We start from the raw sequence: 57,671 nt of genomic DNA, 5'->3' as shown, positions 1-57,671 counted from the left end.
GACAGAAACCACTATTTTGGATGAGAATAACGAAAACATCACATTTACGGGAACGATGAGAAACGACCAGGGCGTTTTAGGGTTGATGTTTGTAAAGAATAATCTTCGGGATGCAAAGGAACTCCATTTTGAAATAGATAATCTAGAAAGTAAAATCGGTATGGACGTCTCAAAAGAAGTCATGGTGAAAAAACCTTAGGAAATCAAATTGTTTGAAGACCATGCACGATTCGGGAATAATAAATGGTAGACATCAAATTTTGGAGGTTCTTCCATATGGATTTTCTACAAGCCGAAACGATGAATGAACGACTGAAAATGATGGAAAAGTTAAAAGATGGATTTTTCGAAAGGGCAGCCGAAATCGATGAAAACAACGGATTCCCGTTCGAAAATATAAAGGAATTAAAGGAATCGGGTTATACTGCCTTGACAGTGCCGAAACAATTCGGGGGGAAGGACATTTCCCTATACGAGATGATCAGGCTGCAAGAACGGATAGCCGAAGGGGATGGTTCTACAGCGCTGGCCATCGGCTGGCATATGGGGATCATCAAAAATTTAGGGGAAAAGGGAAAATGGGAAGATGATATGCTTGAATTCATTTTTTCCGAAGCTCTAAATGGGAAGTTGATCAACGCCGCAGCGACAGAGCCGAAAACAGGCAGTCCCACAAGGGGGGGAAAGCCTGAAACTACGGCAGTGAAAACCGATGATGGCTGGTTGGTGAACGGGCATAAAACATTTACAAGTCTGGCACCGGCATTGGATTATATCCTGGTTAGTGCAACGATAGAAGAAACTGGGGAAGTAGGTAATTTCCTCGTTCCAGCTGCATCGTCAGGCGTAAGGATAGAAGAGACTTGGGACAGCATCGCATTGAAGGGTACGGGTAGCCATGATTTGTTTGTGGAAAATGTCCACGTCCCACATCAACATTTTGTAGATGTCCGTTCGAAAGGCAAGAAGGGGGCAGAAGGCTGGCTGCTGCATATTCCGGCATGCTATCTGGGCATAGCACAAGCGGCCCAAACCTATGCGATACAATTTTCAAAGGAATATTCTCCGAACAGCATCAAAGGGACCATCAGCGAGCTTCCGAATGTCCAAGAGAAAATCGGGGAGATGGAACTGGAGATGATGAGAGCCAGGAGTTTTCTATATTCTGTTGCCAAACAGTGGGATGAAGCCAGTAAAGCTGACCAGGCAGATATGCTTCCTGAATTAGGGGCAGTCAAGCTGGCTGTAACAAATGCTGCAATTGTAGTCGTAGATCTGGCAATGCGCGTAGTCGGAGCGAAAAGTTTATCATTAAAAAATCCGCTTCAGCGTTTTTACAGGGATGTCCGGGCAGGGATCCACAACCCACCGATGGATGACATGACCATCATGCTGTTGGCCAAAAGCGCACTTGAACGGGGTAATTAATTGAATTGTTTTTTAGCTTTTGATCTGAAAAAAGGCATCGAGTTGCCCACTTCTCGATGCTTTTTATTTAGGCTTTTTTTCCGCCACATCTGAAAGCGGGTATCCTCCGATGAATTTCAACATTCTTTAACTTTTTATAATTGTCATGTTCAGTTTTAAAAACAATCTAAAGGAAATAGTAAAATATGGGCGGAAAAAGTGTAATAAAAATTCAATCTTTTACGTCTAATAATTGAAAAAGTTTTAAAAGGGGATGAATTTTCATGAAAGCCATAAAAAAAGGGTGGTTGTTCCTATTCCTTTCAATAATATTAATTTTCGCAGCCGGATGCAGCCACCACGCTGGTAAACCCGTTTCGTCAGGCGATGATTCAGAACAAGGAACCGTAGCAAATCAGGATAGCAGCGGGACTAATAAGGACGATGGAAAAACAAGCGTGACTGATTCGGATTCAAAGAATGACACTGATCAATCGACTGGTACATCCAATTCAAGTGATAAAGGCTCGGATGATCAATCATCTGGTACAGCTGATTCTTCCAGAGGCGCCTCTGATGACCAATCGTCAAGCGGTTCATCAGACGCTCCGGATAAAAACGTATCGATGGAGAAGATCACTTCCGTTCGGATGATTGATGCAGATTCTGGCTGGATCGGGGGAGATGGATGGATAGCGAGGTCTGATAACAACGGAAAGAATTGGAGCATCCAATATGAAGGTGAACAAACAGCACAACAAATTTTTGCTCTCAATGGAAAACAGGCTTGGGTAGTCTTTGCCGATGAACAGGACAGTCCAACTCAAAAACGGATTTTGAAAACCGACGACGGAGGAAAACATTGGATGACCGTTGGAAGAATGCCTCAAGATGGCTTTTTGCATTTCAGATCAACGAATGATGCTTTCGTTGGCAATGCTCATTCCGAAGATGGCGGAAAGACTTGGGTCAAACTTAATGTCCCTTCAAACATAATAGGAGAGCCCTATTTCCATGACGCAAAGAATGGATGGGCTGTAACGCTTAAAGATAAACAAATTCAGGTCATGAATACAACGGACGGCGGAAACTCTTGGAATCCAGTGTTTTCAAAAAAATTCATGTATGGCCTCAACGGAGCCATCATCCGCTCAGCTGGTGCTCAAGATGCATGGGTTGAACTGATTGGCGGAACAGGGATGACTCAAACCTCCTATAGTTTTTTCCATACGAAGAATGGAGGTGCAACTTGGCTCCCGGTTGTGGCAAAATCGACGGCCGGAGGTGGTCCGGCACCTGGAGTTCCAGAGAAGCACCCGAATATTCCGGACAACAAGGGATCAAAACCCGGTCCACTCTATGTGGTAAATACCGAAACAGCATTTCTTGGCGGAACATGCCCTGCATGCGATCAACCGAATACAATGGGTTGGACCAATGATGGAGGAAAGAGCTGGCATACGAGTGACGCCGCATTTTCTGGCTTCAATGAACCATTGTTGGCAATGGCTGACGATCATCATGGTTGGTGGATAACGAATGACAATGAAAACTCTTCTGTTTTGTATACCACCAAAAATGGGGGGACTGATTGGGAGGAAGTTCATACATTCGAAAAAACAAGTGATAATTGACAATATGGAAATCCGGCTGATTATAGCCGGATTTTTTATATGGCGGAAAATTATAGAAAAAACTGAAAAATAATGTTTTGGAACTATACACTGCGGGTATTTTTTACTAAGACCATAAAGTGAAACTAAAATAGGAGGGTTATAGATATGAAATATATGACTAAAGGAAAAGAAGTGATCCTTTTTGACCGCCAAGGAAACAGAGAAGATGCCCATATCGTCAAGTGCCTTGAATGCGGAACGGAATTTCGGACCAAATTCACCTCAGATGAAATCCACTGTTCATCCTGTGAAAAAACAGAAGGGTATTCTGAGATAAATAATGGCTTTGAAGTTATCGGGCAAATCGAGGATTCCTATAGGACGGTTACTGTAGACGGGCTTCATACAGCATAATAATTAGCCAAACAATCCAATTATTTATGTCCACATAATGAAATTATTTTATAATATACTTGGAATGGGAATCTTCAAACAAAGAAGATTCCTATTTTAATTGCGATCATCTTTTCGGAAGAGGCAATCAAAAGCGATGGATGAGACACAGATTCGTGAAAAAAGAGCCGAAGCGTGTCCCAAAGAAAGAAGTTGCCCAGTAGATTCGCTAAACGACCTTAATTATATTATTTTGACAGACCAATTATACAGGAGGCCCATCCATTGCCGAACATTAAATTTACTATTTTTATACAAGCAGATATTGAAAAGTGCTTCGATTTAGCAAGGGATATCGATATACATACAAAAACCGTTGATAAAAGAAACAAAGAAAGAGCAGTAGGCGGCCGGACTTCCGGCTTGATTGAAGCTGGGGAGCATGTAACGTGGGAAGCGATCCATTTTGGAGTTAAACAAAATTTGACTGCCAAAATCATCGAAATGAATCGTCCCTATCGTTTTGTAGATGTCATGGTAAAAGGCGCATTCCAATCCTTTGTCCATACACATGAATTTAGAAAAGACGAAAATGGAACTTGGATGACAGACACATTCATGTATAAATCTCCACTTGGATTCATTGGCAGACTGGCAGATGCTCTTTTTTTAGAAAAGTATATGAAAAGTTTCATCATCCAAAGATCAAGAGAACTTAAAAAGTTGGCTGAACAAGAAATGAAAGGGTAAATTCAAGGGATTGTCCTAATTAAAGGCTTTTTCTTAATCAGCGAAAAGCATTGTAATTATTGATGTCGCAGCAGTACATGGGTCGTGAATTAATGATATTCTGCGGAAATTTCAACTTATCATTAATGGACGACCCATCGTAAAAAAACTCTCAAACCATTACCGTAACACTGAAACCATATACCTATTTTTTCTTCAATTCTTGGGGCATATATACAAACTTGTACTATCCTTGCACCATACAATATCACAATGATATGAAAGGTGGTGCTATATATTGGCATTTCCAAGCAATACACAGTATTTGCCGATTTTGGTGAATGGATCTCCATTGTTTGACCATACGGATGATGAGTCGCCGAGATCGACGGATATTGTCGGGGACTCAACATATCCAGCTGCATTCTTTGCTTATGATGGAACAAATGTTTATTTCCGGCTGCGGTTAAACGAAGATCCCAGGAATAATAAATTGACGGGGTTTCAAAACTTTTCCTGGGGTGTGCTGATTAATACAACAGGGGTAGCGGGGACGTATAATTGGCTTTTTAATGTCAACGGATTGAATAGTACTGTAAACTTAATTAAAAATACAACGATCCAGGTCAACTCCTGGAACGATCCGGCAGAAGGACTTGGAGGCGGGGAGCCGAATTTTTCCCAAGCCATTTCTAACTATAACTTTGCAAGAGTCGTACAGGCAGATTCCAGCTTCGGTGGCAATCCTGACTATTTTCTCGATTGGTTCTTGCCTGCAGCGACATTCTTTTCCACGCTAGGCATCAATTCTTCCAGCCTAATCAAAGCAATCTTTTTTTCTTCTACAAATGCCAACAACTATAATAAAGACTCTTTGCGGACCGATGAAGGTTTCAGTTTCTCCAATGCACTTTCCGATTCAACCTCTGCCGATTTAGCGGATGTAAGGGCGAAGCTGACGGCAAGTAAAATGATCAATTCTGGTCCTGCCAGCGTTTTAATAGGCGAGCAGGCATCTTGGACCGGAACGCTGACATTGAACAATACCGGGAAATCCAGTGCAACGACCATCATCGTGCAAGATACGATCGGGTTGGACACGGTCGGCAGCTTCAATGTGACCAGTACTTCCAAAGGAACGGCTGTCTATAATCCTGCTTCCAAAATCCTTACTTGGAATGTAGGGAATTTAGACAGAGGGGCGTCTGCTATTTTGACTTTTTCTGCTTCAGGGCTTTTCTCTGCGGCAGGATCCAGGCCGCTTGATACAGCATTTGCAAATGGTGTGGACAGTTTTACAGGAAACTCAATTCAATCAAATAACGCGTCTGCTTCCATACCCGTTGTAGCAGCTGGTAGTGTTACAGGAAAGGTGTTAGATCAGGCAAGCGGACTTCCGTTATCAGGTGCGAATGTAGAACTGCTGCAGGGCGTGACTGTCATTGCAACGACAACATCCGACACATCGGGAATCTATAGTTTTACATCAATTGCTCCTGGCAGCTATAACGTAAGGGCAAGCAATGCCAATTACTCGAATAATACGGTATCGATTACGGTGGTAAGCGGACAGGCGACCAATCAAAATATTTTATTGACACCACTTCCTGGAACGATTCAAGGAACAGTTATGGATAATGGATCTATTCCGATTGCGGGGGCACAGGTCAACTTGCTCAACGCAGCAGGGGTCCTTGTTCTTCAAAGCACAACAGCGGCCAATGGCACATATTCCTTTTCCAATCTCACTCCGCAGAACTATACGGTGACGGTCAGCCAGACTTCTTATCAATCACAACAAAAATCGGTCATCGTTGACCCCAATGAAACGGAAACGGTGGACTTTACCCTTGACCCACTCCCGACGACTATCACCGGTACGATTTTTGCTTCCGGGGGTGGAACGGTAGGAGGGGCGACAGTTGAAATTTTGAACCTTGCTTCTCAAGTGATTGCTACAACCGTTGCAGACGGCAGCGGTTTTTATACAGTAAATGGACTTGCACCTGGATCTTATCGGCTACGTGCTTCCGCCAGCGGGTACATTACAGCTCAAGTGGGCTTTACTGCATCCGGAGGAACAATGAATGTGGATTTGACACTGTTACAAAATCCGGGTTCAATCAGCGGGGGTGTCCAAGACAGCAGCACTGGCAGTGGCATTCAAAACGCAAATATTCGGATAGTCAATAACAGCGGTGTCACAGTAGCGACAACCATGACAGATGCGTCCGGCAATTATTCAATTCCTTCGTTATCGTCAGGGTCATATACCGTTATTTTCACAGCGGATGGGTATGCAAACAAAGCAATAGGAGCTATGGTGGCATCTGGCACCAATACGAATGTAAATGCTCAATTAAGTAAGCTGGCAGGGGCGATAAGCGGGAATATTTCTGCTGGAGGACCAGTTGCGAATGCAATCGTTGGCATTACGTTAAACAATATTGTGGTTGCTACCACAAGTACAGACGCAAATGGAAATTATTTTGTCGGAAACCTTGCTCCGAATGTATATAATGTGATCGTCAATGCTCAAGGGTATGCAAGACAGACATTGGCAGCAATTGTTGTTACTGGTCAAACAGCCATTGCCAATTTCACTTTGACCCCTGATACCGGCATTTTGAACGGAACTGTTGTCGATGCTTTAAGCAATGTCATTTCTGGCGCTGTAATCAGTGTCTACCAGCAAGGCGGGACGGGCAGCGTCATTGCCAGGGTCATTACTCAAACGGATGGGACTTATACAGTTCCCAATCTTGAACCTGGCTCATTTACCGTCATCGCCAGCAAAGATGGTTATCAGTCCATGTCGATGGGGGCAATTATTTCTGCAGGAACTACATCAACCGTCAATTTTCAACTCGCGGAAAACCCTGGTGGAATTACAGGTATCATTACAGACGCATTAACGACCCAGCCGATTTCAGGTGCCGGCATCGAAGTGAGGATCCTGGATTCTTCAGGAACAGTGGTCCAGTCTACGTTCTCAGATCAAGCAGGGCACTATATGATTTCCAACCTTGCACCTGGAACTTATACCGCAGTGGCTTCTGCAAGTGGTTATCAAATTGGGCTTTCTGATGTAGTGATTCAATCCAATACAGCAGAAACCATCAATTTTGCCTTATATCCAGATCCAGGAAGCATCCAGGGAAGAATCTATGACAATAACAATGTCGGTCAAGGAATTGCCGGTGCATCAGTGTCCTTGACAGATTCTTTTGGCTCTTTAATCAATACAGTATTGACCGATTCTAATGGAAACTACTTCTTAGGAGGAGTTACTCCAGGTTTTTATACACTGAATGTATCAGCACAGTTGTTTGAAACTGGTATTGTAGGTGTTCAAGTACAATCAGATGCGACAACCCCTGTCGATATCGGTCTGGAAAGTACACCTGGGACGATTTCAGGCCTGGTTTCCCCAATTGCTGCGAATACAGTGATTCAAGTGTTTAATGTCAATAATGTATTGGTGGGTACAACGGTAGCGGGTCCTGATGGAAGCTTTCAATTTTCAGGGATATCGGCTGGAAACTATATTGTGACAGCTGCAGCTTTAAACTATTCAACAGGGTCAGCAGGCGTCTACCTTCCACCAGGAGGGAGTGAAACAGTTTCCATTGAAATCATGGCGCTTCCAGCATCCGTTTCAGGGAACATTTTCGATGGTAATGGCCATGCAATTCCCAATGCAACGATCATAATCCAGGATGAAAATCAAACGATTGTGGGCAGGGGATTCTCTGATGATAATGGTAATTACTATATTTCCAGTCTTCCGTCTGGTGCATTAACAGTGCAGGCTTCTGCCCCATACTACTCATCAAAAAGCACGGGGGTCTTGACCACACCCGGATCAGACATCAAAGGCATTGATTTTGAATTGACTGCCGATCCAGGCAGCATAGCTGGGGAGATAACTGATATATTGACAGGAAATCCTATTTCTGGTGCGACAGTCATCATCCGGAATGCGTCAACCAATCAATTTGTTTCATCCACTGTATCATCTGTGTTTGGCAACTATGTCGTAAATAATCTTCCACCAGGAAGCTATTATGTCATTGCTTCAGCCAATAATTTCGGAAGCGCTCAAATAGGGGCGATAGTTACAAGCAATCAATCGACAATCGCAAATATTTCCCTTTCTCCAAATCCAGGCAGCATCAGTGGAGCAGTCCAAAATCTTGTCGGTAACCCGATTACAGGAAACAACATCCAAATCACGCTTTTAAGTCTTCAAAACACACCTCTTCTCAATACGGTTGCCAATTCCGACGGGACCTTCACGCTGCCGGATATCGAACCAGGTAATTATTTCATTAAAGCAGCAGTATCAGGCTATAACAGCATGACCACACCAATCAGTGTATCATCAGGTATTGCTACGAATGTCACCTTGAGATTGGAAGCAGTCCCTGTCACCATCAAGGGGACAATAGTCGATGGATTATCAATGCAAGGAATTCCCGGGGCTGCCTTGATTATTTTCAATGACAGCGGTCTAGCTGTAGGAAATTCTGTCACTGGACAGGATGGGACGTTTCAGGTAAATGGACTTCCATACGGAACGTTGACGTTGACAGCATCTGCTCAAAATTATGGATCGAATTCTGTTTCGGTCTTTACTAATCCAGGCGATATAGTATCAACGCAATTAATCTTGACTCCGAATCCTGGCAGCCTTATGGGTTATGTCACGAATATGGTCACTGGAGAAGCTGTCGTTAATGCGGTACTTCAGGTGGTTGATAATACTGATACAATCGTCGCTACAGTTCAATCTGACTCTTTTGGTGAATATATGGTGAGCGGCTTGAACCCCGGAACTTATACCGTTGTTGCAAGCGCAGTAAATTATGGACCACAAACTGCAGGTGCCCAGATTCAATCCAATTCTCAATCGATTCTTGGTTTCGCTCTCGCACCAGATCCTGGATATATCGAAGGAACTGTTCGTGATCAGGTGAATCCAGCTCAAACCATTCCGGGTGCTACTATCGTGGTAAGGGAAATGTCAGCGACAGGACCAATTGTATTTTCAACCATAACCGATCAAGCCGGAATGTATAGGACAATAGGGTTGAATGAAAGTGTATATATAGTGGTTTCAAGTGCTCCCGATTATGGAACAATTGCTCAGGGAGTAAATGTATTGAGCAACCAAACAGTTACAGCTGATTTCGAATTGCCGCCGCAGCCAGGTGAAGTGAGCGGCAACGTCACGGACGCTGTAACATATGATGGGCTTCCGAATTCACTGGTTAAAGTGATTGATGCACAAGGGACTGTCGTTCAAACGGTCCAAACTGCTGCATCTGGATTCTATCATATTGGCAGCTTGGTCCCAGGAAGCTATACAGTGACAGCTGTAAATGCAGATTATCAATCCAATCAGAAGCAAGTAACCATTGTGGCGAATGCAACATCATCTGCTGATATCCCATTACAGCCACAACCTTCAGTGTTGAATGGATTGATTACTGAAGAAGTTACCACAGTACCAATTGTAGGCGCAGCGATAGAACTGTATTTTTCCGGTACGAATATACTTGCTGCAAGTGGACAGACGGATGGAAGCGGATCATATACCATTCAAGGGCTGCAGGCTGGAAGCTATACCATCACAGCATCTTATCCAGGATATGCTTCCAGGACCATCGGCGTTGTGGTCCCTGTCAACAGCACAATCGTACAAAATATGTCACTTCCAGCATCACCTGCTGATATTTCTGGAAATATCCAAGATGCTGTAACCATGAGCGGTATTTTAGGTGCATCCATCAGTGTGGTGGTTCCGGGTAGTGATATCATCATCAGTCAGACTTTAACGGACGTAAACGGTGATTACCTATTGGCAATGATCCCTGCAGGAACCTATAACATCGTCGTTTCAGCCAGTGATTATAATTCCGTCATTTCTTCCATTACTCTGCAGCCAGGAGATTATACAACATACGATGCATCATTGGAGCCATTCCCTGGATCGATTTCTGGCGTCGTATCGGATGATTTAACAACTGCTCAGATTACGAATGCGCTTGTCCAAGTGTTTTTTGATGGCAGTGGACCGCTAATTTCAAGCACCTATACAGATGTTTCCGGCAACTACACCATCGGGGGATTGCCGGAAGGTGATTTCAATGTTGTTTTTTCTGCCGATGGATATGGTTCTCAAAGGATATTATTTAACTTGGTCCCAGGAGAAGCCAAGGTTATCAATGCAGCACTCCTTCCAAATCCGGCTACTCTTACAGGGATTGTTAAAAATGATGTCAATCATACAGGACTTTCTGGGGCATTGGTTCAAGTGTTCGATCAAGGAAGCAATGTTTTGATCTCCAGCACACTGACCGACAGCAATGGAATTTACACCATTGCAGGACTGTCAGAGGGGAATTACCGCATCGTCTATTCTGCGACAGATTTTCAAGCATTTACGACACAGGTGATCGTGGCGCCTGGCGACATGAAATCAATCGATGTGTCATTGACGCCGGATCCGGCTTCAGTAGAGGGGAATATTAAAGATGCCTCCACTAATCTTGCCATCCTAAATGCAAGGGTTGATCTCATCGTACCCAATACTGACATCATCGTCCAAAGCGCATTTACTAATGAAAACGGGGATTATATGCTGCCAAACCTCCCAACCGGCAGCTTTACGGTTGTCATTTCAGCAACTGGTTATGCATCGGCAGCCATTCCTGTCATCCTGGCCCCCAACACTACAACAACCGTTAATGCTTCCCTTCTTGATACACCAGCACAGATTCAAGGGCAAGTGACCGATCAAATGACCATGAATCCCATTCAAAATGCACTTGTCCAAGTATATTCAATATCAGGTGGCGCTTTGGCTGCCAGCCAATATACGGATGACTTTGGCCAATATAATATAACGACCTTGAAGGAAGGTCAATATCAGGTAGTGATCAGCGCAAGTGGATATACAAGTTTTCTTCAAAATGTGTCACTGTCTTCCGGTGGAAGTGAAACCATAGACGCGGCATTACAGCCTGAGGGATCCATTATCACTGGAAAAGTCCTTAGCAGCGGAAACGGGGAGGCTATATTCGGTGCATTAGTTCAGGTGTTTTTGGAAGGGACGACGGTTCCTGTCGATAGTGATATTTCCGATAACGATGGAACCTATACCATCATTGGACTGCCGCCAGGAACATATACGATTGTTTCATCTGCGCCAGGTTTTGGGCAGCAAACCTTCAACTTGAGCATCACGGATGGTGAGACAAGGTCGTTGAACATTAGCCTGCAGCCAAGTTTATCAAGTATATCGGGTACTGTGACGGATAGTGTAACAACTTCTGGGATCGAAGGCGCAGCTGTAAGACTTGTAGTTCTTGGAACCGGCATCATAATCTCAACGGTCTACTCAGACCAAATTGGGGCATATTTGATCGATAATATACATCCTGGTTCTTATCAGCTTGTATTTAATGCTCCCGGATATTCTACCGAGGCAGTACCTGTCACACTTAACCAAGGCGACAGTCTGGTTGTCGACGCATCGCTGGATCCAACTGGATCGACTATTTCTGGTACTGTAACGGATAGTGGAAGCAATCCGGTTCAAGGAGCCTTGGTTCAAATATTCGATGCTGCAACACATGAATTGGTGGATTACTCTCTTACAGATCAAAACGGCAATTACAGTCTGAAAACAATTCCAAACGGGCAATTCAATGTGAAGGCATCAGCTTCTGGTTTTATCACACAGACGATCCAAACGACTATCCCTCCTGATCAAACCGTTAATTTTCAGCTGGAAGGAAACCCATCTGCCGTTGAGGGAAGGATTGTCAACAACGTCACGAATAGACCGATTCAAGGAGCCTTGATTCAAGTATTTCTTCAAGGTTCTCAAGAGGCAACGGCCAGCTATTTGACAGATCCCCAGGGACTTTATTTGATTAGCGGGCTGTCAGCAGGAACTTATGTGATCGAGGCTTCTGCGGAAGGATACATTTCAAGAGAATTCACCGTTATCGTCGGAGATGGAGAGACGGTTCTTCTGAATATCCGATTGAATCCAATTGCCATCAATCTTTGTCAATTGGATAACCTGGTTTCATTGGATTGTATATTGACAGATTCGGAGGGGAATGAAATTGAGCCAGAACGACTTTCATATGAAGAATTGGGAAGAGGGGATTTTCCATTCATCCTCCCATCAGGAGAACGGGCAGAACTTCAGCGGGTATTCTTTTCACTCGGTGGATATATCCAATTTGTTTTGGTCACGACCGGAACAAGGTGTGTATCTGTCCCTATCCCATTCAAGATCATGGACGATGTAATCGTATGTGCACCAAAAGGAACATCCACTGAATTGCGAATTGATTCTTTCTCATGCCAAAATGGTCTGGTTTGCAGAGGAAGCGGCAATGCTAGGAACGGAAATGCATCTGTGAGATTAAGAGTTTGTGCAGGGTTCTATTCCACTGCTTCTGCAGTGATAGGCAAGGAAGTAATGACTTGCGCCCCGAGGGATTTATTGAATAATGTATGTGGCAAGATGATAGGCACATCCATCAATGGGCAAATCGAACAGTTTTTCGGATGCTTCCAGGTTGATAAGGTCTATGACTGGATTCAACTTGACTTAACAGAAAACATTTCCCTGGACGCTGGAACCATAGTCTTTCAATGCGGCTTGTAAAAAAGATGACTGTATCCATAGATGATACAGTCTACATAATGTAATTTGAAATAAGGGTGCATCAAATAACAGGGATCGAAACTGCGCCTTGGTTCAAAGAGGTGGTGCAGGCAGGAGTTGACGCTCGAAACTCTTCTAAAAGGTGAAGGAAGGGAATCAAAAGGGTGGTTTGATGCCCGACAATGGCCAAAAAGGTGAAGGAAGGGAATCAAAAAAGTGGTTTGATGCCAGGAGCATCCCGTTCCGGCCGAAGATTGGTAGATATCGAAAGGTGGTTTCACAAAGCAAAGAAAAAAACCGCAATCATTTAGGCGGCTTCTCTAGAAAAGTCACATTCATATGTACTGATTTGTGACTTTAGTTTGAAAAATTGAAATTATTATAAGGAAAGGACATAGTAATCCTCCTTAATATCCTAATGTTATGCAGTTGGATATTTTTTCATTAATTTTTTTATTTGCTGCTTTCTGTCTAACGGTCGATACTTGTTTGGCTCCTCTTTTTTTACAGGATAAATGTTTAGGTTAGATTTTTTTTCGGCTTTCCTCTTGTTCATTTGATTGCAGAAGCACATATTTTTCATCTCCTTTTGCGACTGTTTACTATATTATATGAACATTCCTTTTTTTGGAATCATCGCTTGTCCATCAACGTAAACCTATTTTTTATCGAAAACTTATTTCTTAGGCAAATTGGTCATTAACCTTTTTATTTTTTGGCTCTTTGACATAGGTTTGATGTATTTTTTGTCTTCAGCAGGGATTCTATAAATAGTTAATGGAGCTTTTTTCTGAGGTTAATGTTAATTTAAATCGTTGAAAAACCCCATTGTTGCCACCTTGCGCTTTCGTATTTATTAACCATATTATGCTTCGGGGCTTAAGTTTGTCCTGCCAAACTCCCTTTGTTCAAAGATTTTTTTTGCTCATTCCGTAAACTTTGTTGATCCCTTCGGAGTTCGCCCTATGCGATTCGGCCAACATCAAATGGTGAAATTTTTCTAAGAAGGATAGAATTCCTTTCTTTTTCGATATTCATCTTCGAATCCCAGTTCGATATTCAGCAGCCATTCCATTTTCTCAAGCTGAGTTCGATCGATATAGGGATCTTCTGGAGACCACTGAACGGTATAGACAAAATAATATCCTTTAATTCTTCTGAAAATCACCGGTGAGTGAGGGAAAGTGTCAAAAGACGCTTTGATATGATTCAAGCGGGCGTATGACCATCTGACAAGATTCACCTTTAACTCTCCCTTTCTTTCTGTTTGCTATTCTATTTCCCGATTTTAGCATAAAAAAACTAATGGCGTTATACGTGAAGTTCTTTACATCCAAGTCTGTGCAAAGTTGATGTCCACAGCAGGATGCTAGATTTCCGCAGGGCAAGCGGTGAGCCCTCCGGAGTCGCACACCTGCTTCACCAAATAGCATCTAATATTCTGATATCTTTGAGAAAGCAACCATACAAAAAAGCTTCCTTGATGAAAAAAACAAGGAAGCTTTCATTATTGGCGTTTCGAATGAGCAACGTTTCAATAAGTCAATATTCAAAGAAAATTAGGTTTTGACTATAATCCTCTTAATTATTTTGCTTTTTGTTTAAGGGTTCCACGATAAACGGCATCCCGCAATTCAATTGCATAATAATCCAAGTCGGGCAAATTCATCGTTTGCGCAACATGTAATTCTTTTTCGATATCGTATGGCACCCTGACAATCTCTATTGAAAAAGGACCAGATTCACGAGATAAATAGTCCCCGTGCAAAATCGCATAGGTGGCTTGTGGCAGATCCAATGGATTTCCAACACTTCCTGCATTGAATAAAGTCCTTTGCGGGTCCAGCGGTTCAATCAGTGCTGCATGAATGTCACCGAAACCTACGACATCCGGCGACTTTTCCTCTTCAATTGAATTGATCCAAGGTGACGCGTCAAACATGGCCATTTTTTCCTCAAGTGGATGGACCATCGGAACCACACGATGATGGACACTTTTTGCTGAAGCGTGGAAGAGGCGGACATATTTCCCGCTCATGTAAAAATCAACATGAAAGGGAAGGCTGCCTAAGTAAGCCAATCTTTCTTCCCCAAGCTGGTCCTGCTGCCATCGGACGCTTTCGTGCTCCGAAGGTTTTTGGATGCCTTCGTCCCAATTTCCATATACAACGACATCGCATAGATCGCGAATTCGATCCACCACTTCACTAGAGCGCGGTCCTTTGCCGACTAAGTCGCCAAGACAGATGACGTGTGTGACGCCTCGTTCATTCATGTTGCCGATGACCGCTTCCAAAGCTGTCAAATTCCCGTGAATATCAGATATCACTGCGATACGATCCATGTTGTATTCCCCCTAGTGCATGATTTATATGTTCATATAAAACTTCCCTTTGACAATCGGATTTCCCTTTAAAAAATGAAATTTTTTTTGATTTTATGATAATGGCTATTTTATAAAAAATTGTTGTTTTTAACAATTTTACTTTAAAATAAGTCAAATTTACACAACCTTTAATGAACAGCAACAAACTTTTCGATAAGAGCAAAATTTTATAAAGGAGATTTTCGACTATTGGAAGAAGTCTTATTATATAGGAAATGTGTCCATTAAAATTAGGGGTGAATCGTTTTGTTGATTAGAAGAGCTCAATTAAAGGATGCAAAACAAATTTCGAGGCTGTGCTTTCAACTGGGGTATGAAATTCCTGAAAATCAAGTAGAAGTGCGATTGGAAAAAATCCTTTCCAGTAAATATCATGCAGTGTTTGTGGAGGAAGCTCAAGAGGGACTTATTGCAGGATGGTGTCATGTGTTTGGGAAATTCCTTATTCAGGATACTTATGCTGAAATCGGTGGGATTGTCATCGACGAAGTTTTCAGGGGAAAAGGGATTGGGACACAGCTTATGCAGAAATGTGAGTCATGGTCAAGAGCGAACGGTTTTTCACAAATTAAATTAAGGTCTGGAAATGAAAGATCGACCGCCCACCAATTTTACGAAAGCATCGGATATGAGAGATTAAAAGGCCAGCAAGTTTTTCGGAAAATTTTGTAAAAGAGTTTCTTAACTTTAATGTCTTAAGGGCGCCCCTTTTTAAGAGGGCGCCGGTATCTTCAATCTTTAATGATGAAATTCACTTTATTCCGTATCCCATCCATCAACTCTGTCAGTGTGCGATCCTTTTGAAAAATGTAAATGATATATTCAAATGCGAGAATGCTGTAAATGATTTCGGCCGCTTCATTCGATTGGAAGGTTTCAGGCAGCAGCCGCCTTGCTTTCATTTCATTTATATAAACAATTAATTCATCGACAAACATGAAATCGAGGTCTATCATTTTTTTTAATAGCTCCGGCTTTGATTTGAAGGCTGTAAAGGATGAAGAAAACAGCTGTCTCATGATTTTTTTGCTAATATTACTGTATCGCTTAATGCGGTTATCGATAAAGTCATAAATCAGATCGGCTGCGGCCTTTTGCAAGTCTTGCTGGTCGAGTTGGAACTCATGCTGGTCCATTTCCTCCATAAAGTCATCGGCAAATGCTTCAATCAGGATTTCTGCCTTACTGTCAAAATAGTTGAAGATTGTGCCTGATGCGACTTCTGCCTCTCTAGCAATCTCTTCGGTGGTTGTATAGTCATAGCCATTTTCAAAGAAGAGCTTTTTAGCTGATTTAAGAATTCTATTTTTAGTTTCCTGCTTCTTTTTCTTCCGTATACCAATCAATATTGCTCACCCTTTCAGAAAAATGAGTGTACTCATTTTTTACTTTATCATGAATCCTATACATAGACAATTTATCTTGATAGAGATGATTAATAGTTTAGAAAAAAGATGCTTGCAAAAATAAAAAAAGAAGTTTAATATAATCTAAGGCACAATATTTTGTGTTTTATATTTAAAATATATCTATATATAGTGAAAAACCGATGATTAAGGTGTCTGTTGAAGACTTAATAGGGAATCTGGTGTAAGTCCAGAACTGTTCCCGCAACTGTAAGTGCTGATGAAATAAGGGTGTCCACTGTCTCAAGAAGGGATGGGAAGGCCTTAGAGTAAATGGAAGCACGAGTCAGGAGACCTGCCTTGATCATACGTCTAATCTTCTTCGGGAGCTGGGAGGATGGAACGAGGGTACATAGTAGATGCTGATTCATCTAATTATTTATCAACGTTTTTAAACCTGTTCTCTTGAGAGAATAGGTTTTTTTATGCTTCTGAACACATGGAATGAGAGGGAAGGTTGGGAAAGTCGCAAAAGGTCACGGACGATTCAAACGAAACTGGTTTTACCGCACGATACGAATCATATGGGACGATTTTCGGTGGTAAGATATTATCTTACATCGATGAAATCGCTGCGATCGCTGCCATGAAGCACTCAAAAAAAGTAGTGGTGACTGCCTCGATCGATACAGTCAATTTTATATCATCGGCAAAAACGGGCGATATCCTTCCACTTGAAGCCGTGGTAATAGCGACAGGGAAGACGTCTATTGAAGTTTATGTGAAGGTTGAGAGTGAGGATCTTTTGAAAGAAACAAAAACATTGACCACCACTTCATTTTTGACGATGGTAGCAAAAGATGAGCTTGGCAAACCAATTACTGTTCAAAAGGTTGTCCTTGAAACAGACGAAGACAGGAATCTTTTTGCAGAAGCACGAACTCGTAAACAACACAGACTGAACAAATCTTCAAATCAGCATGGAAGGGATGGAATCATAGATGCCGGCACTAATCGAAACACAAATTAACCAAACTAGGATCAAACAATTTAAGAGTATGTTGAAAGGGATCGGAATGGAGTACCCTGCTTTGGATCTTCAGCAGTATGAAGATAAAATGATTCGCTCACTCCATTTAAATCCTGAGCAAAGTGATGAACAATGGATCAATCTACTTATACTTACAGCTGTCGAGAGAATTTCAGCCATCGAACCGGATTGGACATTTGTGGCAGCCAGGATTTACTTAATGGAGCTATATCAAAAGGCTGTACAACAGAGGAAAATGCCAAAAGGAAGTGACTATGGATCTCTTCCGGGTCTCATAAAGGACTTGTCTGCAAGAGGGATCTATGATAGCGATCTATCTCAATCATACTCACATGAGGAAATGGTCGAGCTTGAAAAGGAAATTCAGCCCGCAAACGATGAATTATTTACATACATTGCGATAGTGACGCTTGCAGATCGGTATTTGGCCAAAACCCACGGTGGACAAGTGATGGAGCTGCCGCAAGAGCGTTATATGATTATCGCCATGACATTGATGAAGAATGAGCCAAAGGATAAAAGGCTTGACCTGGTTAAGGAAGCATATTGGGCCATGTCCAACCTCTACATGACAGTTGCGACACCTACATTTGCAAATGCAGGGAAATCATACGGCCAGCTCTCCAGCTGCTTCATTGATACGGTTGATGATAGCTTGCGTGGAATCTATGACTCGAATACTGATACCTCGACCTTGAGCAAAAATGGAGGGGGAATCGGTGTTTATCTTGGGAAGATACGATCACAGGGAAGTGATATCAAAGGCTTCAAAGGGGTCAGTTCAGGTGTCATTCCTTGGATGAAGCAATTGAACAATACAGCGGTTTCCGTTGATCAGCTCGGCCAGCGTCAAGGGGCTATCGCCGTATATTTGGATGCATGGCATAGAGACATCTTTTCTTTCCTGGATACGAGGCTCAACAATGGGGATGAGCGTAAAAGGACCCATGACTTGTTTACAGGCATATGCATCCCGGATCTGTTCATGGAAATTGTAGAGGAGCGGGGAGACTGGCATTTATTTGATCCACATGAAGTAAGGAAAGTGATGGGATATTCACTTGAGGACTTCTATGATGAAAAGAAAAATGGTGAATTTTCAAAGCGGTATCGGGAATGCGTGTACCATCCGTTCCTATCGAAAAAGACGGTCCCTGCTATCGAAATCATGAAATCCATATTAAAGTCGCAGCTTGAAACGGGTACACCTTACTTATTTTATCGTGATGCGGCAAATCGCGGGAATCCGAACAAGCATAAAGGGATGATCTACTGCAGTAATCTCTGTACAGAAATCATGCAGAATATGAGTCCGACCTATGTAGTGGAAGAATACATGGCTGATGATCAAATATTGATACGAAAGCATCCTGGTGATTTTGTCGTCTGCAATCTTTCTTCGATTTCGTTGGCTAAAGCAGTTCAGGAGGATGTACTTGAGCGATTGATCACCATCCAGGTGAGGATGCTGGATAACGTCATTGATATCAATCAAATCCCTGTCCTTCAGGCTGAGTTGACAAATAAACGCTATCGCGGAATCGGCTTGGGAACGTTTGGATGGCATCACCTGCTAGCGTTGAAAGGGATAAGATGGGAAAGTGAAGAGGCTGTCCAATATTGTGATGAATTATATGAGGAAATTGCCTATTTGACGATCCAGGCAAGCCAATCCTTAGCAGTAGAAAAAGGGGCGTATCCATATTGCGAGGGATCGGATTGGAAATCAGGAAAGTACTTTGAACAAAAATCTTACCATTCCGGTAAATGGGCTGCATTAAAGGAAAGGGTGAAGAAAGATGGGATCCGGAACGGCTACTTGATGGCGGTTGCCCCGAACTCATCAACTTCCATCATTGCGGGGTCGACGGCAAGCATCGACCCCATCTTCAAGCAGGAATATTCAGAGGAGAAAAAGGATTACAAAATTCCTGTTACAGCACCGGACTTGAATCCAAAAACAAAATGGTATTACAAGAGTGCATATCATATCGACCAGCATTGGAGCGTGAAGCAAAATGCCAAGAGGCAGCGTCATATCGACCAATCGATTTCATTCAATCTTTATGTATCAAATGACATCAAGGCAAAAGCACTGCTTGACCTTCATCTGAATGCATGGAAGTCAGGGTTGAAAACAACTTATTATGTTCGTTCCACATCAGCTTCCATCATTGAAGAATGCGAGAGCTGCCATAGCTAAAGAAAGGACTGAAATAGAATGACTTTGTTGAACAAAAGGACATTGTTGGATCGTGAAGCACCGAATGCATCTACAGCGATTGTGAACGGCAAAAGCTCAAATATATTGAATTGGGATGATGTCAGATTTTCTTGGGCATATCCGAAATATAAAAGAATGCTTGCAAACTTTTGGACGCCATTTGAAATCAATATGTCGAAGGATATTAAACAGTTTCCTCAGCTGCCGGAAAAAGAGCAGGAGACATTCTTAAAAATTATCGGTCTTCTTGCTCTTCTTGACAGCATCCAAACCGATTATGCGGGTAGGGTTGCGGATTATTTGACCGATTCCAGTATAAACGCTTTAATGATCATTCTCGCTCAGCAGGAAGTCATCCATAACCATTCGTATAGCTATGTACTATCGAGCATCGTCTCGAAGCATAAGCAGGAAGAGGTATTCGAGTATTGGCGGACCGATCCCGTCCTTGAAAAGAGAAATCGTTTTGTCACGGACGGCTATAGAAAATTTGCAGAAGAGCCGAGCATCAAGAATCTGCTCGAATCCATCGTATACGATGTCATCCTTGAGGGATTATTCTTTTATTCTGGGTTCGCCTTCTTCTATAACCTTGCACGAAATCAAAAAATGCTGGCTACCAGCACCATGATCAATTACATCAACAGGGACGAGCAAATACATGTTGGGTTGTTTGAAAAGATTCTCAAGGAAATCTTGCATGAGAATCCAGAATACGATACGGATGAATTCAATGTGTTCGTGACAGATACAATCAAATATGCTGCCGAATTGGAGATCGAATGGGGAAGGCACATCATCGGTGATCAGATGCAAGGTTTGATGATGGATGAAGTAGAGGATTATATCAAATTTATTGCCAATAAGCGGGCAAGACAATTAGGTTTTGCTGCACCATTTGAGGGATATAAGTCAAATCCTCTGCGTTGGATCATCGCTTATCAGGAAGTCGATCAAGGCAAGACAGATTTCTTCGAACAGAAATCAAGACAGTACACGAAAGCAACCGATTCCAACGGTTTTGATGAATTGTAATAACATTTTGAAACTTTCAAACACCTCTTTCGTAAAGTAAATATCGAAGGGGGTGTTTTCTGTGAAAAAAGCAGTATGGCTAATCTTTGCAATCATCATAAATTTATTATTATCCGTTGTAGTATCATGGTTGTTTCATTGGAGCTTTATGGAAGCGATGTTTTTAACCGGCTTGCTCTTTTTAGGAGGAACATGGCTGATTGCTTTTAATTTGAACCAAAATTCCAATCAGCTGAATGCCAGTGTGAAGGGGTGGAATCGGCAGGATGCCGGGCAAGTTAAGCCATTTATGTTCCGGCTGAATCCATTCCTGATTGGCTGTATCATTTATGTTGCATGCACCTTTATCATCTCTCTAATCTATTATTTGCCGTACTTTACATAATCGTGCTTTATATGGTTTCATTTCTTAAAAAGATGGGTATAGTCAAATCACAATTTTTTTTATGTGGCTGATTTCTAAATGATTTTGTAACAAACGTCATCCTATGGTTTTGGTTGGAGCGGAAGGTGTCGCTCCGGAGGAATCAGGGGAAACCGAACATCATCTCAATGTTGCTATGTTTTGATAATCAGCTGCAAACCTTGTGAAAACAGGCATAGAATACATACAGGAGGAGATCAAGTTGTTAATCGTCGATCTCGATTTTAAACATCCAAATCAAGAAATGGAACAAATTCATGAACAGCATTTGAAATTTTTGAAAAAGTATTATGAAAACAAAACATTCATGACATCCGGGCCAAAACTGTCCGCCAATGGAGGAATCATCGTAGCAGGAAACATTTCACGAGCCCGTTTAGAAGAAATATTAAAGGAAGATCCATATTATCAGAATGGTTTCATGGAGTTTCGCATCATTGAGTTTTCCTCGACCTTGGTGTCATCAGATATAGGTGTGTTTTTTCAAGAAGAAATCGTATAGCTGATAGGAGAAAGGCTGTCCCCGGACAGCCTTTTTCAACTTTTTGATGAGGCGATTGATAGTCTAAGAATAAATCCTAAGAATAAATCCCAAAAAAAAAATAGTAACGCATGCGAGAACTGAATTACTTTTCAAAATGTGTCATGAAACCTTCAGTGAAGGCAAGTTCTTCATTGTGAAAATAGATTCCGGCTTCGTCGTCTATGCCATAACCAACTGGTGATTTCGTTTGGTGGATGGCAGCTTTTAGATTGGCTTCTTCATCCCATTTGCGATAGTGGACCGAAATGACACAATGATTGACTAGTCCCAGCCCTTTTAAAAAAAGATGCTCGTTCCAGTCATTGTCGATCGGGGGGATGATGCAGTGGGCAGGGGAGATGAGTGCTCCGGCTGAAAATCCTGCAATGGGAATGCCTTCACTGTATTTCTCCCTTATGAGGGTTCCAATCTGCGTATCTATGATATGTTGATGGTATTTTACTGTATCCCCCCCGCCAATAACGATCCCCCCAGCTCTTTGAAGATCGGAAAAATCTCCGCAGTTCCCATCGTCTGTCATCGGATGAAAGGTGAAAGGCGAATCCCCCCATTTAGTTAATGCATCCGTATATTTTGGCATATATGCCTGCCAGCCGGGCCTATCAACAAACAGGATGGCAATCGGTTTGTTGTTTGGGATCAAGCTGCCAAACTTTTCTGCCAGATTTCTTGTAAAGGGAGGGCTTCCGCCAAATAAAAATAAATGTCGATCATACACGTCATCACCCCATATGGTAGAATAATAGAACTATACCAAAAGTTGGATAAATTTTCTATCGATACTAATATTTTTGTTTCAGGTGTTTCTACAGAAATTAGTTCTAGCATGTTTTTAACAGTTTTTATTTAAAATAACTGGCCATATGTTGTTGATTGGAGCTGAAGGTGCGAGATTCCGGAGGGATCAGCGGGCCAGGTGGAAAAGCTGCAGGGCTTTGCCTAGGGGCGACACCTCGAGCCCCTAAGTCCTGGAGCTGGACAGGTGAGACCCCACAGCGGAGCAAGGAGATGTTAGGCGGATGTTCGATTAAGTTCGGCACGTCCTCGAAAAATGCCAGGCATTTTTCTTCGTGCGATGTGTCGCTGTCGAAGATTTCCTTGTCCTGTGCCAACATCGAACGACCTCACTTCGTGTGAGGCCACTCGGAAGGCGAGCATCCTGCAGGGGAAATCAAACTTATACAACCTTTAATGAATAGCAACAAACTTTACGAAAAGAGCCTTAACAAAAAATAAATTATGAGGTGTATTAGATTGGTAAAAGCCGTATTGTTCGATCTTTATGAAACGTTGATTACCGAATGGGAAAATAAAAGGAAGAAAGCGAATGTATCGGTGCCAGCATTAGGATTGGACGAGGATCTTTTCAAGCAGGAATGGTCGAGAAGAAGGGAGCTGCGAATGAATGGATCGTATCCAGATTTTAAAAGCTGTTTGAGGGATATTTTCCACTCGTTCAATCAAACCCCGGATGAAAATGTACTTGAGGAATACTTAAAGAGAAGGGAAGCGTCAAAAGCTAAAGCTTTCGAAGAGGTTTCTCCGGATATCATCCATATGCTTAGCGGCATAAAAGAAAGGGAGATCAAAATAGGATTGATCAGCAATTGCTCCCCTGAAGAGGTGGTGTCATGGGATGGCCACGAACTGGCTCCATTCTTTGATACAGTATTATTCTCTTTTCAAATAAAAATGGCAAAGCCAGATCCAAATCTATATAAGTTTGCCTGTGACCGACTTGGTGTCTCGCCCTGCGAATCGATTTTTATCGGCGATAATGGCTCTGATGAATTGAATGGAGCGATGAGAGCGGGAGTATCTCCTTTTCATGCGGTTTGGTTCAAAGATCATTGGAATTATTGCCGGAAGTCAGAATTCGAACCATTGACCCATCCTTCTCATGTATTAGAAGTGATCAATTCAGGGTATAGGGAAAATAAGTCAAATAGAATAGTCTTGGAGGATAAGAAATGAAGTTTCCGAAATTAGAAACAGAAAGATTGCGCCTGGTTGAAATAACCGAAAAAGATCATCTTCAAAGTTATTTTGACATTATGTCCATGGATGAAGTTACAAAATTCTATGGAATGAGCTCCTTGACTTCACTTGAGGAAGCAAGAAAGATCATTGCTTCCTTTCATGCGAATTTTCAGGATAAACGCAGTATTCGGTGGGGGATCGTTCGAAAAGAGGACGGCAGATTCATTGGAACGGTCGGTTTGAATAGGCTCGAAATTCACAATCGCCGCTGCGAAATCGGTTATGAAATCCACCCCGATACTTGGAAAAAGGGATATGTTTCTGAAGCAGTCAAAAGTGTGCTGGATTACAGCTTTCAACAACTTGAATTATTTCGGGTAGGAGCGGTGACATTCACAGTGAACGAACCCTCGTACAGATTATTATTGAAACTTGGCTTTGAAAAGGAAGGTCTGCTCAGGGGCTACCTCTACCAGAACGAAGTCTCAAATGACGCACTTATATTCTCCATGATCAAACCTGATTGGCTGAAAAAAAATCAAAACAATGGAAAGTGGTGATGTAATGCAGGTAATTCCATCCCCTATAAGAGAGGTTCTGGATGATTATATCGAACTTATTGGTGCAAGTTTGCCCACTCGTTTAGAAGGGCTTTATGTACATGGTTCGATTGCACTCGGAGCTTATGTAGAAGGCAAAAGCGATATTGACTTTATTGCAGTGACAAGTGAGCCGATAACGGAAAAAGATTTGCCGTTATTAAGTGGACTCCATTTAAGGATAAAGAAAATGTTCCCGTCTTTTGAACTGGATGGAGGGTATGTTACATGGGACGATTTAGCTGAGGATGATATTTATCAGAAGTCATTTGTCTATTATAATGACGGTGAAATGAAAAAAGGCACAGTGATAAATCCCGTCACCACCTGGTTTCTTCAAAAAAAGGCAGTCAATATTATCGGGCCGGGGATTCAGGAGCTGGAAATCGGATTAGATGATCGATTGTTGATTAGATATACTTTTGAGAACATCAATACGTATTGGGCAGACAGAATTCAATTTCTCGAATCCCAAGTGGATCGACTGGATCAATGGACGACTGAACAAATCGATTCAGAATTGGAATGGTCCATCCTTGGTATGCTTCGCCAATACTATACCCTGAAAGAAAAAGATATTATTTCAAAAGTTGAAGCAGGGGAATATGCATTGCGGCATCTGCCTGCTTTATGGCATCCGATTATCCAGGAAGCTATCAATATTCGAAGCGGGAATAAGGAAGAACTGTTTGGAACGCATGATGAACGGATTCAAACAGCCTTAAAATTCTTAAGATATTTACACAGTCACTTCAATCAATTGATGGAGGTAGAAGGCAGGCGTAAATAAAAAACCCCTTTGCGGTCTTTTCCGCAAAGGGATTTTTTATATATATTTATCGAATACCTTTCATGAGTCCCTGGATTTTTGGAGAGATCATGAAGAGGATCAAACTAAGGACGATGGCTGCACCGCCAATAGTTCCAAAATACATGATTTCATTTTCTGGTGTATAAAATTTAACAAGCTGTGCGTTCATTGCCTGCGCTGCTGCGTTCGATAAGAACCATAAGCTCATCGTCTGTGCAGAGAATGCCGCTGGGGCAAGCTTGGTCGTTGCAGAAAGCCCGACAGGTGATAAACATAGCTCCCCGATAACGGCGACCAGATAGCTAAGCACTAGCCATAAAGGATTGACAAGTCCATGCTCACCGCCAAGATAGCCCGGAAGCAGGATGACAATATAAGAAATGCCTGCAAATAATACGCCGAATGCAAATTTTTTCGGGATCGAAGGCTGGCGCTTTCCTAGTTTAACCCATAGCCAAGCGAATACCGGTGCCAACATGATGATAAACAAAGGGTTCAAGGATTGGAACCATGCTGGCGAAATGTGCAGGCCGCCAAAATCCAATTGGGTACGTTTGTCTGCATACGCAGCAAGAATGGTAGACCCTTGTTCCTGGATGGACCAGAACATGACGGATGCAAGGAATAGCGGGATATAAGCCAAAACGCGAGATCGTTCAGTGTCGTTCGTTTTGGAACTGAAATACATAACAAGGAAATAAATAGCTGGAATGACAAAACCGAGAATTCCGACAATTCCGACGAAACTATTCAATGTCAACAATCCACTTGGGATCGTCACTCCCAAAATGATGGCAAGAATGACAATGCCTCCGATGATCATAGACCAAACACGTTTCTTTTCAGCAGGTGCCAATGGATTGGACACATAAGTGCCGGCAAGACCTAGATTTTTCTTTTTTGTAAGAATAAAAACGACTAATCCAAGGAACATACCGATTGCAGCAATCGCAAAGCCCCAATGGAAGTTATAATCCATACCGACTGTTCCTACAATCAAGGGTGCCAGTAATCCACCAAGATTGATACCCATATAGAAAATACTGAAGCCTGAATCTCGGCGGTTATCTTCAGGGCTGTACATTTCCCCTACTACCGTGGATACGTTTGGTTTAAGCAATCCAGTACCGAGGACGATCAAGACCATTGATACGAAGAACATGGAAACACTGCCTGGAATAGCTAAAGCAATATGACCAAGCATAATGAGTATTCCACCATAGAAAACGGCTTTTGATGTACCGAAAAGTCTATCGGCCAGCCATCCTCCGATGATACCTGACATGTAGACCAAAGATCCATAAATCGACATAATGGATAATGCCGTATGTTCGGGGAGCCCCAAACCGCCTTTGGTTACCTTATAATACATATAATACAAGAGGATAGCCCTCATACCATAGTAAGAAAAGCGCTCCCAAAATTCTGTGAAGAAAAGTGTGAATAGTCCTTTAGGATGGCCGAAGAAGCCTTTTTGAGGGACGCTTTCCACAATTTTCTGTCTATTCACTGCTGACATACTAACTCCTCCTTAATATATCAATATATTACTTTCTTGTGTCGTAATTTGTCAAAACATTTTGTGTAAAAAACCTGTTGTATGTTTTTGGAATGTTAGAAATCCCTTATATTATGAGTAATTGGTACTGAAAAAATGTAAAAATAAAGAAAAAATCAGATGTTATTGAAACAAAGAAATATGTTAGAAATTTAATAAAAACATTTTTGTAATATATCTAATTAATAAGAAAATTACAAATATAATATTTACCTGAAATGAACGTTTTTAACCCATCTGAAATATAAAGAGAGGATTTGTGCTTGCCATATAGAACTAAATAGATTGTGTAAGAAAAAATTCAGGGGGTAAAAATGACAAATAGAATTCTGGAGAACAATAAGAAAAGCTGGGATGTCGTTGCACATCACTTTAACGGGGTCGATGCTTTGCCGAGCTATGGCCCTTTCACACAAACGGAAGAAGAATTGGGGATGTTTGGCGAAATAACTGGAAAAAAAGTTTTGGATATCGGGTGCGGCAGCGGGCATTCTCTTAAATATATGGAAGAGCATGGAGCGTCTGAATTATGGGGGATCGACCTTTCTCATTCTCAAATAAAAGAGGCAGAGAACACACTGAAGGGGCTGAATCCAAGATTATTCCAAGGGGCAATGGAGGAAGACGCAGGATTGCCGAAGAGCTACTTCGACTATGTTTATTCGATTTATGCAATCGGATGGACCACAGATTTAGCTGCGACCTTCAGGCTGATCCACTCGTATTTGAAGGATGGCGGCACCTTCATATTTAGCTGGGATCATCCTTTATATGCACATCTCCAAACAAGAAACGGTGAAATACACCTCAAAGGCAGCTATCAGCAGGAAGGTGTCGCAACGTTTGAGAAATTCAAAGGAGAAGATACTCAACTGACCTTACATACACGTAAATTCGCTACTTATATCAATGAGCTGATAAATGCTGGGTTTTCCATCGACCATGTTGTGGAAAGCCAGGTACCGGCCGCTTTGGCTGATATAGAGCCTGAAGTGTCAGACCGCTACTATTCTCTTTACAAAGCGCGTAAATTTCCAACGACCTTGATCATAAAGGCAACAAAGAGGCAGGGATAATCGTACAGGGAAATGGCGATGAATGGGAGCGAAGTCCTGTCCTTTTATGGAGTTGAAAATTATGATGCGATGCTAGAGTGCAGCAATTGACGCCTTTGATGCCCGTGAGTGAGGGAGAAGGGGGATATTGGTCACCAAAGTCGATGTTTAATGCCCGCAAACGAGGGGGAAAGATGAAATCGGTCAGCAAACCTGATGTTTGATTCCCGGAAATAAGGGTGAAAGGACAAACTGGTCACCAAACTCAGGTCACACCTTAATCTGGAGATAAATGATAGAAGAAACACCGAAAATCAACCATCTAGTTGATTTTCGGTGTTTTTTTGATGCAGAAAGCAAAACGGTTCCTTAAGCTTGGGAGTATTCTTTTCATCTTGTTTTGATGGCAAATCGACGTCTTTTCGCATATCGGCCACTTGTTTCAGACCTTCCAGCATACATTTTGCTGAAAGGATTGTGCACGTGAAAAAAATTACCGGAATGAATGTGATCCACGGGTATGACGTCCAAATGAAATCCCACCAATTACCGAGCTCACCCGCCCACTCGTTGGAAATAGGGACCATGGTGTTGTGTTGAAATAAATCCTGTTTAAATGTGACACCTCCCATGAATATTCCAAGAACGCCTAAATGAGAAATCAAAATCATGGTCTGGATCAGTTCACGCAGGCTGATGATGAAAAGCTGCGGCACAAGGAATGGTTTTACATGTTTAAGGATGAGATGCCAGCGGGTTGCACCAAGCGTCATCGAACACGAAATAAACTCTTGATCCATTATCAGCCTGACTTCATTGGAGATCAAAACTGACAATGAAGGGATCGCAATCACTGCCAGCACGATAATGAATATGAAGACACTCTCCCAAAAAGAATATGATATTTGTTTACTGATGATCCCGTCAAAGCAGATCCACTTAAGCAAGAGGAATGCAAGCAGGGTGATAGGAAAGTAGTTAACAGATTCAATGACAGCTTCAATCGGTTTTTTAAATTTATACAAATTAAAATGCATCAGGAACCCAAGCAGGGTGGAAGGGAGGACCCTCAGAATCGTAATGAGCACAGCCGCCCCGATCGTATATTTCGCTCCTACGATCATGACAAATAGAATATTCCTTCCAAAATTATCTGTCCCGAATGGAGGGTAATCCTTGGAATTGTATGGTGGCTTGATTGCCGACCCGCTCCTTTCAAATAATAGCCCAGAATGAGGGATCACGTCACCTTTAAAACAGTAATAGAGTACGCTTGTTAAAAACAAACCGGCAATAAAAATAAAACCTGTCAAGAACAACTTATTTGAGAATAGTTTCTTCAATTAAAACACCACCTTTTGACCTGTGAAAATATGAATGATGATATTCATGGATGCAAAAAACAAGAAGATAGGCAAGTAAAAAAGTGTAAGGCTAAACGCGATGATATTCGGTTCTGGATAAGTAATCATGAATGTCGTGATGCCATTGATGTTGAACAGTCTTTCAAAAATCACCATGTTTGACAATAAAAATAGTATGATCGATTTACCATGATTCAGGATGTTAGGAGCAATATTCCGGAGTAGATGTACAGACAATAAATAGGTGCGATGGAATCCTTTGCTCCTGACAAATTCGATATATGGCTTCGAAGCTTCAGCTGTCATCAAAAGGATGGAGATCTTGAACATTTGGATCGATGGAACAATGGATAAAACTAAAATGGGAAGGAAATACGGCCTGTCATCAAAGGTGCCTGCAACTGGGAAAATCAGCATGCCGGTTGATTTGAAATATTGGATGATAAAAAATTGAACGGCAACGATTGTAAATAGATCCGGGAGCGCTTCTAAAAACGATAGATGCCCCTTCAACACCCTTAATATTTTTTCGGGCAAAAGCATGGCAAAAAAACCAAGCATGATTCCTATCAATATAGATAGAAAAAAAGATGAAAGGAAAAGAATGATCGAATAGCGGTAAAACTCCCAAAAAGAAGGGAATATCGAATACTTGGCCATGTTTGCTGCTTGTACGACCAAATTATCTGGGTTGAAAAACGAAAATATGATGTGGCCAACACTATTCATATACACAAATAAATCGAGGTGGATTCCATTTCTGAATAACCCTGTGAACGCACTTAATAAAACAATTCCGATAATTACATAAATGAACTTTAGAAAAATTCCATAAGTAGTACGAAGCAATGTCATTCTCCTTTTACTTTATATATTGAACTGCAGGGAAGAGGCTCTTCCCATTCGGTAGGAAGTTCTCTATTAAATTCCATCTTTTTCCTTTATCAGTATATACCAATCTATGAAAGCTGTTAAGGAGTGGATGGGAAAGAACAAACGATTAATGTATGAAAATCGCAATGGTTTAGTGGAGAAGAAGGATATTTTAAATAATTGTCAAAAAGATAGTAGGATGCAAAAAAGAAGAGGCTGCTTCCAAAAAGATATCTAGATTGCCATGGAGAAACTGCTCTCGCTCTTTATGTAAGGATGTTTTCTAAAAGATTGTTGTTTTTATCAGATTTTCTTTAAAATTACTCATCATATGATGTTGATTGCAGCGGAATTCAATTTTTTAAAAACAATAATACCAAAAACTTTACAAAATTAGCGTGATTATTGGAGGGAAGAGTGGATGCCTAAACTATTTGTCATCAGACACGCGCAAGTCTGCATCGTCCCCTCGCTGCCTTCTCATCAATGGGAACTGTCTGAAGAAGGCGCAATCAGTGCAAGGAAGATAGCTTTGCAGACCGATTGGGAGGACGCATCAATCATTTATCACAGTCCTGAAAGGAAGGCAATGCAGACGGCTGCCGCCATCGGAATCGAAAAAACCCTTGTCCTGAGAGAGGAAGAGGATCTGAGGGAACTCGAAATGAATTCGGGGTTTCTGAAAAAAGAGGATTTTCAATCAAAAGTCGGGGAGTACCTGATGGGAAAAGGTGACCATGATTTTGAGGAATACTGGAGCGCACAGGAACGGATCGTAAATTGCGTGAAGAATTTAGTCGATCGCCACAAAGGCAGCTCGCTTGCCATTGTTTCACACGGGAGGATATTGACCGCGTTTTATAGCTTTTTATTAAGGAGAAGGCTTGGTGTGCAGGAGTGGCAGTCGATTAAAATGCCGGATATTTCAGTGATTGATCTGGAAACGTGGATGGTCATTGATGGCTTTTTGAAAGAATAATAGAAGGGGCGATGTAAATGGCATCAGTAAAAGAGGTATTAATGGGAGAATTATCGGCATGCCTTGATCAAACGGGCTGGTTTGCAACATTCGACCATACATTGGAAGGAGTAACGGCAGAACAAGCCAGGTGGCATGATGAAGGATTTGAAAACTCCATTTGGGAGATAATCAGACATTTGATCTTTTGGAATGAACGAAATTTATTGAAGTTTAAAGGAAGTGCACCACCTGAAACAGAATTCACCAATGAATCAACCTTTTTTAAAACTCAACTCGAAGACCATCATTCTCAAATGGATTGGGAGGACGATGTGAATAAGTTGAAAGGTCTCATAAATGAATGGAAGCTTGTCTTGGAGGATGCTCATGCAGCCAGGTTTGATGAAGAGCTTGCAGAGGATTATGCATGGTGGAAGCATATCGCCAACATGAATTTGCATAATGCCTACCATCTTGGACAAGTAGCCTATTTACGAAAAAGGCAGGGTGCTTGGAAACCTGTGGAATGGGATTGATATTTTGAAAAGTTGGAAAATTCAGGTGATTACCTCTTTACATTTGCCCTTCATTTCATTATGATATTGGTATATTGAAAAATTTACTAAAAAGGAGAGAGTAGGATCCCATGAATAGACCCGTTGTTTTTCAAATGGTTTTAGCTTGATAAGGGAGAAGTCTGCCCATTTTCAATAAAATCAATCGTAAAACAACGGACATTTCAGATCCTTGCCTCTTTTTATATTCGTCTTTGGGAGCCATGTGCAGGTTTTCCAGAAGAAAGGGCAGGTGCGTCTACCTGCCTTTTTGTATGCTTTTAATTGGCTTTGTGATAATATATTTAGTTTTTGATATGAGCAGAAGGTACGATATTCCAGCGAGATCGCACATCTCAAAGCAAGCATCCTTCAGCGGAATTCAAACTTTCACTTCCATCGATGAATGGAAGCAAGTCAAAAAAGCCTTTAGAAATAAATAGTTGGATTTGAAAGAACTGTCCTCCGTTTTACGGTTGGTGCTAAATATAATGCCAATGCGAAGGAGAGACAATCAATGAGTATAGTAAATGTCGAAAATGTCACCCATTTCTATGGAGATAAATTAGTGTTTAAAAATGTCAGCTTTCGATTACTGAACAATGAGCGTGTAGGTTTGGTAGGCCCGAATGGAGCAGGCAAATCAACGCTGCTTCAAGTTCTTTCCGGGGAGATCCTCCCTGATCACGGAGACGTGCAGTGGCTTCCCAATGTTAAGATCGGCTATTTGGAGCAGCATAATGATTTAACCGATGGAGTCAGCATTCGCACATTTTTGAGGAGTGCCTTTCAGCATCTTTACGAAGCAGAAAAGCGGATGCAACAGCTTTCTGTTGAAATGGGAAGCTGCGATGAAATGGAGCTTGAAAAGCTGTTGAAGCAATATGCGGATATACAAGAGCTTCTTGAGCAGCATGATTTTTATCAAATTGATCCGAAAATAGATGACATTTCATGTGGTCTGGGTATATCAGCATTCGGAATGGAGAAGGATGTCAGTGAACTAAGCGGAGGACAGCGGACAAAACTGCTCTTGGCAAAACTCCTTTTAGAAAAGCCTGCTGTGCTGCTGCTTGATGAGCCAACAAACTATCTGGATTTCGAACATATTAAATGGCTCGAGAATTATTTGAAAAACTATCCACATTCATTCATTCTGATATCTCACGATACGGCATTCATGAATGAAGTAGTCAATGTGGTCTATCATCTGGAACACAAGCAAATGACAAGATATATCGGAAATTATCAGAGGTTTGTAAAGACATATGATTTTCGAAAGCAGCAGACCTTGACAGCTTACAGCCGCCAGCAGCAGGAAATCGAGAAATTGGAGATGTATATCCAGAAAAATAAGGCGCGTGCTTCCACTTCCAAACAGGCGAAAGCCAGGGAAAAGAAACTGATGAAAATCGATCGCATAGAAAAGCCAGATTCGCTTCCACGTCCGCGATTTTCATTTCAGGTATCTCAACGTCCGGTCAGTAAGATTGCCGACGTCATTGATTTGGTTGTGGGCTATGACAAAGCGCTGTTGCCGCCACTTTCATTTGAATTGAATCGAGGAGAGAAAATAGCAATTACCGGACATAATGGGATCGGAAAATCAACGATGCTGAAGACGATCATGGGCGAATTGAAGCCCATGAATGGAACCATTTCATTTGGGGACCGTGTTCAACCCGCTTATTTTGCTCAAGAATGGAATACAAGATCGAATCAGTCGCCACTGGAATATATATGGTCGCTTCATGACAGAATGACACAGAAGGAAGTTCGCCAGGCTTTGGCGAGATGCGGTTTGAAATCAGAGCACATCTTTCAAGCACTTCATTCATTGAGTGGGGGGGAGCAGACGAGGGTGCGCCTTTGCCAGCTCATTTTAGAGGAAAGCAATTGGCTAATCCTTGATGAACCGACGAACCATCTTGATATTCAAGCAAAGCAAGCACTTTCTGAGGCAATCCATGAATATGATGGGACCGTTATCGTTGTCTCCCATGAACCTGAATTTTATCGTGATTGGGTAACACAAGTGTGGGATTTGGAGCAGTGGAGAAAATAAAAAAAGATATGATGAAATCAATGGGAAGCTCATGGAGGAGGAAGAGCTTCCTTTTGAATGTGATGATTACCATTGTCATTTTTCTTCAAAAAACTTGATCGTCGATGTACCTAATTCCTGATTCTCAGAGACGAGCTGCGCTTCGATCATCCCGTTTTGAATGGCTGAGATCAGCTTTTCTTTCGGGATGTGATATTTTTTTAATTTAAAGGTCTGGCCTATGTATTGGGTTTCATTACCGTCCATTTTAAACGCTGCACCGCCTGTATGAACAGGCTGGCCAATCACCATTTGATCCTTACCCAAGATCGCTGCAAAGGATGGGTCTGAAGTTTTGAGCATTACTTTAAACGGTTTGGAAGTACGGAAAGAATTGTTCTTGACTCGTACATTTATGGAGAGAAGTGAATCACTGATTACAATTTTTGATTCGTTTGGTAAAATATCGAGTGGATGCATCGACCGATTCATGGTGATGGAAAAGCCGAGCAGAATAATGGCGCTTAAAATGATGACGCTTAATGCCTTTTTCAACAAAATCCCCCCATGGTGAAAGTTTATACTAAATAAATAGACGAATGAAAAAGGAAAATGTTTCAAAAAAATCATAATGATGAGGAGAATGACATGTACAAAAAAATTGGGATGTTTTTTTGCTTCATGATCCTGGTCACGGGTATGACGGCCAAAGCTGAAGATTATAAGAGCATCGATCTGAAAAATGGCGAGACGGCAAAAGTCTACTTGGAAGTATATGGACCTGGTGATTATCGATATGACGTCGAATTGCAAAATGGCAAAAGATATTTCGTTCAGCATGTAGGAAGGAACACGACAAATGGTGGAGTAAAGGGCATCACTGATCAAGAAAAGAAGATGGCCGAGAAGGCGATTGACCTGTATGAAAAGGAATATGGCCCACCTAAGACAGACATTCAAAATTCCGGCAAAAACCCAATTGGCTTCCTTGTTAGTTTTCTTGGACTTTTCTTCATAATGGCCCCACGACTTGCCTGGTACCTTGAAACCGCATGGAAAAAGGAAAGGAGCACAGCGAGTTCCCGTGTCATTAAAACCAATAGGATTGCTGGGGTTATTTTATTCATAATCGGAATTTTGATTATATATTAGACTACAAATTCCTCAAACAGATATGTTAATATAACGATAGGAATGGACAGCCGATGCCTGGCATCCATCAATATATTATTATCAAGGGAGCTTACCGATGGAAAAAACACTTATTTTTGGACACAAAAACCCAGACACAGATACGATTTGTTCTGCAATTGCTTATGCAGATCTGAAAACGCAATTAGGAATGGACGTTGAGCCTGTCCGTCTTGGTCAAATCAACAGTGAAACACAATTTGCATTGGATCAATTCAATGCAGAGGTTCCCCGCTTGATTGAAACGGCTGCCAACGAAGTGAACAGTGTCATTTTGGTCGACCACAATGAACGCCAGCAGAGCGTCAGCGATATCGATCAAGTGCGCGTAATCGAAGTGATTGACCATCATCGCATTGCAAACTTTGAAACAAGCGATCCATTGTATTATCGTGCAGAACCAGTTGGCTGTACTGCCACTATCTTGAATAAAATGTACAAAGAAAATGGTCTTTCGATTAAAAAGGAAATTGCAGGATTAATGTTATCTGCAATCATTTCCGACTCTTTATTATTCAAATCACCGACATGCACGGAGCAAGATGTGGAAGCGGCACGCGAACTTGCACAAATTGCAGGTGTAGATGCAGACAGCTATGGATTGGAAATGCTTAAAGCGGGTGCAGACCTTAGTGGCAAAACTGCTGCCGACTTAATCAGCCTTGACGCGAAAGAATTCAAAATGGGCGGGGCTAAAGTGGAAATCGCGCAGGTGAATGCAGTCGATATAGCGGATGTCCTTTCAAGGAAAGCAGACGTTGAAACTGCAGTAAATGAAGTTATCGAAGAAAAAGGATTAGATCTATTCCTATTCGTCATAACGGATATTTTGACAAACGACTCCATTGCAGTCGCATTGGGGAACAAAGCTGCAATCGTAGAAGATGCATACAATGTCAAGCTTGAAGACAATGTCGCTCTGTTGAAAGGTGTAGTTTCCCGTAAAAAACAAATTGTTCCGATTCTAACGGAATCCTTCGATCGTCAGTAAGCAGGAGTGATTCATCATTAAAAATAAGAATACAGGTTCTAAAATCAGGATGGGAATATTGATCATTGCGGTCTTGGGCATCGTATATGCCGTAATTTCCATGATCAGCGGCTTCCGTTCAACAGGCTCCATCGATAAAAAAGACTCTGTTTTGCTCATATGTATGGGTGCCCTGCTTGCAGAGCTGTTGATTTACCGCTTAAAGAACCGAAGCTAATAAAGTTGTAAGAAGCGAGGCTGGGACAAAATTATTTTAGTCGAAAAAAAACCCGAACATCCGAAATCTTTCCATAGACTTCGGATTCTTTCGGGTTTTTCATATTAAAGCATGTTTGTTGTTATTAGCATAATCCAGGTGTTGATTGGAGTGCAAGACGAAGACTCCGGTGGGATTCGTGGGACAGTTGAAAAGCGGCGGGGCTTTACCTAGGGGCGACAAGCATAAGTCGAATCTGATGGAAAGGCGTCCTTTGCCTTTTTGATAGAAACGGCTTATGGCCTCGAGCCCCTAAGCCCCAGGCTCACCACCCGCCCCGCGGAAAGCGAAGTCTTGCACGGAAATCAACAGCGGCGTCATGACGGATTCTTAATTCGAATTTTGTTCGCCTTTAGAGTGAAGTGATTTAGTTTTGACCCATCCTCTTCTTATTTTTGTCCTTCTCTCATTAAACTTATATAATATTAGGAAGGATAGGAGGAAAATCATGAGCGTTGCAGTTGAAAGTACGATCTTATTAATGGCTATTTTATTGATAGTTGGAGTATTCACCGCCAAGTTTTCTTCCAGGCTCGGACTTCCTGCTCTTGTATTGTTCATCGTCCTCGGGATGCTCCTGAACCGGTACATATATTTCGATAATGCTATTTTGACGCAGTTCATCGGGACGCTTGCCTTGATCATCATACTATTTGAGGGCGGGATGAAGACAAATGCACAACACGTAAAGAAGGTTTATAAACCGGCACTTTCACTTGCAACCTTAGGAGTTTTGACTACAGCGGCAGTGATTGGGACTGCTGCGAAATACATATTAAATGTCAGTTGGCTGGAAGGGTTTTTATTCGGAGCGATCGTCGGATCTACCGATGCAGCGGCTGTTTTTGCTGTTTTGGGGAATAAGAACATAAAAACGAAGCTGACCGCTACTTTGGAAGCTGAGTCAGGTACGAATGATCCGATGGCTATTTTCCTGACAGTATCCGTACTTGAAATTATTCAATTGCCCGATACGTCGATTTTCAGCTTAATTCTAAACTTTATATGGGAAATGGCAGCGGGCTTGATACTTGGTTATTTGCTTGGAAAAATATCGGTATGGGTCATAAATAAAATCAGCCTCGATTCTTCAGGTCTATATCCTGTCCTCTCGATTGCGCTTGCCGTTTTGACATTTGGTGCCACGACTCTTTTCCATGCCAGCGGGTTTCTTTCTGTTTACATCATGGCACTGATAGTTGGAAATTCGGATTTGACCTATCGCCATTCCATTCTGCGCTTTAACGAAGGGTTTGCATGGATGAGCCAGATCATCATGTTCATTCTAATGGGCTTGCTGGTCTTTCCAAATCAACTCACACATATCTTTTGGCAAGGGATTGTCCTCTCACTCTTATTGATTTTAGCCGCGCGTCCGATTGGGGTAACGATCAGTTTGTTGCTTGCTAAATACAATTTTAACGAGCAAATTTTCATATCTTGGGCAGGATTGAAAGGTGCTGTCCCAATCGTGATTGCAACCTACCCGTTAGTGGCAGGAATTGAAAATGGGGTCCTGCTTTTTAACGTTGTTTTCTTCGTGGTCCTGTCTTCAGCCTTGATTCAGGGAGCTACAATATCACCCCTGGCATCTGCACTCAATTTATCAGGAAAAGAAAAAACTGAAGTGCCTCACAGTCTTGAACTCATATCGATCGGCAAGACCAACCATGAAATGATTGAAGTGCAAATACTTGAGGATGCGCTCATTGCCGGGAGGGAGATCAAAAACATAACTCTTCCTGATCATACTTTGATAACCGCCGTCGTCCGAAAGGATCGTTTGATTACACCTGTGGGCGATACGAAGCTTGAGCCTAAAGATACTTTATATGTTTTGGTGAAGAAATCTCTGCGGGAAGAGGTAAAACAAGCCATTCAACGGAGAGATAAAGAGAATAAGCAATTGGGAGGGGAAAATGATGAGAAATCAAAGTGGTATAAAAAATCTTAGACATATCAAGAGCGAAGATTATTTCAAGATTTCACCGGTTATCAAGTCATGGTGGGGTGGCAGGGATCTTTCCCATCTGCTTCCGAAAGTGTTTTTTCAGCACTTTCAAAATACCAGCTATGTGATTGAATGCGAGGGGGAGATCGTTGGGTTCTTAATTGGTTTTTACTCACAAACGGATGAGACGGAGGCATATATTCATTTTGTCGGAGTGCATCCGGAGTTTCGCCGAAAACAGATTGGGAAGGAGCTTTATGAAACCTTCTTTGAGAAAGCCAAAAAGCAAGGCAGAAAGAAGGTATGCTGTGTAACCTCCCCAGTCAATCAAACATCAATTGCTTTCCATACAAAAATGGGTTTTAAAATAGTACCGGGGGATAGGAAATGCGATGGTGTGCATGTGTTCAATGAATATGATGGTCCTGGCGAGGACCGGGTTTTATTTGAGAAGGATTTCCATAATGATTTGGATCAAAATGATGGAATGATGATGAAAAACGGTCAAAAAGCCAAATTCCGCCATTATGTGGAATCCGATTTCCCATATATTCAAGCACTCAATGAACAAGAAGGCTGGATGAATTTAGTGAAAATGGACGATCAAACCAAGAAGGCTTGGCAGCATTCCCAGGTGAAGCTGGTCGCCGTTTCAGAAGGGAATGTGGTCGGGTATGTCCGTGGCCTTACAGATGGAAACATTAGTCTATATATTTGTGAGCTGATCATCGATCGGAATTATCGGGGACAAGGCATCGCAGGGAAATTATTAAGTTACGCCCACAGCCTATATCCTTCCACACGAATGGAACTTCTCGGATCAAGCAGCTCGCATTCATACTATGAACAATTAAATTTCCGGCCGTTTTATGGATTCCGAAAAACCATTGATGAATAAAAAAGGGATGGACCAAGGTGCCATCCCTTTTTTATTTGATAGATCTTGTCAGAAATCGACCGCGGTTATGTTTCCGAAATGCCTCGGGTTTTCATAAAAGGTAATCAGCACTCCACTCGGATCGACGATTGAAAATTCCTTCAATCCGTATTCTTTCAGTTCGATTTTGTTGGCATTTGGGTGCAAGAAATCTTTATCTTTGAGGATACGATAGAGCTTTTCGATCTTGGAGGTCTGTAGGCGGATGACGGTCCATTCTGCAAGCTGTTTTGAGAGTGCTTGATCTTCCGTTTTGTAGAGGTGTAGTTCGACATCGTCCCGGCAAAGGCCGGTGTATCCGGAGTCTTCGTCTTGAAATATTTTGGTGAAGCCCAATTCCTTTACATAGAAGGCTATCGTTTCATCAAGATGGAGGGCAGGAATCAATGGCACGATATTTCCGAATGAAAAGCTTTGTTTCATCTGAGAACATCTCCTTCTTGTATTATTACTACTTTTTTTATTCTCCTTAAAGATTCACTTTCCTTTTATTATGACACTGATTTTTTTAATCACAAATATTTTTTTCAACTTCATTTGATGTATTAATTTAGAAAATTTAATAAAAAAAGGAACTTTTTTGAAAAAGGTCTTCTCATTTGGAATGATCTGTCATATAATTTAACTGTATTAAGACACATAGTACACTTGATACAGACGGGAGGGTGTATATGTTTGAGTTGGATTTAAGGAGCCGCAAACCAATTTATGAACAGCTTGTGGAAAAATTAAAGGAATTGATCATAAATGAAGTCTTGAAGGAGGATGAGCAGCTTCCGTCTGTCCGTTCCCTTGCAAGCCAATTGACCATTAATCCAAACACAATCCAGAAAGCCTATCGTGAGCTGGAAACGCAAGGATTCATTTACTCGGTTAAAGGAAGAGGAAGTTTTGTGACACCATCGGCCGAAATACAAGATTCGCAAAAACTAAAAAAAGTGAAGGGTGATCTCCGAAAATTGCTCTCAGAGGCGATGTATCTGGGTTTGAGCATTGAGGATTTAATATCACTGATCAAAGATGTCGAAGCAGCATTGGGGGGAGGGCATACTAATGATTAAGTTCAAGGACATACAGAAATCAATTGAAGGAACTCGAATATTGGATAACATAACATTTGGAGTGAAAAAAGGATCCATCTACGGCCTGCTTGGATCGAACGGTGCTGGAAAAACGACGCTCCTTAAAATCCTTTCAGGAATCTATAGGCAGGAGAAGGGGACCGTTTTGGTCGATGGAAAAGAAATATATGAAAATATGGATTTGAAAGAAAGAATCTTTTTCATCCCGGATGCACCATTTTTCTTCTCCCAATATAGCTTGCAGCAGATGGGAATTTTTTATGGGAGTACATACAAAAGCTGGAATGAAGCACGTTTTCAAAAGCTTCAGATGGAATTCGGCATTGATCCAAAGAAAAAGCTCCACAAATTTTCAAAAGGTGTACAGCGACAGGCCGCATTTATCCTAGCACTTTCATCCATGCCTGAATTACTCGTCCTGGATGAACCGCTTGACGGTCTTGATCCCGTCGTGCGAAAGAGAGTTAAGTCTCTATTGATCGAGGATGTGGCTGAGCGTGAAATGACGATTCTCATTTCCTCCCACAATCTCCGTGAAGTAGAGGATATTTGTGATCATGTAGGGGTCCTTCATCAAGGGAACCTATTATTCGAAAAAGAGTTGGATGATTTGAAGACATCCATTCATAAAGTTCAGCTTGCATTTAAAGGGGACGTTCCAAAGGAGATTATGAATGAGCTTCCACTGCTGCATTCAGAACAGCGAGGAAGTGTGTTGCTGCTGATCGTCAAGGGGCAGGAAGAAAATATTTTAGTGGCTGTTGAAAAATACAATCCGGTCATTTTGGATCTCCTCCCGCTCACCCTGGAAGAAATATTTATTCATGAAATGGGGGATGTCGGATATGCCATCGAAAACATCATCGATTAATAGAGAAATATTCAAGCAGATTAATAGAAGCGTCGGTTGGGTCGGCATCATATATTTCCTCGGTCTTCTTTTCAGTTTGCCGCTCCAGATTCAGATGCTCTATTCTCCGGATAGGAACTTTACACCGATGTATGACAGTTTGTTTGACGTAGTTACTGAGTTTCAATTTATCTTATTCCTTGTTATTCCGGTAATGCTATCGGTCTTTTTATTTCGCTATATGCAAGTGAAAAAATCCTCGGATATGATGCACAGTCTGCCGATAAAGAGAGAAAAGCTATTATTCCATTATTCTGCTGTCGGTAGTCTTTATTTGATTGTACCGGTAGTTTTAACAGCCGTCATCATTATGATCCAAGTAAAAGCAATGGAACTTTCGGAATATATTCAAGTGCATGAAATATTTGTTTGGGTTGGCGCCACTTTGCTCATCAATGCAATTCTATATACGTCTGGGATTTTTGTAGGGATGCTGACAGGGATTTCCGCGGTTCAAGCGGTCTTGACGTATATCTTTCTCATTTTTCCTGCAGGTATAATGGTGCTTTTCTGCTTCAATCTCGATTATTTCTTGATCGGTTTTCCGCAGGATTATTTTTTGGGAAGGGAAATCGAGAAGTATTCCCCTCTCATTAGGAGCATCAACTTGAAGAACTCACCATTGTCCGGAACGGAAATATGGCTTTATATAGGCGTGACGGTGATTCTGTACCTGGCTTCAATCTACCTATATAAACAAAGAAAGCTGGAAGGGGTATCACAAGCACTTTCATTTCCAATCCTCAAGCCGATTTTTAAGTATTGTGTCGCATTCTGCACAATGCTTGTTGGAGGGGCATACTTTGGCCAGATGCAGCATGATTGGTCTTGGGCCGTCTTCGGGTATATTGCAGGTTCAATCATGGGCTATTATCTTGCCGAAATGCTCCTTCAGAAAGCCTGGAGAATCACGTTTCATTGGAAGGGGTTTGCAGGGTATGCGGTCTTTGTCCTATTCCTTGGAGTACTGTTCCACTGGGATGTTTTCCAATATGGGACCAAGGTGCCAAAACTGGATAATATCGAAAAGGTCCATTTAAGCGAATGGTACTATACTTTTGAGGGCAACCGTTCTCCAGAAGAGGTGAACAAGCCCAAATTCTTGAAAAGCGTTGAAAATATTAAACGAGTGCAGGAATTGCAAAAAGCCATTGCAGAAAATGAAAAAGGAAATCATTTCAAGAAATATGCGGGCCATCATGTTCAAACATCTTTCATCGTCTATTATTTAAAGAACGGTAAAAAGATCGTCAGACAATATACGTTTGATTCAGGCAAATATGATAAGTATTTGAAGCCGATTTATGAATCGACGGAATACAAGAAGACGAAAGATGATATTTTAAATGTCAAAAATGATGATGCGGACTTCATATCAGTAGAATCTGGTCAGATTGAGCCGAAAAAAATTGTCATTTCCGATCCTGAAAAGGTCAAACAGGCAATGGATGCCTTAAAGAAAGATGCGGTTGAGGAAAGCTATGAATCGATGAAGCAGCAAAAAGATTCCTTTTATCGAATTAACGTCCATCTCAATGATAATAAAAACATTTTCATATCGATGGATGAGAGTCAGCAACGTTTTAAAGAATGGCTGACAAGCGAAGGTTTATTCCAGCAAATCGAAATCACCGAAAACGATGTTTCAAAGATCATCATCACGGATGCAATGTATTTCAATATGGATAAATACGTAGATACAGATACCTCCAAGCGGATGGAGGAACTAGTGAAGGATGGGAAAGGCATCAAGTTCTCTGGAAAAAGTGAAATTGAACAGATGTTGAAGAAAGCCATTTGGAGTGGCGGAAACAAGTATGTTTCAGCAATATATTTTAATGATTCGAAGCAGCCAGAAATCTACTATCACGGAAAAGAGGGAGTTCCGGTCAGCATACTGGGGCAATTAAAATAATCGGGGGGGAACAAGATGGACGTGATTTTTGAGTCCAGAATGGGTTTTGATGAGGTTTTTGCCAAGTTTCATAAGCTGATTTACCAAATCGGCTATCGCATGATCAAAGATGTTGGATTGGCGGAAGATATCATGCAGGAAACCTTTCTCAAAGCCTATAAAAAAATGGATTCCATTGAAGATCAGAATAAGCTCGGTGCCTGGCTGTCATCAATTGCAACGAGAACCGCTATCGATTTCATCCGCAAAGAAAAGAGATTAAAAGAAACTATGGTCGATGATACCGATATCACCATTATTAAACAAGGAAATCAAGAAAGCGGTATTGTAGAAAACGAAGTGGAACTGCTGTTCATGAAAGAGAATATTCATGAAAAAATTCTCCTTCTGCCTGATTGCCAAAAAGAAGTATTTCTGCTCCGCATCCAATTTGGCTTGAAGGAGCATGAAATTGCTGAAAAACTTCATCTAAAACCTGCCACTGTAAAAACGAGAATGTATCGTGCGAGAAAACAGTTAAAATTAATGATGAACTGCCGTGAAAGCGCATGAATTATGAGCTGTAATGGAAAAAATTGATGCATTTCTTCAGGTGATTTTGAAGGAGGCCTTCTTAATGGCTGGAGATAATAAAATTAAAAATGATTGAGCTCTCATCCTCCATGTTTGATTATTTCTAATCCAACATGGGAATGAGGGCATTTTTTTTAGTTGAAACGTTTTGATGAATTTCAATGAAAGGCATTTTCACTCTAAAAACAATCCAAATTTATACCATTCCCTCCAATTTCCATATTCCACAATAACTCTAGGAATATATGTAGATTATCTTTTTAAAAGAATGTACTATGTAAATAGTCAAATTTGAATAGGGGGATCGTAATGAGTGATGGAATTGACCACGTAATATCCTGCAAAAACTGCAGGCGAATTCTCCCCTGGTCTCAAATGCCGCAACATAAAGGCATCTTGCGCGCCGAAGTGGTGAACATCAACGAATATGGAAAAGCGTTGCTAAAGGTGACCTGCCACCAATGCCAGTTTGATAACATCTTCTATTCACTGCTCGACAGCAAGTGAATGCAGCTTCTCTCCAATGCTTCCAGTATCTGAATTGACGCAATCGGATTAAATTTATCATTATGGTTCATGCCGGGAAAGTTTTTACAGAATAGAAATATGACAAGCCCATTACATAGATTTAATCAAAATGTAATCGACCCCCATAGTTTCAAAACCATGGTCGAATGGTATAGTAAAGGGGAATGATCCACAGGCTATCGTCAGCATCATTCCATTAATTGAGGAGGTATCACGCAATGGATATTGATCAATTATTAGCGGAAACGGCCGATTTTGCGGAAGAGGATTTTTCGATTGAATACGTAGATATAGATGAAATTTTGGAAGAAGAATAAGCAATGGGGCATGATTGAAACACTTCATTACATGCGGTGAGTCAATTAATATGTCCAGAAAAGTAAGCTTGGAGGAACGATGCTCCAAGCTTTTATTATTTTGGTTTAGGATCTGTAATTCCCCTAAAGACGGGGCCAAGTGCCTTATAATAAGCATGGTCATGTGGAACGAAATCCTCTTTTGTGACTTCCAATGTCTTTTCAACTCGACACATGTCTTTCTGGAAAAAGCCATCTGCCTTGATTGACTTCGCATCACCTTCTATGAGCTTGATGAATTCTTCCAATGGTGTATGGAAGATACCTGAAAGTTCCTCTTCTTGAATATCAAATTGAAATCCTTCAACTAACTGGTATAAATACACATGACAAAATTCACGATCGGTGATGGAAGTTGTGATGATTTCATTTTTTATCATACCCGCATACTCTAATTCATCCGGGTCAACTGATTCGATCCCCAGTTCCTCCTCCAGCTCACGCACACCATCCTCCAAGGTTTCATTGGCCAGGATATGGCCGGCAGCAGTGATATCCAATTGATTAGGATAATCCTTTTTCTCTGGACTCCTCATTTGAAAGTAAATATATGGAGTTCCCTCAAAACATGAGTAACACCAGCATTGAAACGTCTCATGCCAATATCCTTTATCATGTACCTCATCTCTCGATGCCTCGCCAATCCTTTGATAGTTTTCATTGAATATGTTTAGAGTCTCTTCCATTCGAACACCTACAATCCTCATCATTAAAATTCTATTTAACTTCAATTATATCGAAAAATAGAAATGCATTCAGAAAAAATGTAAAAAAAGGGAAATGGAACTTCATGAAGAAATAATAAACAGACCCTGCACCTTGGTGACAGGCACCAACGAAATAGGGAGGATGAATGAGGTGAAATCGAATGAAATTGAGATTTCGCGATACGATAGAGAGAATGAAGAGTCGTTGCAGGAAGCTGCCTGCTGGGAAGATGTTCATGTAGATGTACTAAAAATGATAAAGGAAGGTTCCCGAATAAGCAGTTATACTGGGAAGGTGGCCGGGGAGTTGATGGGGATTGCGACATCGTGGAAAAACTACTTTCATCCTTATTGTCACTACATCGCAATGAAACTATCCCATGATTGTGATCCATCTGTGGCCAATGCACTATTGGGACAACTTGAGAGTGTACTGTCATCAGATATCCCCATGCAGACTTCCATATGGGAATCCAATCTCCGTCTTAAACTGATTTATGAACAGAATGGCTTTTATGAAATGCGGAAGACATTCATGCCGACACTTCCGCTAAGGAATCATAGGATAGGCTGTAATACCACTGTTCCAAATGGATATATCCTCTTAACCCTTCAAGAAGTTTCCGAGGATATTTGCTTAAAAGAAAAATTGATAAAACTAGTCAAACATACATATGAAGAAACGCACCTGGCTAACCCTGTAGCATCACTTTCTCTATCCAGATGGGAAGGATTAGTTTTTCAAAATGATCTCATCAAAGAAGGAAGCTATGTGCTGATTAAGGAAGGGGAGCCTATGGTGTACTCATTCCTTCATCATGGGGAAGAGCGCATTGATACATGTGAATTGGGATGGTGTGGAGCAGTCAACCATGAACATATGGAGCATTTGCGGCTTATAGTTTCGTTGCAACTTCTATTCTCCAAGGAATACGGATTTACATTTCTTCAAGCCGAGGCCGATACAACTGATCCATTTGCCATGCATATTCTAGCTTCCTTCCCGTTTGAACATGGGGCAGCTTTGCTGACCTTTCAAAAACAGTGTTTGGATCACGGAAAACAAACTTCATTTGATGTGAAATAAAAAAACGATGTAGATTGTTGATTTTCCTTGAGAGTTGAAAAACTACATATTACAAAATAATTAATTTTTGGGAGGTACTATAATAGGGTGAGAAATGTGGAAATTGTACAATTTTATGATAATGACTCTGACATAGAAAAAATTGGAGAACTATATTGTAGGACATTTTTAGGAAAGGAATATTCACTTGAAGATAAGGAACATGCTATAAAAAATATAAAGAAACATGCAAATTATCATGGTTTTTTCGGTTTGAAAGCCTTAGATGAAGAGGGTAATTTAATTGGTTTTACATATGGATATGAAAGTTTGCCTGGCCAGTTTTATAGAGAAAAAATTGCCTATCAGTTATCAGCGATTGAGAGGGATACTTGGTTATCCAATTGTTTTGAATTTGTTGAAATAGCAGTAAACCATTCATATAAACGACTTGGTATAGCAAGTAAATTGCATGACACTTTATTGCAGAACATTAATCTTAAAACGGCTGTTTTAACTACTGGCACCGATAATAGGCCGGCAATTAATTTATACATAAAGGAAGGGTGGAAATTAATTAAAAAAGATGCCCCTGTTCTCTCGGAAAATAACTTACAAGTAATAATGGGAAAAGTACTAAGCTGACAGATTTAAGTAAATTTCAAGCTGTTAAAAGGAGTCCAAGACTTAGACTCCAGCGGGATCAGCGGGACAGGTGAGGCCCCGTAGGAAGCGAATTCTTGCACGGATGAAACAGCAGTATACTAACAGCTTTATTTTCCGGATATTTCAAAATGAAACGATGAAGAAAGAAAATGATTTAGCTGAAGAATCAAGACCCCATATGAGATCAATACCTTTTACAAAAAGGACCAAATTCATCATTAATGATTCATCCTTGTGTTAAATTAATTCAGCTTTGAACAAAGTCGGAGCTTCATCTTTGCACACTTGAATGAGTGCAGCTTCCGTCACCTTGGCCTGAATGGGACCAAGAATTCGAGTACAGTGATGCAATGCTTCCAGAAGCTTTGCATCATTTAAACGATTGGCCAATGTACAATGGGGGATCCATTTTTCTGGAACATATAATGAATTTGGGTCCTGATACTTTATAAAATTTCGGTGATAATCCTCATGAATCTGCATGAATGAACCAGTAGGTACCGGTGACAGGAAGAGAGCTCCTGATTGGATAAAGGTTCCCAATGTTTGAAAGGAAAGAGTGAAGCTGGAAACATGATTAAAGTGGCTCATAAATTCACTTTCAAATTGATCTAACGGAAGTTGTTCATAGCTTGCCATTGTGATGTGTGGATTGCGATGTTTGATTTCAAATGCATAATCCGTGATACCTTCTTTGGATAATGAATGCCAAATTCTTTTGATCTCCTTTTCTGCTTTATCTTCAAAATGAAGCACCGCAGCGTACATATTTCATCAATCCTAACTGTAAAAGATATTAATGCGATCGTTTGTAAGTATTCTTAATCCAGCAAAACATATATTTAATTATAGCCTTTATGACTTATATACGATGTGTAAAAACCATCAGCAGAAAATGTTTGTTTGACAAAGGGGGATTGGAAATGGCTCAGCTTCGATTGATCCGAACGGGTTACTTAATGGCGATAAGTTTGCTTCTTGCAGGGATATCTTACTTTTTTGCTTCTAATTGGCAGGGATTTGACCGAGAAGAAAAAGTCGTTTTTAGCGTATCAATCTTCATTATATTCTATTTAGTGAGCTTTATCGTATCAAAGCTATTAGAAAGGCATCTATTCTTAAGCAGATGGACGATGGTCGCAGGGGCCGTTTCTTTCGGGATATCAGTCGGTCTTATCGGTCAGATCTATAATTCCCACGCAGACAGTTATTGGCTATTTTTAATCTGGCTTTTGCCTGCACTAATATTTTCCATCGTTACGAAGTATCAGCCCTTTTACATCATGAGCTTCATTTTGGCCAACCTTGCATTTGCATTCTATTATGACCCACAAGGATACTCGATAGATTGGGTGCCTTGGAAAGAGTTTATATTATTATTTTCAGCCGCGATCGTCAATCTTTTATTGGCATCTTTTGCAGCAAAGGGGATTTTTCATTCCCCGGTCATCAAATATATGGGACTGATCATCTTTCACTTATATTCACTTTATTTGGGCATCGTCCATGAATTTCATGGATTTGGCTGGTTCATGAATGCTTTATATATTGTTTTGCTCACCTTATCATTCTATTATTTCCTTAAAGTCAATCCCCATAAAGGGCTGGTCTTCCTTACAGGAACTGCTTCAGCAGTTTTCATCGTCATGAAAGGGCTTGAACTGATGTCAGAGTTTTATCAAGAGTTCTTTTTCTTTATACTTTTGGGCGCAGCCGTCTTATTGGTCGCTGGCAGTGTATGGCTTCTAAAATACATCAGTTCACATCCCATGAATCGAGTCCTTCGGAACATGATCATCATGAGCGTGACGTTCATTGCCACCATTTTTGCCGTTGCGGCGATTTTTGGCATCACTACATTAATCTTCAGTGATATTAACTTCGCCATCTGGTTTTTTCTTAGTTTAATCATACTTGCAGCGCCATCACTTTATTTTAAATGGACGCCTCCCATCCGCTACACGATGCTTTCGACTGGCTATGCCATCATGTTCCTTTCCTCTTCGTTCAATGACAAAGTATTTTATCAAGTATTTCTTCTTGCCGTTTTGATTCTGGGGATGTGGAGAGTTTCGTCCATCGGCATGAGGGTGTTTCATTATTTGCTTATTAATGCAGAGGCATTTATCCTTCTCAATCAATGGACGCATGAATTCCGATGGATCGGGTTAATAATATTCGTCTTGAATCTATCATGCTATTTTCTAAGGAAAATGGAGAAACAAATAAGGTGGACCGCAATTGTCCTCGGTTTGTCCAATTTCTTAGGGCTGACAATGCTGGAAAACATCCCTTCTGCACTATACTTCCTATACAATATCGGCTTTTTCGTGTTGATGATCGTGATTATTTATATCTCAAAGCGAAATAAAATGCACATCGAGTGGTGCATCGGCTGGATATTTTGGTTCATATTTCTTGCCAATAAATATTACGATCTAGCATGGAATTTGTTCAATAAATCCCTGTCCCTTCTCATAATGGGAATCATCTTTCTAGCTTTTTCCATTTATTTTGATAGAAAATATCCTGAAAAAGTCAGGGAGGGAGTATCATTTGTACAGAAAAAAGGGCTCCCGATCCTGGTTGTGGTCCTACTGCAGATCGGGTTGATCAGCTATCAGGCGGCATCGAATGAGAACTTGCTGAGAAGCGGATCTTATATTCGACTATCCATAGAGCCGATGGAATTGCGTTCGTTTATGCAAGGAGATTATCTGCATATCAATTATAACATCAACACGATCCCTGAATTGCAAAATAAGCTCCAAGCGAAAAGGAAAATTCAGGTTGTTCTAAGAAAGGACCTGGATGGATATTGGAAGTATGCAGGCTATTATCAGCATGATGGAAATTGGAACAAACCTTATGAAAAGGAAGCTGGAGATGTCATCATAAATGGTACGTATGTCGGCTGGGAAAATATTGAATACGGGATCGAAAAATATTTTCTTGCCGATGATATTCAGCGTGTATTTAGCAACGGCGCCAATACCGCTTACGTAAGAGTCAGTGAAAATGGGAATGCGATCATCTATAAATTGACAAAGGAATAACCGGCTGTCATATTTCCAAACGGTTTCCTGCACAGTTTCTGGGTTATCTGAGTTATAATGGAGGTGTCAGATTTTGTAGAAATTTGTAGAATAATCGATATATTGGGATTTTCGCAGATATATGGTCCGTATTCACAGATATAATTACAAATTCGCAGATATATTTTAATTTTCGCAGATAAATCAATCGTTACCCTGAGTAAAGCACTGTAAGATATTGATTTTAGTTGTTTGGAAGAAACATGATGACAATGAATAGGTCTATGCAAAGAGGAAAATGCTCATTGGATATTATCCAGTGAGCATTTTTGGTTCTTTCTGCAATATAAACCGCAGAAATACTTTTATTCTTTGTGAAATTGAAGCACCTGTTTTAAATATATTTTCAGTCCTTCAAGCTGTTCGCTTACATAAACTTTTGAAGGGGGGAGAATGTTGATCGTCAGGAGGCGCTGCATCAGTAAACCATCCGTTACATTAATGAAAAAGAGAACAATCGCTTCAACCGGCTGGATCGGTTTGAACTCACCGTTTTGAATGCCATGGTGAATCAGGTCGGAAAAACTCTTCACTGCTGAATTGTACCGAGTCAATAAATAATTTGCCCGTTCTTCTTTTCGCGCACTATTTATGAAGTATTCGAACTGAACAATCCCAAAGCCCAGCTCGTTATCAATAAAATTCTCTTGGATGGCAGCTAAATATTCATCAATTGCATTCCAAGCAGATCCATGCTTTTGAAGAAGTGTCTGGATTGTATTCTCGAACCCAGAATCACTTTGATCAGTCAGGAAGCGAAACATTTCATCTGTGCTTGAGAAATATTGATATACGCTGCCTCTGCTGAAGCCTGTAAAGTTCACAACATCTGTCATGGTGGTTTGCTCAAAGCCTTTTTGAATGAAAATTTTACGTGCTGCCTCAGCTATTTCAGCCTTGCGCTTTCTTTTGTGATCCTTGGTTACCTTTGGCAAACATATCACTTCCTTTTAAAAATACTGTTGATAGGATGGCTGCAATCCCTATGATAATCAGAAAACTTCCTGACAACAGAAAAGTAGTATCGGCGCCAAATAGTTCCACGAGGATGCCTCCAAGCACCATCCCGATTATGGCTGCTCCCGAAGTCATACTGTTTATTGTACCAAATATCCTTCCGCTTAGGTTTACTGGCGTTGTTTTTTGCGCCATGACATTGAAAGGGATGAATACGGCAGCTGCACTCATACCAACAAGCATACCCAATAATGGAAGACATGCCATAATGATATTGACCGGCTGATGGACTAAATACACCATTAATGCATAGCCGGCACCGATTCCCACCGATCCTATTGAAATAAAGGCATGAGCAGACTTGATTTCTTTTTTCGCCAAGATAATGGACATGATGAACATGCCGGCCCCAGATGCTGCCATTGCGTAGCCAAATATTTTCACAGGTGAATGCGGAACTTCTCTAAGAAGGATGATGATTTGATTATCAGCAATCTGTAGCACTAAGAGAACGGAACTAAGAACACAAAGCCCTAATAACAATATCGGAATAGAGCGAATGAAGGAAAAGCCGTCCATCATATCATGAAAGATACGGTTTTTCTTCTTGGAATGATTCTCTGATATTCTCTTGGGGACACTGATGGTTAATTGTGATAAAAAGATGGCTGATAGGATGAACGTTGCGGCATCTATATAAAAAGAAGCCTTGGTGCTGAATGCCGAAATTAACAAACCGCTGAGGACCGGTCCGATGATCTTGCTGACTTGATCGATCATGGCACTGATCGTAACCGCTTGTTGCATTTGATCATCAGGAATGATTTCTTTCAATTTTCCATTTTTGGCAGGAGTGAAAAGCGCTGAAAATGAACTTTGGAGAAAGACCAAGATGTAGACAGTCCACAAAGCAGGGGCAAAAACGATTCCGAATACGGCTGCTGCCCGGATGAGATCGGCAGCAACCATCAACTTTTTGCGATCATATCGGTCGGCGAATACCCCAGTAAATGGGCCAAAAAGCGTCATTGGAATCGAGAAACAAAGCATCAACAAAGTGATGCCCAATGGAGAAGCGTGAAAATCCACACCGGCAAGGATCAATAGAGCTAAAATATTCAGCCAATCCCCAAGGCTTGAGACGATTTGTGCGCAAATCAAAAACAAATACTGTTTATTCCTGAATAATGTTTTCATTTACATACCCCTTTTAAAATGACATCTTTGTCATTATTATAAATGACGGTGATGTCATTTATCAAGGGTGATTGGGATATTTTTGAAAAAATGTAGTGTCGTCGTGTATTGTCAATTACGGTATTTAAGAAGCATGTTGAATAAATGATAAATGAGGCACAAAAAAAGAACTGCAAATGCAGTTCAAAAGAGTGATTAGGCGTGTTTTCTTGCCGGTTGCCCACCGATGATTTTTCTTTTCCTTGCCTTGGTCATGGCAATGCCGGTAAAGATGATCAACAAACCGATCACTAAGTTTTTCGTGATATGTTCATGAAGGAGGACATATCCCCAAATCATTGCTGTAGCGGGTATGATATAGGTGACAGTAGAGGCAAACTCCGGACTTCCCTTTGTCATGATATAAAAATAGAGGAGTGTGGCAATACCTGAACCGAAACATCCCAAACCAATAATGGATATCCATACTTCACCCGAAAGAGGTTCTGTCATTGAAGGACCTGACAAAATCATTCCCAACAGCCCGATCAACGACCCCGTCAGTAAGGAAACGGTCGTGATCAAAACGACTCCTGCCCCATTCAAATAATGCTTAGTGAACTGTGATGCCGACCCGTAGCAGATAGTGGCGAGGAGCATCGTGCCAAAACCGACAAAGCTAAAAGTTTCTACCGGTTTTACGTGAGCACCCATCAACACCCAAATACCAATAAACCCAATGAAGATGCCCGCCCATTGCATTCGATTAAGTTTGTTTGAAAAGAAAAGGAACCCGATTAAGCCGGTGCAAATCGGTGTCATTGCATTCAATACAGCAGCTGTACTGCTGTTTAGTGCCGTTTCACTTAAGGAAATCAATCCCCATGGGAGTCCGCAGTTCAAAATCCCGACGATGATCAAGTTTTTCCACGGAATCGGTCTGATGATTTCCTTTCTCTTTATGTATAGAATCGGAAGGAGGATGACCGCTCCTGCTAAGCAGCGGATGAATACAGTTCCCCAGACACCTGCAAATTCTGAAAGCCATTTAATAAAAACGAATGATAGACCCCAAATCAAACTCAGTGAAATAAGTGCTCCATAGATGCGCATTCGAACATTTCCACCTTTTTTTCTTTTATTATCTCAGGTTTTTGATTGATGTGCCATCGAATCTTTTTCAAGCAAAGCTGTAGTGGAGTAAGAAAAATCAAAAAATAAATGGAATATTGTGTTAATATGGTAAAAAGGAGGGGATTGGATGATTTGGCTACTCATACCAATTGCAGGAGCGATCGGATTTGCCTATTACATTGATCGTCGAAGAAAGAAAAACAACAATAACCCTGAGACCACAACACACCCGCACGCAAAACCTGGGGATGATTCCAATTACGTTCAGGGGGATAATCGCTACATGGGTCCAGGTGGCTCTTGATTTAAAATGATGAAGGTGAAATATGGACATAAGAGAAATCATTAATGAATTAACTGTGAAACAAATAATTTCTGACACCAGTATCCAAGTCGTGCCGCTTTCCGGGGGCACATCCAGCGAAGTATTTCTACTGCTTGAACGTGATCACCATCGCTTTGTAGTGAAATTGAATGAGGAAACAGTCTTATCGGCAGAGGCAGGGTTTTTACAGAATTATCAATCGGTCAAGCACTTTCCTGATCTAGTGTATCAAGATCCTGCTAATCGCTATATCGTATACACATTCTTACAGGGTTCTACAAATTATACCCGAAGACATAAAAAGAAAATGTTAAAAATCTTGGTTCATGAGGCAATCAACCATTACAAGAAAGAAGAGGATCATGCCAAGTGGGGCTGGCTTGGTGAGGAGAAGGATTCATGGCGCGCGTTTTTGCATGGGAGGATCGAAGAAACGTCGGGACTGCTACAAGGATTCTTGAGTGTGGAGGATATTCAATATGTACGCGGGCTAGTCGATCAACCTGAACGCTATTCATATTTGGATGCTCCATTCTTGATTCACGGAGACTGCGGGGTTCATAATTTTTTATTCAATGATGGCGATTTAAGTGGTGTGATCGATCCAACTCCCATTTATGGAGATCCATTGTATGACTTGATTTATGCCTTTTGCTCATCACCAGATGATTTGTCCCGTGAAACAATCGAATGTGCAGCAGCAGAATTAAATGGCTATCACGCTATATGTGGGCATTTCTTATATGGAGAGGTCTTAATAGGCTTGTTTTTGCGGATGGGGACTTGTCTGATTCATCATCCTAATGATCTTGAAGAGTATATGGTTGCCTGGAAATATTGGAAAAACGCATGTCAGGATGGATAATCCTGATTTTTTTTGCGAATTTATTTGACAATTAGAAAAAGTATTTCCCCTATATTCAGATAATTGGTCTATAATGGAAAAATGAGTGTGGAAAAGGGGGAAGAGGAATTCATGAAAAGGATCATGGTGATTGGGGTAAGTGCTGGCGTAGGGAAATCAACGTTTGCAAAAAGGCTAGGGACAGCTTTGAATATTCCAGTATTTCATTTGGATGCATACTTTTGGAAGCCGGGCTGGGTTCAAGCGAGCCTTGAAGATTTTTCTTCTGCACAGAGAAATATTGCGGAAAGAAATTCATGGATCATGGAAGGGAATTACACCAATACATATGAAATCAGAGCAGAGAAAGCTGATACGATCATCTACCTGGAGCTGCCCCGCCGCGTATGTCTTTTTCGAGTATTCAAAAGATGGCTGAAAAACATTGGCAGGACACGTCCGGATCTTGGGGAAGGCTGTAAGGAAAAGCTTGATTGGGAATTTCTCAAATTCATTTGGACGACTTATTTTCCTCGAAAAGAAAAAATGAATGTACGATTTCAAGACTTTCTGGCAAAAGGGTCAAATAATGAGGTCATTACACTGAAAAATAAAAAGGAAATCAAAGCATACATTGAAGCGATCGAACAAGAATCCATAAGAGTTCATCAAACAAAAGGAGTGATTGAACAATAAAATGGCTGGCATCCTATCTATATTTACATTCATCCTGCCGATTCTGTTTGTGATCTATGTCCTCTATAGTTTATCAACAATCAAACAGCAGCTCAGGGAAATAAAACGCCACCTGCAAACAGAAGAAAAAAATATATTAGTCCCAGATGAAGAAATCGAAAAAGAACTCGAGGAAGAAGCAGAAAAATACAAATGAAGCAAGAGGGTATGCCCCCTTGGTGCCTGTCACCATGGGGCATACCCTGTTTAGTAGATGCTTTTGCAGTTTTTAAGCATGTGTTTTCGTTCAGGCGTATAGTTATTTTTCATTATGTGCCCATCTAAGTAGTCGCATGCCTGGATAATTTTTTGGTTAGAATTCTGTTGAAAATAAATATATGTGTCTTGGGGCTCATCCTTGAAAGTCACCTTAGCAAGTGTTCCTTTGACTTTATCCGAATTTATTTTCATAGAATAGTTTGTTCTTACTGACAAAAGATCATTTTTTGTATACCCGATATCATTTAAATATCTCATTGTGTCATTTTTCATCAAATAATCTCGGAAAGGATTTCCGTACAGTCCATCATACAATATACCGAATCCTCCAAATAGGATACAAAAAACAATAAGCAGCAATGATAGCAACTTCTTTTTCATGATTCCCTCCATTTTGTATTTTTTATCATTTTAGTGTAATTTTACACTAAAATCCAATGGGAATAAATATTATTTTCTAAATAATCAAAAAATAAATGCAATAAATCATAAGTAAATAGTAAAATGGTAGTACATACTATTAAATAACTAATTGGGGGTGATGTGTGTATGGAAGGTAAGCCGGTGCATTTTGACGGCAGTCTTCATAGCGAAGATACTGGGATGGAGCATCTTGAATTCGAACTGACCGAAGAGGCAAGAAAATTGATCAGCGGAAATCCTTATTTTGAATCAAGGGATTGAACTTTGTTGACTAACAAAGTTCTTTTTTTTTTGAATATATTTTTGATATTAAATACATTCGGAATTTTTTCGCCCGACAAACTTATTAGTTGCAAAATATAAATATCGCCTTTATAATTACTCTGAATTAAAGATATATTAATTCAAGACAAACGGAAACGAATGGTTTTCTGTTTGTTGCAGCAAACTATCTTATACTTAATTTAGAAAGGACGTTTAATAATGGCAAAAGTATTGTACATCACTGCTCATCCACACGATGATACTCAATCTTACAGCATGGCAGTCGGGAAGGCATTTATTGATTCTTATAAAGAAGCAAATCAGAATGATGAGGTCGTTCATATCGATCTATATCGTGAAAATATCCCCCAAATCGATGCGGATGTATTCAGCGGATGGGGAAAACTCCAAACAGGAAAAGGATTTGAAGAACTTTCATCAGAAGAGCAAGCAAAGGTTGGCCGTTTGGCTGAGTTGAGCGAGCAATTTGTTTCAGCTGACAAATACGTTTTCGTCACTCCATTATGGAACTTCTCATTCCCGCCAGTGATGAAAGCATATCTTGATTCAGTGGCGGTTGCCGGGAAGACATTCAAGTATACAGAACAAGGGCCGGTCGGTCTATTGACAGACAAAAAAGCGGTTCACATCCAAGCACGTGGAGGCGTATATTCCGAAGGTCCGGCAGCAGGGATGGAAATGGGGCATCGCTATCTTTCCGTATTGATGCAGTTCTTCGGTGTGCCTTCCTTCGATGGAATCTTTGTTGAAGGTCACAATGCAATGCCGGACAAAGCGGAAGAAATCAAAGCAAACGCAATTGCCCGCGCAAAAGATGCTGCAAAAACATTTTAATTCGGTTTAAAAAAAATTGAGGAAAAATTGAACCAGCAAAAATTGCTGGTTCTTTTTTATACATTTTTCTCCTGAACCAAGCGCAGCAGCGAATATGGTGTTCCTTAGAGAGGAAAAATGTTATTTAATGAATATTATTGAGGAATGTAATCCAATCCTAGGGTATGATCCCTAAGTGGGTGAGGACAACCAGACATTAAGCGAGGTCTAATAGTGACCGCTGGAATAGGTGAAGGGCGACTTGCATGTTTCGAAAGTGTTAAAAGATAAAAGCCGATCAAACCTTTTATAAGTAAAAAATTCCAAAGTTACAAGCTGAATATTACATATTTAAAATTAAGAGCTTGAAAACACTAGTAAGGAAATCAGATGCCCGTCAGAAGAGAATATCGTGATAAAGGGAACCAGAATGGGGATCTGATGCCCGTCGGAAGAGAAATCCGTGATAAAGGGAACCAGAAAGGGGATCTGATGCCCGTCAGAAGTGGATTCCGTGATAAAGGGAATCAGAATGGAGATCTGATGCCTGTCGGAAGAAAATTCTGTGATAAAGGGAATCAGAATGGAGATCTGATGCCCGTCAGAAGAGAATTTCGTGATAAAGGGAACCAGAATGGGGATCTGATGCCCGTCAGAAGTGAATTCCGTGATAAAGGGAACCAGAATGGGGATCTGATGCCCGTCAGAAGTGGATTCCGTGATAAAGGGAATCAGAATGGAGATCTGATGCCTATCGGAAGAAAATTCTGTGATGAAGGGAATCAGAAAGGGGATCTGATGCCCATCGGAAGAGAATTCCGTGATAAAGGGAACCAGAATGGGGATCTGATGCCCGTCAGAAGCGGATTTCGTGATAAAGGGAACCAGAA

The 57,671-nt window shown here is 41.1% G+C and carries 53 protein-coding genes, 2 pseudogenes and 1 riboswitch (1 of these 56 running past the window's edge); of the genes and pseudogenes, 40 read left to right on the top strand and 15 right to left on the bottom strand.

Annotated features, from left to right (window positions below):
• The 6 genes from D9X91_RS17905 to D9X91_RS17880 form a co-directional block, all read left to right on the top strand.
• Positions 1 to 199, top strand: the end of a protein-coding gene (locus D9X91_RS17905; protein WP_121682029.1) for a hypothetical protein. The gene continues 1,163 nt to the left of window position 1, outside the view; the window shows 199 of its 1,362 coding nt (coding positions 1,164–1,362); the start codon falls outside the window, past its left edge; its stop codon occupies positions 197 to 199.
• A 77-nt stretch (positions 200 to 276) separates the two neighbouring features.
• The gene (locus D9X91_RS17900; RefSeq protein ID WP_121682028.1) at positions 277 to 1,428 is read left to right on the top strand and encodes an acyl-CoA dehydrogenase family protein; all 1,152 of its coding nucleotides are present in this window, start codon (positions 277 to 279) and stop codon (positions 1,426 to 1,428) included.
• A 263-nt stretch (positions 1,429 to 1,691) separates the two neighbouring features.
• Complete coding sequence (locus D9X91_RS17895; protein ID WP_121682027.1) at positions 1,692 to 3,041, top strand: WD40/YVTN/BNR-like repeat-containing protein; 1,350 nt, start codon at positions 1,692 to 1,694, stop codon at positions 3,039 to 3,041.
• A gap of 147 nt (positions 3,042 to 3,188) precedes the next feature.
• A complete protein-coding gene (locus tag D9X91_RS17890) occupies positions 3,189 to 3,437 on the top strand; it encodes a hypothetical protein (RefSeq protein WP_121682026.1) in 249 nt (82 codons plus the stop codon).
• A 264-nt stretch (positions 3,438 to 3,701) separates the two neighbouring features.
• The gene (locus tag D9X91_RS17885; protein WP_121682025.1) at positions 3,702 to 4,166 is read left to right on the top strand and encodes an SRPBCC family protein; all 465 of its coding nucleotides are present in this window, start codon (positions 3,702 to 3,704) and stop codon (positions 4,164 to 4,166) included.
• Between the two features lie 277 nt (positions 4,167 to 4,443).
• Positions 4,444 to 12,837, top strand: coding sequence for a carboxypeptidase regulatory-like domain-containing protein (locus tag D9X91_RS17880; protein ID WP_121682024.1), 8,394 nt, complete (start codon positions 4,444 to 4,446; stop codon positions 12,835 to 12,837).
• Positions 12,838 to 13,837: 1,000 nt separating this feature from the next.
• Here the strand turns inward: D9X91_RS17880 and D9X91_RS17870 are convergent.
• Both D9X91_RS17870 and D9X91_RS17865 read right to left on the bottom strand, forming a co-directional pair.
• The gene (locus tag D9X91_RS17870; RefSeq protein WP_121682022.1) at positions 13,838 to 14,080 is read right to left on the bottom strand and encodes a hypothetical protein; all 243 of its coding nucleotides are present in this window, start codon (positions 14,078 to 14,080) and stop codon (positions 13,838 to 13,840) included.
• Between the two features lie 342 nt (positions 14,081 to 14,422).
• Complete coding sequence (locus tag D9X91_RS17865; RefSeq protein WP_121682021.1) at positions 14,423 to 15,181, bottom strand: metallophosphoesterase family protein; 759 nt, start codon at positions 15,179 to 15,181, stop codon at positions 14,423 to 14,425.
• A gap of 288 nt (positions 15,182 to 15,469) precedes the next feature.
• Between D9X91_RS17865 and D9X91_RS17860 the strand changes: the two genes are divergently transcribed.
• Positions 15,470 to 15,895, top strand: coding sequence for a GNAT family N-acetyltransferase (locus tag D9X91_RS17860; RefSeq protein ID WP_158598362.1), 426 nt, complete (start codon positions 15,470 to 15,472; stop codon positions 15,893 to 15,895).
• A gap of 59 nt (positions 15,896 to 15,954) precedes the next feature.
• Here the strand turns inward: D9X91_RS17860 and D9X91_RS17855 are convergent, their stop codons facing one another.
• Positions 15,955 to 16,569 carry a TetR/AcrR family transcriptional regulator gene (locus tag D9X91_RS17855; RefSeq protein ID WP_158598361.1) on the bottom strand — a complete coding sequence of 205 codons (615 nt, stop codon included), beginning with the start codon at positions 16,567 to 16,569 and terminating at the stop codon, positions 15,955 to 15,957.
• A gap of 193 nt (positions 16,570 to 16,762) precedes the next feature.
• A riboswitch (cobalamin riboswitch) is annotated at positions 16,763 to 16,946 on the top strand.
• Between the two features lie 108 nt (positions 16,947 to 17,054).
• Here D9X91_RS17855 and D9X91_RS17850 point away from each other — a divergent pair.
• From D9X91_RS17850 to D9X91_RS17830, 5 genes and pseudogenes are all read left to right on the top strand, one after another.
• A pseudogene (locus D9X91_RS17850) lies at positions 17,055 to 17,599 on the top strand (acyl-CoA thioesterase).
• The gene (locus tag D9X91_RS17845; RefSeq protein WP_121682018.1) at positions 17,571 to 19,823 is read left to right on the top strand and encodes a ribonucleoside-diphosphate reductase subunit alpha; all 2,253 of its coding nucleotides are present in this window, start codon (positions 17,571 to 17,573) and stop codon (positions 19,821 to 19,823) included. Before D9X91_RS17850 ends, D9X91_RS17845 begins: the two are co-directional and overlap by 29 nt.
• A gap of 18 nt (positions 19,824 to 19,841) precedes the next feature.
• Positions 19,842 to 20,879 carry a ribonucleotide-diphosphate reductase subunit beta gene (locus tag D9X91_RS17840; RefSeq protein WP_121682017.1) on the top strand — a complete coding sequence of 346 codons (1,038 nt, stop codon included), beginning with the start codon at positions 19,842 to 19,844 and terminating at the stop codon, positions 20,877 to 20,879.
• Between the two features lie 61 nt (positions 20,880 to 20,940).
• Positions 20,941 to 21,264 carry a hypothetical protein gene (locus tag D9X91_RS17835; protein ID WP_121682016.1) on the top strand — a complete coding sequence of 108 codons (324 nt, stop codon included), beginning with the start codon at positions 20,941 to 20,943 and terminating at the stop codon, positions 21,262 to 21,264.
• 241 nt (positions 21,265 to 21,505) lie between these two features.
• On the top strand, positions 21,506 to 21,805 hold the full coding sequence (locus tag D9X91_RS17830) for a YciI family protein (RefSeq protein ID WP_121682015.1): 300 nt from the start codon (positions 21,506 to 21,508) through the stop codon (positions 21,803 to 21,805).
• Positions 21,806 to 21,929: 124 nt separating this feature from the next.
• Here the strand turns inward: D9X91_RS17830 and D9X91_RS17825 are convergent, their stop codons facing one another.
• Positions 21,930 to 22,565: a Type 1 glutamine amidotransferase-like domain-containing protein gene (locus tag D9X91_RS17825; protein WP_121682014.1), complete on the bottom strand. Its 636-nt coding sequence runs from the start codon at positions 22,563 to 22,565 to the stop codon at positions 21,930 to 21,932.
• Positions 22,566 to 23,101: 536 nt separating this feature from the next.
• On the opposite strand from D9X91_RS17825, the gene D9X91_RS17815 reads away from it, so the two are divergent.
• Genes D9X91_RS17815 through D9X91_RS17805 form a run of 3 tightly spaced genes read left to right on the top strand, consistent with a single transcriptional unit; the run spans position 23,102 to position 25,216 of the window.
• Complete coding sequence (locus D9X91_RS17815; protein ID WP_233569839.1) at positions 23,102 to 23,821, top strand: HAD family hydrolase; 720 nt, start codon at positions 23,102 to 23,104, stop codon at positions 23,819 to 23,821.
• The gene (locus D9X91_RS17810; RefSeq protein ID WP_121682011.1) at positions 23,818 to 24,387 is read left to right on the top strand and encodes a GNAT family N-acetyltransferase; all 570 of its coding nucleotides are present in this window, start codon (positions 23,818 to 23,820) and stop codon (positions 24,385 to 24,387) included. Before D9X91_RS17815 ends, D9X91_RS17810 begins: the two co-directional genes overlap by 4 nt.
• A 4-nt stretch (positions 24,388 to 24,391) precedes the next feature.
• Positions 24,392 to 25,216, top strand: a complete 825-nt coding sequence (locus D9X91_RS17805) for an aminoglycoside adenylyltransferase domain-containing protein (RefSeq protein ID WP_158598360.1) — start codon at positions 24,392 to 24,394, stop codon at positions 25,214 to 25,216.
• Between the two features lie 46 nt (positions 25,217 to 25,262).
• Here D9X91_RS17805 and D9X91_RS17800 read toward each other — a convergent pair whose 3' ends face one another.
• Entirely contained in the window at positions 25,263 to 26,756 is a 1,494-nt protein-coding gene (locus D9X91_RS17800; protein WP_121682009.1) for a peptide MFS transporter, read from the bottom strand.
• A gap of 353 nt (positions 26,757 to 27,109) precedes the next feature.
• On the opposite strand from D9X91_RS17800, the gene D9X91_RS17795 reads away from it, so the two are divergent.
• On the top strand, positions 27,110 to 27,871 hold the full coding sequence (locus tag D9X91_RS17795) for a class I SAM-dependent methyltransferase (RefSeq protein ID WP_121682008.1): 762 nt from the start codon (positions 27,110 to 27,112) through the stop codon (positions 27,869 to 27,871).
• A gap of 293 nt (positions 27,872 to 28,164) precedes the next feature.
• Here D9X91_RS17795 and D9X91_RS17790 read toward each other — a convergent pair whose 3' ends face one another.
• A complete protein-coding gene (locus tag D9X91_RS17790; protein ID WP_121682007.1) occupies positions 28,165 to 29,193 on the bottom strand; it encodes an ABC transporter permease in 1,029 nt (342 codons plus the stop codon).
• Positions 29,194 to 30,063, bottom strand: a complete 870-nt coding sequence (locus D9X91_RS17785; protein ID WP_121682006.1) for an ABC transporter permease subunit — start codon at positions 30,061 to 30,063, stop codon at positions 29,194 to 29,196. It lies immediately after the preceding gene.
• A 445-nt stretch (positions 30,064 to 30,508) separates the two neighbouring features.
• On the opposite strand from D9X91_RS17785, the gene D9X91_RS17780 reads away from it, so the two are divergent.
• The 3 genes from D9X91_RS17780 to D9X91_RS17770 all read left to right on the top strand — a co-directional run bounded on the left by D9X91_RS17780 (position 30,509) and on the right by D9X91_RS17770 (position 33,667).
• On the top strand, positions 30,509 to 31,066 hold the full coding sequence (locus D9X91_RS17780; protein WP_121682005.1) for a histidine phosphatase family protein: 558 nt from the start codon (positions 30,509 to 30,511) through the stop codon (positions 31,064 to 31,066).
• Between the two features lie 17 nt (positions 31,067 to 31,083).
• Entirely contained in the window at positions 31,084 to 31,584 is a 501-nt protein-coding gene (locus tag D9X91_RS17775; protein ID WP_121682004.1) for a DinB family protein, read from the top strand.
• 535 nt (positions 31,585 to 32,119) lie between these two features.
• Complete coding sequence (locus D9X91_RS17770) at positions 32,120 to 33,667, top strand: ABC-F family ATP-binding cassette domain-containing protein (RefSeq protein WP_121682003.1); 1,548 nt, start codon at positions 32,120 to 32,122, stop codon at positions 33,665 to 33,667.
• A gap of 75 nt (positions 33,668 to 33,742) precedes the next feature.
• On the opposite strand, the gene D9X91_RS17765 is transcribed toward D9X91_RS17770, so the two are convergent.
• Positions 33,743 to 34,201, bottom strand: coding sequence for a hypothetical protein (locus tag D9X91_RS17765; RefSeq protein ID WP_121682002.1), 459 nt, complete (start codon positions 34,199 to 34,201; stop codon positions 33,743 to 33,745).
• 93 nt (positions 34,202 to 34,294) lie between these two features.
• Here D9X91_RS17765 and D9X91_RS17760 point away from each other — a divergent pair, with 93 nt between their 5' ends.
• The 6 genes and pseudogenes from D9X91_RS17760 (at position 34,295) to D9X91_RS22940 (ending at position 38,933) form a co-directional block, all read left to right on the top strand.
• Positions 34,295 to 34,798 (top strand): DUF6199 family natural product biosynthesis protein, encoded by a 504-nt coding sequence (locus D9X91_RS17760; protein WP_121682001.1) that lies wholly within the window; start codon positions 34,295 to 34,297, stop codon positions 34,796 to 34,798.
• 97 nt (positions 34,799 to 34,895) lie between these two features.
• Complete coding sequence (locus D9X91_RS17755; RefSeq protein ID WP_121682000.1) at positions 34,896 to 35,828, top strand: manganese-dependent inorganic pyrophosphatase; 933 nt, start codon at positions 34,896 to 34,898, stop codon at positions 35,826 to 35,828.
• A 58-nt stretch (positions 35,829 to 35,886) separates the two neighbouring features.
• A complete protein-coding gene (locus D9X91_RS22595; protein ID WP_158598359.1) occupies positions 35,887 to 36,045 on the top strand; it encodes a hypothetical protein in 159 nt (52 codons plus the stop codon).
• Positions 36,046 to 36,532: 487 nt separating this feature from the next.
• Complete coding sequence (locus D9X91_RS17750; protein ID WP_121681999.1) at positions 36,533 to 38,038, top strand: potassium/proton antiporter; 1,506 nt, start codon at positions 36,533 to 36,535, stop codon at positions 38,036 to 38,038.
• Positions 38,007 to 38,489 (top strand): annotated as a pseudogene (locus tag D9X91_RS22945) (N-acetyltransferase family protein); the annotation flags it as partial. The gene D9X91_RS17750 and the pseudogene D9X91_RS22945, both read left to right, overlap by 32 nt.
• A gap of 33 nt (positions 38,490 to 38,522) precedes the next feature.
• Entirely contained in the window at positions 38,523 to 38,933 is a 411-nt protein-coding gene (locus D9X91_RS22940) for a GNAT family N-acetyltransferase (protein ID WP_325050537.1), read from the top strand.
• Between the two features lie 48 nt (positions 38,934 to 38,981).
• Here D9X91_RS22940 and D9X91_RS17740 read toward each other — a convergent pair whose 3' ends face one another.
• A complete protein-coding gene (locus D9X91_RS17740) occupies positions 38,982 to 39,395 on the bottom strand; it encodes a VOC family protein (RefSeq protein WP_121681997.1) in 414 nt (137 codons plus the stop codon).
• Between the two features lie 248 nt (positions 39,396 to 39,643).
• Here D9X91_RS17740 and D9X91_RS17735 point away from each other — a divergent pair, with 248 nt between their 5' ends.
• From D9X91_RS17735 to D9X91_RS17715, 5 genes are all read left to right on the top strand, one after another.
• The gene (locus tag D9X91_RS17735; protein WP_121681996.1) at positions 39,644 to 40,033 is read left to right on the top strand and encodes a GntR family transcriptional regulator; all 390 of its coding nucleotides are present in this window, start codon (positions 39,644 to 39,646) and stop codon (positions 40,031 to 40,033) included.
• On the top strand, positions 40,026 to 40,925 hold the full coding sequence (locus tag D9X91_RS17730) for an ABC transporter ATP-binding protein (protein WP_121681995.1): 900 nt from the start codon (positions 40,026 to 40,028) through the stop codon (positions 40,923 to 40,925). The genes D9X91_RS17735 and D9X91_RS17730 overlap by 8 nt, the downstream gene beginning before the upstream one ends.
• Positions 40,900 to 42,879: a DUF6449 domain-containing protein gene (locus D9X91_RS17725; protein ID WP_121681994.1), complete on the top strand. Its 1,980-nt coding sequence runs from the start codon at positions 40,900 to 40,902 to the stop codon at positions 42,877 to 42,879. The genes D9X91_RS17730 and D9X91_RS17725 overlap by 26 nt, the downstream gene beginning before the upstream one ends.
• A gap of 15 nt (positions 42,880 to 42,894) precedes the next feature.
• On the top strand, positions 42,895 to 43,431 hold the full coding sequence (locus D9X91_RS17720; RefSeq protein WP_233569838.1) for an RNA polymerase sigma factor: 537 nt from the start codon (positions 42,895 to 42,897) through the stop codon (positions 43,429 to 43,431).
• Positions 43,432 to 43,761: 330 nt separating this feature from the next.
• Positions 43,762 to 43,959, top strand: a complete 198-nt coding sequence (locus D9X91_RS17715) for a hypothetical protein (RefSeq protein ID WP_121681993.1) — start codon at positions 43,762 to 43,764, stop codon at positions 43,957 to 43,959.
• Positions 43,960 to 44,392: 433 nt separating this feature from the next.
• On the opposite strand, the gene D9X91_RS17710 is transcribed toward D9X91_RS17715, so the two are convergent.
• Positions 44,393 to 45,022 (bottom strand): NUDIX hydrolase, encoded by a 630-nt coding sequence (locus tag D9X91_RS17710; RefSeq protein WP_158598358.1) that lies wholly within the window; start codon positions 45,020 to 45,022, stop codon positions 44,393 to 44,395.
• A gap of 172 nt (positions 45,023 to 45,194) precedes the next feature.
• Between D9X91_RS17710 and D9X91_RS17705 the strand changes: the two genes are divergently transcribed.
• Complete coding sequence (locus D9X91_RS17705) at positions 45,195 to 46,130, top strand: hypothetical protein (protein ID WP_121681991.1); 936 nt, start codon at positions 45,195 to 45,197, stop codon at positions 46,128 to 46,130.
• 96 nt (positions 46,131 to 46,226) lie between these two features.
• Complete coding sequence (locus tag D9X91_RS17700; protein ID WP_158598357.1) at positions 46,227 to 46,754, top strand: GNAT family N-acetyltransferase; 528 nt, start codon at positions 46,227 to 46,229, stop codon at positions 46,752 to 46,754.
• A gap of 258 nt (positions 46,755 to 47,012) precedes the next feature.
• Here the strand turns inward: D9X91_RS17700 and D9X91_RS17695 are convergent, their stop codons facing one another.
• Positions 47,013 to 47,543 carry a 2'-5' RNA ligase family protein gene (locus D9X91_RS17695; RefSeq protein ID WP_121681989.1) on the bottom strand — a complete coding sequence of 177 codons (531 nt, stop codon included), beginning with the start codon at positions 47,541 to 47,543 and terminating at the stop codon, positions 47,013 to 47,015.
• A gap of 155 nt (positions 47,544 to 47,698) precedes the next feature.
• Between D9X91_RS17695 and D9X91_RS17690 the strand changes: the two genes are divergently transcribed.
• Positions 47,699 to 49,831 carry a GDYXXLXY domain-containing protein gene (locus D9X91_RS17690; RefSeq protein ID WP_158598356.1) on the top strand — a complete coding sequence of 711 codons (2,133 nt, stop codon included), beginning with the start codon at positions 47,699 to 47,701 and terminating at the stop codon, positions 49,829 to 49,831.
• Between the two features lie 344 nt (positions 49,832 to 50,175).
• Here the strand turns inward: D9X91_RS17690 and D9X91_RS17685 are convergent, their stop codons facing one another.
• The 3 genes from D9X91_RS17685 to D9X91_RS17675 all read right to left on the bottom strand — a co-directional run bounded on the left by D9X91_RS17685 (position 50,176) and on the right by D9X91_RS17675 (position 53,116).
• Positions 50,176 to 50,805: a TetR family transcriptional regulator gene (locus D9X91_RS17685; RefSeq protein ID WP_158598355.1), complete on the bottom strand. Its 630-nt coding sequence runs from the start codon at positions 50,803 to 50,805 to the stop codon at positions 50,176 to 50,178.
• A complete protein-coding gene (locus D9X91_RS17680) occupies positions 50,762 to 52,024 on the bottom strand; it encodes an MFS transporter (protein ID WP_121681986.1) in 1,263 nt (420 codons plus the stop codon). Before D9X91_RS17680 ends, D9X91_RS17685 begins: the two co-directional genes overlap by 44 nt.
• Positions 52,025 to 52,219: 195 nt before the next feature.
• Positions 52,220 to 53,116, bottom strand: a complete 897-nt coding sequence (locus D9X91_RS17675) for a DMT family transporter (protein WP_121681985.1) — start codon at positions 53,114 to 53,116, stop codon at positions 52,220 to 52,222.
• Between the two features lie 148 nt (positions 53,117 to 53,264).
• Here D9X91_RS17675 and D9X91_RS22770 point away from each other — a divergent pair, with 148 nt between their 5' ends.
• The 4 genes from D9X91_RS22770 (at position 53,265) to D9X91_RS17660 (ending at position 55,198) form a co-directional block, all read left to right on the top strand.
• Positions 53,265 to 53,441, top strand: coding sequence for a hypothetical protein (locus D9X91_RS22770; RefSeq protein WP_199738137.1), 177 nt, complete (start codon positions 53,265 to 53,267; stop codon positions 53,439 to 53,441).
• A 22-nt stretch (positions 53,442 to 53,463) separates the two neighbouring features.
• Positions 53,464 to 54,327 carry a phosphotransferase family protein gene (locus D9X91_RS17670; RefSeq protein WP_121681984.1) on the top strand — a complete coding sequence of 288 codons (864 nt, stop codon included), beginning with the start codon at positions 53,464 to 53,466 and terminating at the stop codon, positions 54,325 to 54,327.
• A gap of 111 nt (positions 54,328 to 54,438) precedes the next feature.
• Positions 54,439 to 55,002: a P-loop NTPase family protein gene (locus D9X91_RS17665; RefSeq protein ID WP_121682068.1), complete on the top strand. Its 564-nt coding sequence runs from the start codon at positions 54,439 to 54,441 to the stop codon at positions 55,000 to 55,002.
• Between the two features lies 1 nt (position 55,003).
• Complete coding sequence (locus tag D9X91_RS17660) at positions 55,004 to 55,198, top strand: hypothetical protein (RefSeq protein WP_121681983.1); 195 nt, start codon at positions 55,004 to 55,006, stop codon at positions 55,196 to 55,198.
• 50 nt (positions 55,199 to 55,248) lie between these two features.
• On the opposite strand, the gene D9X91_RS17655 is transcribed toward D9X91_RS17660, so the two are convergent.
• A complete protein-coding gene (locus tag D9X91_RS17655) occupies positions 55,249 to 55,641 on the bottom strand; it encodes a DUF3139 domain-containing protein (RefSeq protein ID WP_158598354.1) in 393 nt (130 codons plus the stop codon).
• 168 nt (positions 55,642 to 55,809) lie between these two features.
• Here D9X91_RS17655 and D9X91_RS23055 point away from each other — a divergent pair, with 168 nt between their 5' ends.
• The 3 genes from D9X91_RS23055 to D9X91_RS17645 form a co-directional block, all read left to right on the top strand.
• On the top strand, positions 55,810 to 55,944 hold the full coding sequence (locus tag D9X91_RS23055) for a hypothetical protein (protein WP_267900820.1): 135 nt from the start codon (positions 55,810 to 55,812) through the stop codon (positions 55,942 to 55,944).
• Between the two features lie 222 nt (positions 55,945 to 56,166).
• Positions 56,167 to 56,802, top strand: coding sequence for an FMN-dependent NADH-azoreductase (locus tag D9X91_RS17650; RefSeq protein ID WP_121681981.1), 636 nt, complete (start codon positions 56,167 to 56,169; stop codon positions 56,800 to 56,802).
• 369 nt (positions 56,803 to 57,171) lie between these two features.
• A partial coding sequence (locus D9X91_RS17645) for a hypothetical protein (RefSeq protein WP_199738136.1) occupies positions 57,172 to 57,671 on the top strand: 500 nt, incomplete at its 3' end.

The organism is Falsibacillus albus, assembly GCF_003668575.1.
In the GTDB taxonomy this organism is placed as follows: Bacteria; Bacillota; Bacilli; order Bacillales; family DSM-25281; genus Falsibacillus; species Falsibacillus albus.
Note: the sequence above shows the minus strand (reverse complement) of the source record. Positions and strands in the feature narration are given on the sequence as shown.

Coding starts and splice junctions, on each gene's coding strand:
- D9X91_RS17900 (WP_121682028.1), top strand. CDS start 277: ATGGATTTTCTACAAGCCGAAACGATGAATGAACGACTGAAAATGATG.
- D9X91_RS17895 (WP_121682027.1), top strand. CDS start 1,692: ATGAAAGCCATAAAAAAAGGGTGGTTGTTCCTATTCCTTTCAATAATA.
- D9X91_RS17890 (WP_121682026.1), top strand. CDS start 3,189: ATGAAATATATGACTAAAGGAAAAGAAGTGATCCTTTTTGACCGCCAA.
- D9X91_RS17865 (WP_121682021.1), bottom strand. CDS start 15,181: ATGGATCGTATCGCAGTGATATCTGATATTCACGGGAATTTGACAGCT.
- D9X91_RS17845 (WP_121682018.1), top strand. CDS start 17,571: ATGCCGGCACTAATCGAAACACAAATTAACCAAACTAGGATCAAACAA.
- D9X91_RS17840 (WP_121682017.1), top strand. CDS start 19,842: ATGACTTTGTTGAACAAAAGGACATTGTTGGATCGTGAAGCACCGAAT.
- D9X91_RS17810 (WP_121682011.1), top strand. CDS start 23,818: ATGAAGTTTCCGAAATTAGAAACAGAAAGATTGCGCCTGGTTGAAATA.
- D9X91_RS17805 (WP_158598360.1), top strand. CDS start 24,392: ATGCAGGTAATTCCATCCCCTATAAGAGAGGTTCTGGATGATTATATC.
- D9X91_RS17800 (WP_121682009.1), bottom strand. CDS start 26,756: ATGTCAGCAGTGAATAGACAGAAAATTGTGGAAAGCGTCCCTCAAAAA.
- D9X91_RS17795 (WP_121682008.1), top strand. CDS start 27,110: ATGACAAATAGAATTCTGGAGAACAATAAGAAAAGCTGGGATGTCGTT.
- D9X91_RS17780 (WP_121682005.1), top strand. CDS start 30,509: ATGCCTAAACTATTTGTCATCAGACACGCGCAAGTCTGCATCGTCCCC.
- D9X91_RS17775 (WP_121682004.1), top strand. CDS start 31,084: ATGGCATCAGTAAAAGAGGTATTAATGGGAGAATTATCGGCATGCCTT.
- D9X91_RS17770 (WP_121682003.1), top strand. CDS start 32,120: ATGAGTATAGTAAATGTCGAAAATGTCACCCATTTCTATGGAGATAAA.
- D9X91_RS17760 (WP_121682001.1), top strand. CDS start 34,295: ATGTACAAAAAAATTGGGATGTTTTTTTGCTTCATGATCCTGGTCACG.
- D9X91_RS17755 (WP_121682000.1), top strand. CDS start 34,896: ATGGAAAAAACACTTATTTTTGGACACAAAAACCCAGACACAGATACG.
- D9X91_RS17750 (WP_121681999.1), top strand. CDS start 36,533: ATGAGCGTTGCAGTTGAAAGTACGATCTTATTAATGGCTATTTTATTG.
- D9X91_RS22940 (WP_325050537.1), top strand. CDS start 38,523: ATGATGATGAAAAACGGTCAAAAAGCCAAATTCCGCCATTATGTGGAA.
- D9X91_RS17740 (WP_121681997.1), bottom strand. CDS start 39,395: ATGAAACAAAGCTTTTCATTCGGAAATATCGTGCCATTGATTCCTGCC.
- D9X91_RS17735 (WP_121681996.1), top strand. CDS start 39,644: ATGTTTGAGTTGGATTTAAGGAGCCGCAAACCAATTTATGAACAGCTT.
- D9X91_RS17730 (WP_121681995.1), top strand. CDS start 40,026: ATGATTAAGTTCAAGGACATACAGAAATCAATTGAAGGAACTCGAATA.
- D9X91_RS17725 (WP_121681994.1), top strand. CDS start 40,900: ATGCCATCGAAAACATCATCGATTAATAGAGAAATATTCAAGCAGATT.
- D9X91_RS17720 (WP_233569838.1), top strand. CDS start 42,895: ATGGACGTGATTTTTGAGTCCAGAATGGGTTTTGATGAGGTTTTTGCC.
- D9X91_RS17715 (WP_121681993.1), top strand. CDS start 43,762: ATGAGTGATGGAATTGACCACGTAATATCCTGCAAAAACTGCAGGCGA.
- D9X91_RS17710 (WP_158598358.1), bottom strand. CDS start 45,022: ATGGAAGAGACTCTAAACATATTCAATGAAAACTATCAAAGGATTGGC.
- D9X91_RS17695 (WP_121681989.1), bottom strand. CDS start 47,543: ATGTACGCTGCGGTGCTTCATTTTGAAGATAAAGCAGAAAAGGAGATC.
- D9X91_RS17690 (WP_158598356.1), top strand. CDS start 47,699: ATGGCTCAGCTTCGATTGATCCGAACGGGTTACTTAATGGCGATAAGT.
- D9X91_RS17680 (WP_121681986.1), bottom strand. CDS start 52,024: ATGAAAACATTATTCAGGAATAAACAGTATTTGTTTTTGATTTGCGCA.
- D9X91_RS17675 (WP_121681985.1), bottom strand. CDS start 53,116: ATGCGCATCTATGGAGCACTTATTTCACTGAGTTTGATTTGGGGTCTA.
- D9X91_RS22770 (WP_199738137.1), top strand. CDS start 53,265: ATGATTTGGCTACTCATACCAATTGCAGGAGCGATCGGATTTGCCTAT.
- D9X91_RS17670 (WP_121681984.1), top strand. CDS start 53,464: ATGGACATAAGAGAAATCATTAATGAATTAACTGTGAAACAAATAATT.
- D9X91_RS17665 (WP_121682068.1), top strand. CDS start 54,439: ATGAAAAGGATCATGGTGATTGGGGTAAGTGCTGGCGTAGGGAAATCA.
- D9X91_RS17660 (WP_121681983.1), top strand. CDS start 55,004: ATGGCTGGCATCCTATCTATATTTACATTCATCCTGCCGATTCTGTTT.
- D9X91_RS17655 (WP_158598354.1), bottom strand. CDS start 55,641: ATGAAAAAGAAGTTGCTATCATTGCTGCTTATTGTTTTTTGTATCCTA.
- D9X91_RS23055 (WP_267900820.1), top strand. CDS start 55,810: ATGGAAGGTAAGCCGGTGCATTTTGACGGCAGTCTTCATAGCGAAGAT.
- D9X91_RS17650 (WP_121681981.1), top strand. CDS start 56,167: ATGGCAAAAGTATTGTACATCACTGCTCATCCACACGATGATACTCAA.